Annotated in this window: 65 protein-coding genes, 1 tRNA gene and 3 pseudogenes (1 of these 69 cut by a window edge); 59 read left to right on the top strand and 10 right to left on the bottom strand. The window is 29.7% G+C overall.

Going from position 1 to position 56974, the window contains the following annotated elements:
- The 15 genes from dnaA (at window position 1) to CARM_RS00075 (ending at window position 13428) form a co-directional block, all read left to right on the top strand.
- A complete protein-coding gene (gene dnaA, locus CARM_RS00005) occupies window positions 1-1329 on the top strand; it encodes a chromosomal replication initiator protein DnaA (protein WP_139426766.1) in 1329 nt (442 codons plus the stop codon).
- Window positions 1330-1461: 132 nt separating this feature from the next.
- Window positions 1462-2529 carry a DNA polymerase III subunit beta gene (dnaN, locus tag CARM_RS00010; protein WP_139426764.1) on the top strand — a complete coding sequence of 356 codons (1068 nt, stop codon included), beginning with the start codon at window positions 1462-1464 and terminating at the stop codon, window positions 2527-2529.
- Between the two features lie 9 nt (window positions 2530-2538).
- Window positions 2539-4857 (top strand): DNA topoisomerase (ATP-hydrolyzing) subunit B, encoded by a 2319-nt coding sequence (gene gyrB / locus CARM_RS00015; protein WP_139426762.1) that lies wholly within the window; start codon window positions 2539-2541, stop codon window positions 4855-4857.
- 7 nt (window positions 4858-4864) lie between these two features.
- Window positions 4865-5392: an adenylate kinase gene (locus CARM_RS08360; RefSeq protein ID WP_139426760.1), complete on the top strand. Its 528-nt coding sequence runs from the start codon at window positions 4865-4867 to the stop codon at window positions 5390-5392.
- A 47-nt stretch (window positions 5393-5439) separates the two neighbouring features.
- Window positions 5440-6111, top strand: a complete 672-nt coding sequence (gene ureB / locus CARM_RS00025; RefSeq protein ID WP_139426758.1) for an urease subunit beta — start codon at window positions 5440-5442, stop codon at window positions 6109-6111.
- Complete coding sequence (ureC, locus tag CARM_RS00030) at window positions 6108-7805, top strand: urease subunit alpha (RefSeq protein WP_139426756.1); 1698 nt, start codon at window positions 6108-6110, stop codon at window positions 7803-7805. Before ureB ends, ureC begins: the two co-directional genes overlap by 4 nt.
- Window positions 7805-8272: an urease accessory protein UreE gene (locus CARM_RS00035; RefSeq protein ID WP_139426754.1), complete on the top strand. Its 468-nt coding sequence runs from the start codon at window positions 7805-7807 to the stop codon at window positions 8270-8272. The genes ureC and CARM_RS00035 overlap by 1 nt, the downstream gene beginning before the upstream one ends.
- A 2-nt stretch (window positions 8273-8274) precedes the next feature.
- Window positions 8275-8943 (top strand): urease accessory protein UreF, encoded by a 669-nt coding sequence (locus CARM_RS00040; protein WP_139426752.1) that lies wholly within the window; start codon window positions 8275-8277, stop codon window positions 8941-8943.
- A gap of 10 nt (window positions 8944-8953) precedes the next feature.
- On the top strand, window positions 8954-9553 hold the full coding sequence (ureG, locus tag CARM_RS00045) for an urease accessory protein UreG (protein WP_139426750.1): 600 nt from the start codon (window positions 8954-8956) through the stop codon (window positions 9551-9553).
- 1 nt (window position 9554) lies between these two features.
- Window positions 9555-10307, top strand: coding sequence for an urease accessory protein UreD (locus CARM_RS00050; protein WP_139426748.1), 753 nt, complete (start codon window positions 9555-9557; stop codon window positions 10305-10307).
- Between the two features lie 47 nt (window positions 10308-10354).
- Window positions 10355-10738: a preQ(1) synthase gene (queF, locus tag CARM_RS00055; protein ID WP_139426746.1), complete on the top strand. Its 384-nt coding sequence runs from the start codon at window positions 10355-10357 to the stop codon at window positions 10736-10738.
- 183 nt (window positions 10739-10921) lie between these two features.
- Entirely contained in the window at window positions 10922-12181 is a 1260-nt protein-coding gene (gene sorA, locus CARM_RS00060; RefSeq protein WP_139426744.1) for a sulfite:cytochrome c oxidoreductase molybdopterin oxidoreductase subunit, read from the top strand.
- 1 nt (window position 12182) lies between these two features.
- Entirely contained in the window at window positions 12183-12518 is a 336-nt protein-coding gene (sorB, locus tag CARM_RS00065) for a sulfite:cytochrome c oxidoreductase monoheme cytochrome C subunit (protein ID WP_139426742.1), read from the top strand.
- 43 nt (window positions 12519-12561) lie between these two features.
- Complete coding sequence (locus CARM_RS00070; RefSeq protein WP_139426740.1) at window positions 12562-13209, top strand: outer membrane beta-barrel protein; 648 nt, start codon at window positions 12562-12564, stop codon at window positions 13207-13209.
- A gap of 9 nt (window positions 13210-13218) precedes the next feature.
- On the top strand, window positions 13219-13428 hold the full coding sequence (locus CARM_RS00075; protein ID WP_139426738.1) for an alkylphosphonate utilization protein: 210 nt from the start codon (window positions 13219-13221) through the stop codon (window positions 13426-13428).
- 10 nt (window positions 13429-13438) lie between these two features.
- On the opposite strand, the gene thyX is transcribed toward CARM_RS00075, so the two are convergent.
- Window positions 13439-14071 carry an FAD-dependent thymidylate synthase gene (gene thyX / locus CARM_RS00080; protein WP_139426736.1) on the bottom strand — a complete coding sequence of 211 codons (633 nt, stop codon included), beginning with the start codon at window positions 14069-14071 and terminating at the stop codon, window positions 13439-13441.
- A gap of 99 nt (window positions 14072-14170) precedes the next feature.
- Between thyX and CARM_RS00085 the strand changes: the two genes are divergently transcribed.
- The 4 genes from CARM_RS00085 to CARM_RS00100 all read left to right on the top strand — a co-directional run bounded on the left by CARM_RS00085 (window position 14171) and on the right by CARM_RS00100 (window position 20070).
- A complete protein-coding gene (locus tag CARM_RS00085) occupies window positions 14171-15808 on the top strand; it encodes a CTP synthase (protein WP_139426735.1) in 1638 nt (545 codons plus the stop codon).
- Window positions 15798-17369, top strand: a complete 1572-nt coding sequence (gene recJ, locus CARM_RS00090; protein WP_139426733.1) for a single-stranded-DNA-specific exonuclease RecJ — start codon at window positions 15798-15800, stop codon at window positions 17367-17369. The genes CARM_RS00085 and recJ overlap by 11 nt, the downstream gene beginning before the upstream one ends.
- Window positions 17370-17405: 36 nt before the next feature.
- Window positions 17406-17984, top strand: coding sequence for a lytic transglycosylase domain-containing protein (locus CARM_RS00095; protein WP_139426731.1), 579 nt, complete (start codon window positions 17406-17408; stop codon window positions 17982-17984).
- 85 nt (window positions 17985-18069) lie between these two features.
- The gene (locus CARM_RS00100) at window positions 18070-20070 is read left to right on the top strand and encodes a beta strand repeat-containing protein (protein WP_176300974.1); all 2001 of its coding nucleotides are present in this window, start codon (window positions 18070-18072) and stop codon (window positions 20068-20070) included.
- Window positions 20071-20086: 16 nt separating this feature from the next.
- Here the strand turns inward: CARM_RS00100 and CARM_RS00105 are convergent, their stop codons facing one another.
- The gene (locus CARM_RS00105) at window positions 20087-20278 is read right to left on the bottom strand and encodes a hypothetical protein (RefSeq protein WP_176300975.1); all 192 of its coding nucleotides are present in this window, start codon (window positions 20276-20278) and stop codon (window positions 20087-20089) included.
- A gap of 28 nt (window positions 20279-20306) precedes the next feature.
- Here CARM_RS00105 and CARM_RS00110 point away from each other — a divergent pair, with 28 nt between their 5' ends.
- Together CARM_RS00110 and CARM_RS00115 are read left to right on the top strand one after the other, a co-directional pair.
- Window positions 20307-22286, top strand: coding sequence for an autotransporter outer membrane beta-barrel domain-containing protein (locus CARM_RS00110; protein ID WP_176300976.1), 1980 nt, complete (start codon window positions 20307-20309; stop codon window positions 22284-22286).
- A 207-nt stretch (window positions 22287-22493) separates the two neighbouring features.
- A pseudogene (locus tag CARM_RS00115) lies at window positions 22494-23351 on the top strand (ABC transporter transmembrane domain-containing protein); the annotation flags it as partial.
- A gap of 251 nt (window positions 23352-23602) precedes the next feature.
- Here CARM_RS00115 and purM read toward each other — a convergent pair.
- The gene (purM, locus tag CARM_RS00120; protein WP_139426391.1) at window positions 23603-24592 is read right to left on the bottom strand and encodes a phosphoribosylformylglycinamidine cyclo-ligase; all 990 of its coding nucleotides are present in this window, start codon (window positions 24590-24592) and stop codon (window positions 23603-23605) included.
- A gap of 57 nt (window positions 24593-24649) precedes the next feature.
- Here purM and coaE point away from each other — a divergent pair, with 57 nt between their 5' ends.
- Genes coaE through CARM_RS00135 form a run of 3 tightly spaced genes read left to right on the top strand, consistent with a single transcriptional unit; the run spans window position 24650 to window position 26670 of the window.
- Window positions 24650-25252: a dephospho-CoA kinase gene (gene coaE, locus CARM_RS00125; protein ID WP_139426389.1), complete on the top strand. Its 603-nt coding sequence runs from the start codon at window positions 24650-24652 to the stop codon at window positions 25250-25252.
- Window positions 25239-25988, top strand: a complete 750-nt coding sequence (gene dapF, locus CARM_RS00130) for a diaminopimelate epimerase (protein WP_139426387.1) — start codon at window positions 25239-25241, stop codon at window positions 25986-25988. Before coaE ends, dapF begins: the two co-directional genes overlap by 14 nt.
- Window positions 25963-26670 (top strand): glucosaminidase domain-containing protein, encoded by a 708-nt coding sequence (locus CARM_RS00135; RefSeq protein WP_139426385.1) that lies wholly within the window; start codon window positions 25963-25965, stop codon window positions 26668-26670. The genes dapF and CARM_RS00135 overlap by 26 nt, the downstream gene beginning before the upstream one ends.
- Here CARM_RS00135 and CARM_RS00140 read toward each other — a convergent pair.
- Window positions 26667-27728, bottom strand: coding sequence for an ATP-binding protein (locus CARM_RS00140; RefSeq protein ID WP_139426383.1), 1062 nt, complete (start codon window positions 27726-27728; stop codon window positions 26667-26669). The two genes, CARM_RS00135 and CARM_RS00140, sit on opposite strands and share 4 nt — an antisense overlap.
- A 16-nt stretch (window positions 27729-27744) precedes the next feature.
- A tRNA-Ala gene (locus tag CARM_RS00145) sits at window positions 27745-27820 on the bottom strand.
- A gap of 224 nt (window positions 27821-28044) precedes the next feature.
- Between CARM_RS00145 and rpsJ the strand changes: the two genes are divergently transcribed.
- The 28 genes from rpsJ (at window position 28045) to CARM_RS00285 (ending at window position 44409) form a co-directional block, all read left to right on the top strand.
- Complete coding sequence (gene rpsJ / locus CARM_RS00150) at window positions 28045-28356, top strand: 30S ribosomal protein S10 (RefSeq protein ID WP_012660810.1); 312 nt, start codon at window positions 28045-28047, stop codon at window positions 28354-28356.
- A gap of 9 nt (window positions 28357-28365) precedes the next feature.
- Window positions 28366-28941, top strand: coding sequence for a 50S ribosomal protein L3 (rplC, locus tag CARM_RS00155; protein ID WP_139426381.1), 576 nt, complete (start codon window positions 28366-28368; stop codon window positions 28939-28941).
- Entirely contained in the window at window positions 28938-29552 is a 615-nt protein-coding gene (gene rplD / locus CARM_RS00160; RefSeq protein WP_039617137.1) for a 50S ribosomal protein L4, read from the top strand. Before rplC ends, rplD begins: the two co-directional genes overlap by 4 nt.
- A 1-nt stretch (window position 29553) precedes the next feature.
- A complete protein-coding gene (locus tag CARM_RS00165; RefSeq protein ID WP_039617139.1) occupies window positions 29554-29835 on the top strand; it encodes a 50S ribosomal protein L23 in 282 nt (93 codons plus the stop codon).
- 1 nt (window position 29836) lies between these two features.
- Window positions 29837-30667 (top strand): 50S ribosomal protein L2, encoded by an 831-nt coding sequence (gene rplB / locus CARM_RS00170; RefSeq protein WP_039617141.1) that lies wholly within the window; start codon window positions 29837-29839, stop codon window positions 30665-30667.
- A gap of 1 nt (window position 30668) precedes the next feature.
- The gene (rpsS, locus tag CARM_RS00175; protein ID WP_039664929.1) at window positions 30669-30950 is read left to right on the top strand and encodes a 30S ribosomal protein S19; all 282 of its coding nucleotides are present in this window, start codon (window positions 30669-30671) and stop codon (window positions 30948-30950) included.
- Between the two features lie 9 nt (window positions 30951-30959).
- Window positions 30960-31334 (top strand): 50S ribosomal protein L22, encoded by a 375-nt coding sequence (rplV, locus tag CARM_RS00180; protein ID WP_139426379.1) that lies wholly within the window; start codon window positions 30960-30962, stop codon window positions 31332-31334.
- Between the two features lies 1 nt (window position 31335).
- A complete protein-coding gene (gene rpsC, locus CARM_RS00185; protein ID WP_139426377.1) occupies window positions 31336-32037 on the top strand; it encodes a 30S ribosomal protein S3 in 702 nt (233 codons plus the stop codon).
- A 2-nt stretch (window positions 32038-32039) separates the two neighbouring features.
- The gene (rplP, locus tag CARM_RS00190; RefSeq protein ID WP_039666381.1) at window positions 32040-32465 is read left to right on the top strand and encodes a 50S ribosomal protein L16; all 426 of its coding nucleotides are present in this window, start codon (window positions 32040-32042) and stop codon (window positions 32463-32465) included.
- Complete coding sequence (gene rpmC, locus CARM_RS00195) at window positions 32452-32637, top strand: 50S ribosomal protein L29 (RefSeq protein WP_012660819.1); 186 nt, start codon at window positions 32452-32454, stop codon at window positions 32635-32637. Before rplP ends, rpmC begins: the two co-directional genes overlap by 14 nt.
- A gap of 9 nt (window positions 32638-32646) precedes the next feature.
- Entirely contained in the window at window positions 32647-32898 is a 252-nt protein-coding gene (gene rpsQ / locus CARM_RS00200; RefSeq protein WP_039617148.1) for a 30S ribosomal protein S17, read from the top strand.
- Complete coding sequence (gene rplN, locus CARM_RS00205; RefSeq protein ID WP_012660821.1) at window positions 32898-33266, top strand: 50S ribosomal protein L14; 369 nt, start codon at window positions 32898-32900, stop codon at window positions 33264-33266. Before rpsQ ends, rplN begins: the two co-directional genes overlap by 1 nt.
- Window positions 33266-33493: a 50S ribosomal protein L24 gene (gene rplX, locus CARM_RS00210; RefSeq protein ID WP_139426375.1), complete on the top strand. Its 228-nt coding sequence runs from the start codon at window positions 33266-33268 to the stop codon at window positions 33491-33493. The genes rplN and rplX overlap by 1 nt, the downstream gene beginning before the upstream one ends.
- Before the next feature lies 1 nt (window position 33494).
- Window positions 33495-34040 (top strand): 50S ribosomal protein L5, encoded by a 546-nt coding sequence (rplE, locus tag CARM_RS00215; protein WP_139426373.1) that lies wholly within the window; start codon window positions 33495-33497, stop codon window positions 34038-34040.
- Window position 34041: 1 nt separating this feature from the next.
- A complete protein-coding gene (locus CARM_RS00220) occupies window positions 34042-34227 on the top strand; it encodes a type Z 30S ribosomal protein S14 (protein ID WP_012660824.1) in 186 nt (61 codons plus the stop codon).
- Window positions 34228-34239: 12 nt separating this feature from the next.
- Window positions 34240-34635: a 30S ribosomal protein S8 gene (rpsH, locus tag CARM_RS00225; RefSeq protein ID WP_139426371.1), complete on the top strand. Its 396-nt coding sequence runs from the start codon at window positions 34240-34242 to the stop codon at window positions 34633-34635.
- Window positions 34636-34713: 78 nt separating this feature from the next.
- Window positions 34714-35250: a 50S ribosomal protein L6 gene (rplF, locus tag CARM_RS00230; protein WP_139426369.1), complete on the top strand. Its 537-nt coding sequence runs from the start codon at window positions 34714-34716 to the stop codon at window positions 35248-35250.
- Between the two features lie 9 nt (window positions 35251-35259).
- Window positions 35260-35616 carry a 50S ribosomal protein L18 gene (gene rplR / locus CARM_RS00235; RefSeq protein ID WP_139426367.1) on the top strand — a complete coding sequence of 119 codons (357 nt, stop codon included), beginning with the start codon at window positions 35260-35262 and terminating at the stop codon, window positions 35614-35616.
- A 16-nt stretch (window positions 35617-35632) separates the two neighbouring features.
- A complete protein-coding gene (rpsE, locus tag CARM_RS00240; RefSeq protein WP_039617161.1) occupies window positions 35633-36076 on the top strand; it encodes a 30S ribosomal protein S5 in 444 nt (147 codons plus the stop codon).
- Window positions 36077-36080: 4 nt separating this feature from the next.
- On the top strand, window positions 36081-36473 hold the full coding sequence (gene rplO / locus CARM_RS00245; protein ID WP_139426365.1) for a 50S ribosomal protein L15: 393 nt from the start codon (window positions 36081-36083) through the stop codon (window positions 36471-36473).
- Window positions 36473-37735, top strand: coding sequence for a preprotein translocase subunit SecY (secY, locus tag CARM_RS00250; RefSeq protein ID WP_139426363.1), 1263 nt, complete (start codon window positions 36473-36475; stop codon window positions 37733-37735). Before rplO ends, secY begins: the two co-directional genes overlap by 1 nt.
- Window positions 37736-37780: 45 nt before the next feature.
- Window positions 37781-38521, top strand: a complete 741-nt coding sequence (gene murI, locus CARM_RS00255) for a glutamate racemase (RefSeq protein WP_139426361.1) — start codon at window positions 37781-37783, stop codon at window positions 38519-38521.
- 111 nt (window positions 38522-38632) lie between these two features.
- Window positions 38633-39664, top strand: coding sequence for a type II asparaginase (locus CARM_RS00260; RefSeq protein ID WP_268904554.1), 1032 nt, complete (start codon window positions 38633-38635; stop codon window positions 39662-39664).
- A gap of 73 nt (window positions 39665-39737) precedes the next feature.
- Window positions 39738-40385, top strand: coding sequence for a ferritin family protein (locus CARM_RS00265; protein ID WP_139426359.1), 648 nt, complete (start codon window positions 39738-39740; stop codon window positions 40383-40385).
- Window positions 40386-40440: 55 nt separating this feature from the next.
- Complete coding sequence (locus CARM_RS00270) at window positions 40441-40914, top strand: DNA-deoxyinosine glycosylase (protein ID WP_139426357.1); 474 nt, start codon at window positions 40441-40443, stop codon at window positions 40912-40914.
- Complete coding sequence (locus CARM_RS00275; RefSeq protein WP_139426354.1) at window positions 40914-41468, top strand: ribonuclease HII; 555 nt, start codon at window positions 40914-40916, stop codon at window positions 41466-41468. Before CARM_RS00270 ends, CARM_RS00275 begins: the two co-directional genes overlap by 1 nt.
- Window positions 41469-41747: 279 nt before the next feature.
- The gene (locus tag CARM_RS00280; RefSeq protein ID WP_139426399.1) at window positions 41748-43031 is read left to right on the top strand and encodes an aromatic amino acid transport family protein; all 1284 of its coding nucleotides are present in this window, start codon (window positions 41748-41750) and stop codon (window positions 43029-43031) included.
- A 10-nt stretch (window positions 43032-43041) separates the two neighbouring features.
- Complete coding sequence (locus CARM_RS00285) at window positions 43042-44409, top strand: L-serine ammonia-lyase (RefSeq protein ID WP_139426352.1); 1368 nt, start codon at window positions 43042-43044, stop codon at window positions 44407-44409.
- A 29-nt stretch (window positions 44410-44438) separates the two neighbouring features.
- On the opposite strand, the gene CARM_RS08485 is transcribed toward CARM_RS00285, so the two are convergent.
- Window positions 44439-49820 carry an autotransporter outer membrane beta-barrel domain-containing protein gene (locus CARM_RS08485; protein ID WP_139493271.1) on the bottom strand — a complete coding sequence of 1794 codons (5382 nt, stop codon included), beginning with the start codon at window positions 49818-49820 and terminating at the stop codon, window positions 44439-44441.
- 160 nt (window positions 49821-49980) lie between these two features.
- Between CARM_RS08485 and map the strand changes: the two genes are divergently transcribed.
- Window positions 49981-50736: a type I methionyl aminopeptidase gene (gene map, locus CARM_RS00295; RefSeq protein WP_139426348.1), complete on the top strand. Its 756-nt coding sequence runs from the start codon at window positions 49981-49983 to the stop codon at window positions 50734-50736.
- 17 nt (window positions 50737-50753) lie between these two features.
- Here the strand turns inward: map and CARM_RS08520 are convergent.
- The 4 genes and pseudogenes from CARM_RS08520 to CARM_RS00310 all read right to left on the bottom strand — a co-directional run.
- Window positions 50754-51281, bottom strand: a pseudogene (locus CARM_RS08520) (methyl-accepting chemotaxis protein); the annotation flags it as partial.
- Between the two features lie 561 nt (window positions 51282-51842).
- Window positions 51843-52556, bottom strand: a pseudogene (locus tag CARM_RS08540) (DAHL domain-containing protein); the annotation flags it as partial.
- On the bottom strand, window positions 52540-53460 hold the full coding sequence (locus CARM_RS00305; protein ID WP_139426344.1) for a cytochrome-c peroxidase: 921 nt from the start codon (window positions 53458-53460) through the stop codon (window positions 52540-52542). The gene CARM_RS00305 and the pseudogene CARM_RS08540, both read right to left, overlap by 17 nt.
- A 57-nt stretch (window positions 53461-53517) precedes the next feature.
- Complete coding sequence (locus CARM_RS00310) at window positions 53518-54807, bottom strand: MFS transporter (RefSeq protein WP_139426343.1); 1290 nt, start codon at window positions 54805-54807, stop codon at window positions 53518-53520.
- Between the two features lie 138 nt (window positions 54808-54945).
- Here CARM_RS00310 and infA point away from each other — a divergent pair, with 138 nt between their 5' ends.
- The 6 genes from infA to CARM_RS00340 form a co-directional block, all read left to right on the top strand.
- The gene (gene infA / locus CARM_RS00315) at window positions 54946-55164 is read left to right on the top strand and encodes a translation initiation factor IF-1 (RefSeq protein ID WP_012660842.1); all 219 of its coding nucleotides are present in this window, start codon (window positions 54946-54948) and stop codon (window positions 55162-55164) included.
- Window positions 55165-55338: 174 nt separating this feature from the next.
- On the top strand, window positions 55339-55452 hold the full coding sequence (gene rpmJ, locus CARM_RS00320) for a 50S ribosomal protein L36 (RefSeq protein WP_002781429.1): 114 nt from the start codon (window positions 55339-55341) through the stop codon (window positions 55450-55452).
- Between the two features lie 3 nt (window positions 55453-55455).
- On the top strand, window positions 55456-55821 hold the full coding sequence (gene rpsM, locus CARM_RS00325) for a 30S ribosomal protein S13 (protein WP_039666401.1): 366 nt from the start codon (window positions 55456-55458) through the stop codon (window positions 55819-55821).
- Between the two features lie 9 nt (window positions 55822-55830).
- Window positions 55831-56223, top strand: a complete 393-nt coding sequence (rpsK, locus tag CARM_RS00330; protein WP_012660844.1) for a 30S ribosomal protein S11 — start codon at window positions 55831-55833, stop codon at window positions 56221-56223.
- Between the two features lie 31 nt (window positions 56224-56254).
- Window positions 56255-56881 carry a 30S ribosomal protein S4 gene (gene rpsD, locus CARM_RS00335; RefSeq protein WP_139426341.1) on the top strand — a complete coding sequence of 209 codons (627 nt, stop codon included), beginning with the start codon at window positions 56255-56257 and terminating at the stop codon, window positions 56879-56881.
- 14 nt (window positions 56882-56895) lie between these two features.
- Window positions 56896-56974 carry the 5' portion of a DNA-directed RNA polymerase subunit alpha gene (locus tag CARM_RS00340; RefSeq protein ID WP_139426338.1) on the top strand. 935 nt of this gene lie beyond the right edge of the window, so the window shows 79 of its 1014 coding nt (coding positions 1-79); the start codon lies at window positions 56896-56898; the stop codon falls past the right edge of the window.

Consider the following 56974-nt stretch of genomic DNA (forward strand, 5'->3'; position numbering starts at 1 on the left):
ATGAATATAAAAGATTTTTTACTTGAGTTTAAAACAGAAATTAGTGATAATGAATATAACACTTATATTTCACATTTACAATTTAGTGAAAAATTAAGCAAAAATAATATATTAGTATTTATTGCACCTAATCATTTTTTAGCTAAATTTATACAAACAAAATACGCACAAAAATTAGCTTATTTTTATGAAGTAAAAACAGGAATTAATCCTCAAATAAAAATAACAACAAACAATCAAAAAATAGAGAATAATAATAATTTTAATATAGACATTTCTCAAATTAAATTCCAAAGCACTATTTTAAATCCATCTTTTACTTTTGAAAGTTTTGTTGTAGGTGATTCTAATCAATACGCTTATGCAACTTGTAAAGCCATTACAAGTAAAAACAAATTAGGAAAATTATACAATCCTATTTTTATATATGGACCTACAGGACTTGGTAAAACACATTTACTTCAAGCAGTAGGTAATATATGCTTAGATAATGGATATAAAGTTATTTATGCTACAAGTGATAATTTTATCAATGATTTTACTTCACATTTAAATAATAAAACTATGAATAAATTTCATGAAAAATATAAAAGTTGCGATGTATTGCTTATAGATGATGTGCAATTTTTAGGTAAAACTGACAAAATTCAAGAAGAATTTTTTTTCACATTTAATGAAATAAAAGAAAAATTTGGCCAAATCATAATGACAAGTGATAATCCACCAAATATGCTAAAAGGCATAACAGAACGCTTAAAAAGTCGTTTTGCAAATGGAATTATTGCAGATATTACTCCACCTCAACTTGATACAAAAATCGCAATTATTAAGAAAAAATGTGAATTTAATGCTATTGATCTTGACTCACAAGTAATTAGTTATATTGCTACTTCTATGGGTGATAATATCAGAGAAATCGAAGGAATGATTACAAATTTAAATGCTCAAGCAAGACTTTTTAATCAAAAAATCACTTTAGAAATCGTTAAAAGTTTTATGAAAGATCACATTAAAGAAACAAAAGAAAATATCAATGTTGAAGATATATTAAGTGAAGTTTCAAAAAGTTATAATCTCAAATCAAATGATATAAAATCAAACAAAAAAACACAAAATATAGTTATGGCAAGAAGAGTTGTGATATTTTTAGCAAGAGAACTTACAACTATGTCTATGCCTCAACTTGCTAGATTTTTTAATATGAAAGATCATACTGCAATTTCGCATAATATTAAAAAAATTCAAGAATTAATGAATGAGAATGAAAATTTAAAAGCCATCATAGATGAATTAAGAAATAAAATCCTAACAAAAATAAAAAGTATGTGAATTAATGTGAATTATTAAAAATTTTATTCTATGATTAAAAAATCTATAAAAAAAGGCTTTTAAAAAGTATTTCACATTTTCACATTGCTTATTATTATGATAAAATAAATTTAAAAAATAAAGGAAATAAAAATGAAAATTAGCATTAACAAAAACACTCTTGAATCAGCCATAGTTTTAACTAACTCTTATGTAGATAAAAAAGACTCAAGCAATATTGCTTCTCACTTACTTTTTGAAGTAATAGAAGATAAATTAATCATAAGAGCAAGTGATTATGAAATAGGAATTAACTATAAAATCAAAAAAATTAAAGTTGAAAGTGCAGGTTTTGCAACTGCTAATGCTAAAAGTATTTTAGATATTATTAAAAGTTTAAATAATGAAGATGTTGTTTTAGAAACTATAGAAAATTTTCTCTTTATAAGACAAAAAGGAACAAAATATAAACTTCCTATGTTTAATTATGAAGATTTCCCAAATTTTCCAAGTACTGAAGGAAAAGATAAATTCGATATTGACTCAAGTGATTTAAGTAGATCTTTAAAAAAAATCTTACCTGCTATTGATACAAATAATCCAAAATATTCTTTAAATGGTGCATTATTAGATATAAAAACCACTCATATTAGCTTCGTAGGAACAGATACAAAGCGTTTAGCTGTATTCACATTAAATAAAACTAATGAAAAAGAATTTAATCTTTGTATCCCTAAAAAAGCTATCTTAGAAATGCAAAAAATATTTTTTGAAAAAATTGAAATTTATTATGATGAAAATATACTTATTGCAAAAAATGATAATTTTGAATTCTTTACAAAACTTATTAATGACAAATTTCCTGATTATGAAAGAGTAATTCCAAAAAATATTACTAAAGAATTTATTTTTAAAACTGAAGAATTTATGGATGCATTAAAAAAAATCAATGTAATTACTGAAAAAATGAAATTATATTTTCACAAAAACAAACTTATTTTTGAAGGTATTAGTTTAGATAATATGGAAGCAAAAACAGAACTTGAAATAGAACTTAATATAGATGAAGAATTTAATCTTTGTATAAAAAATAAATTTCTTACAGACTTTTTAAATTCTATTGAAAGCGAAACTTTTAAATTAAGTATTAATGAGCCTCATATGGCATTTTTAGTTTCAAGTGAAGAATTACAAACTGTGATTATGCCAGTAATTTTATAAGGAAAATGAATGCAAGAAAATCAAAATTATAATGCAGGAAATATTAAAGTTTTAAAAGGCTTAGAAGCTGTTAGAAAACGCCCTGGTATGTATATAGGTGATACAAACATAGGCGGGCTTCATCATATGATTTATGAAGTAGTAGATAATTCTATTGATGAAGCTATGGCAGGTTTTTGTGATACGATTAATGTAGAAATAACTACTGAGGGTTCTTGTATAGTTAGTGATAATGGTAGAGGAATTCCAGTAGGAATTCACCCTACTGAAAATATTCCTACTTTAACTGTAGTTTTAACTGTTTTACATGCAGGAGGAAAATTTGATAAAGATACTTATAAAGTTTCAGGTGGTTTGCATGGGGTTGGTGTAAGTGTTGTAAATGCTTTATCTAAAAAACTTATAGCAACTGTTCATAGAGATGGTGAAATTTATAGACAAGAATTTTCAGAAGGAAAAGTTACAAGTGATTTTGAAACTATAGGTAAAAGCAAAAAAACAGGAACTATAATAGAATTTTGGCCAGATGAACAAATTTTTGAAATAACTAATTTTGATTATGAAATTTTAGCAAAGAGATTTAGAGAACTTGCATATTTAAATCCGAAAATAACTATAAATTTTAAAGACAATCGTATAGGAAAATCAGAAAGTTTTCATTTTGAAGGTGGAATAAGTCAGTTTGTAATGGATATGAATAAAAAACAAGCTTTAACTAAAGCTATATTTTTTAATGTGGATGAAGAAGATGTAAATGTTGAAGTAGCATTGCTTTATAATGATGCTTATAATGAAAATTTACTTTCTTTTGTAAATAATATTAAAACTCCAGATGGTGGAACACACGAAGCTGGTTTTAGAATGGGCTTAACTCGTGTTATAAGTAATTACATTGAAGCAAATGCAAGTGCTAGAGAAAAAGATTCTAAGATAACAGGTGATGATGTAAGGGAAGGTTTGATAGCCGTTGTAAGTGTAAAAGTGCCTGAACCTCAATTTGAAGGACAAACTAAAGGAAAATTAGGTTCAAGTTATGTTCGCCCTATAGTTTCAAAAGCTTCTTTTGAATATTTAACAAAATATTTTGAAGAAAATCCTATAGAAGCAAAGGCTATAATGAATAAAGCTTTAATGGCAGCTCGTGGTAGAGAAGCTGCTAAAAAAGCAAGAGAATTAACCCGTAAAAAAGAAAGTTCAAGTGTAGGAACTTTACCGGGTAAATTAGCTGATTGTCAAAGTAAAGACCCAAGTGAAAGTGAAATTTATTTAGTTGAAGGTGATAGTGCTGGAGGTTCTGCAAAACAGGGTAGAGAAAGAACTTTCCAAGCGATTTTACCTTTAAGAGGTAAAATACTTAATGTTGAAAAAGCAAGGCTTGATAAAATTTTAAAATCAGAACAAATTCAAAATATGATTACAGCTTTTGGTTGTGGAATCGGTGATGAGTTTGATATAGAAAAATTAAGATATCATAAAATCATTATCATGACCGATGCTGATGTGGATGGTTCTCATATACAAACTTTGCTTTTAACATTCTTCTTTCGCTTTATGAATGATCTTGTAGCAAATGGACATATTTATTTAGCTCAACCACCTTTATACCGCTATAAAAAAGGTCAGAAAAAAGAAATTTATCTAAAAGATGAAAAAGCTTTAAATGATTATTTAATTGAAACAGGTATAGAAAGTTCTACTTATGAGGGCATAGGATTAAATGATTTAAAAGATTTTTTAAAAATAGTCGCAGCCTATAGAAGTGTTTTAAAAGAATTAGAAAAAAGATTTAATGTAATTTCAGTGATTAGATACTTGATAGAAAATCCTGATTTGATAAAAGCTTCTAATGAAGAATTATTTAAAGTTATAAAAGAATTTTTAGAAAAGCAAAATCACAATATCTTAAATTCATACATTAATGAAAATGAAATTCGCATATATGTGCAAACTGAAAATGGTTTAGAAGAACTTATTATCAATGATGACTTATTTACTAATCCTTTATATGAAGAAGCAAATTATATTTATCAAAAAATCAAAGATAGAGATTTAAAATTTGATAAAGATATTTTAGAAATTTTAGATGAAGTTGAAAAAAATGCTAAAAAAGGTGCTTATATACAACGCTATAAAGGTCTTGGTGAAATGAATCCTGAACAACTTTGGGAAACAACTATGGATCCAAGTAATCGTCGTTTGTTAAAGATCACCATAGAAGATGCCCAAAGAGCAAATGATACTTTTAACCTTTTCATGGGTGATGATGTAGAACCACGCCGTGAGTATATACAAGCACACGCTAAAGATGTTAAGCATTTGGATGTTTAATATTTAAATGATTTTTTTAATTGGAGGGCAAGGTCATAGTGGAAAGACCTTGCTTGCTCAAAGACTTCTTGAAAAATTTTCTTATCCTTATTTGAGTTTAGATCATTTAAAAATGGGTTTGATTAAAGGAATGAAAGATTTCCCTTTTAAAGCAAATGAGGATGAAAAAATAGCTGAGTTTTTATTTCCTATTGTAGATGGTATAATTCAAACTTGTATAGAAAATGAACAAAATTTAATCATTGAAGGAATTTATCTTACTCCAAAAAAGCTACAAAAATTTCAAAATCATTCTAATATTAAAATACTTTATATCATTTTTTCAAAAGAATATATTTTACAAAATTATGAATTAATTTATAAAAAAGAAAATGTTATAGAAAAGCGTTTATTTAGTGAAAAAGAAGAAATAAATACTCTTATTTTAAATCATCAAAAACTTAAAGCTCAATGTGAAAATTTAAATCTTTCTTTTATTGAAATTCAAAAAGACTATGAAGCTGAATTAAAAAATGCAATAGATTTTTTTGCTTAAAAGCAAGTAAATAGTTATATAATATCTAAAAAAATATAAGGATTAAAATGCATTTTACTCAGCAGCAATTGCAACGATTAATGCTTCATTATGCAGGGAAGATCGCTAAAGATAGAAAAGAACAAAAAATAAAATTAAATTATAATGAAGCTTTAGCTTATATATGTTATGAATTAATGGAACTTGCAAGAAAAAATTTAAGTGTAAGTGAATTGATGAGTATAGGAAAAACTTTACTTACAAGTGAAGATGTAATTGATGGTGTTGCAAGTATGCTTGATGAAATTCAAATAGAACTTCCTTTTGAAGATGGTACAAAATTAGTTACCATACACGAACCTATAGCAAATGATGATAAAATAAAAGCTGGAGAGATATTTTTATCATCAGAATTTATTATACTTAATGAAAATAAAACTTCTATAGAAATCAAAGTAAGCAATAAAGGTGATCGTCCTATACAAGTTGGTTCGCATTTTCATTTCTTTGAAGTTAATCGCTTTTTGTCTTTTGATAGAGAAAAAGCTTATGGAAAAAGATTAAATATCGCTTCAGGAACAAGTGTGAGATTTGAACCAGGTGAAGAAAAAACAATTAGTTTGATTGAATTTGGTGGTTTAAAAAAGGTTTTAGGTTTTAATAATCTTTGTGATGATTTTATTAATGATGAAAATAAAACTAAAGCTTTATCAAAAGCAAAAGAGAAAGGATTTCTTTGATTAAGATTAGCAAAAAAGACTATGTGAATATGTATGGTCCAACAACTAATGATAGAGTAAGATTAGCAGATACAGATTTAATTTTAAGAGTAGAAAAAGATTATACTTTATATGGCGAAGAAGTTAAATTTGGTGGTGGTAAAAATATCAGAGATGGTATGGCTCAAAGTGTGAGTGAGGGAGACTTTCCAGATTTAGTTTTAACTAATGCTTTGATTGTTGATTATACTGGTATTTATAAAGCAGATATTGGGATAAAAAATGGCTATATAGTAGGTATAGGAAAAGCAGGTAATCCTGATATACAAGATGGAGTTGATCCTAGCTTAATTATAGGCACAAGTACTGATATTATCGGTGCAGAAGGTTTAATAGTAACTGCAGGTGGTATTGATACTCATATACATTTTATCTCCCCAACTCAAATTGAATGTGCTTTATATAGTGGTGTTACTACTATGATAGGAGGTGGCATAGGACCAAGTGAGGGAACAAATGCTACAACTTGCACAAGTGGAGTTTATCATATACATTCTATGTTAAAAGCTACACAGAACTACCCTATGAATTTTGGCTTTTTAGGTAAAGGAAATTCAAGTGATAAAAATGCCTTAAAAGAGCAAATTATAGCCGGTGTATGTGGTTTAAAAATTCATGAAGATTGGGGTGCTACTTCTAGTGTGATTAATGCTAGTTTAAATATAGCTGATGAAATGGATATACAAGTAGCTATTCATACAGATACTTTAAATGAAGCAGGTTTTGTAGAAGATACGATTAAAGCTATTAATGGTAGAGTTATTCATACTTTCCATACTGAAGGCGCAGGTGGTGGCCATGCTCCTGATATTATTAAAATGGCAGGTTTTGAAAATGTTTTACCTGCAAGTACTAATCCTACTATGCCTTTTACTAAAAATACCATTGATGAGCATTTAGATATGCTTATGGTTTGTCATCATTTAGATAATAAAATCAAAGAAGATGTTGAATTTGCAGATAGTAGAATTCGCCCTGAAACTATAGCAGCAGAAGATAAACTTCATGATATGGGTGTTTTTAGTATTATGAGTAGTGATTCTCAAGCTATGGGACGCGTAGGTGAAGTGATTTTAAGAACATGGCAAAGTGCTGATAAATGTAAAAAAGAATTTGGCGCTTTGAAAGAAGATAATGATTTAGATGATAATTTTCGTATTAAACGCTATATAGCAAAATATACTATAAATCCTGCTATTGCACATGGGATTGATAGCTATGTTGGTTCTATTGAAGTAGGAAAATTTGCTGATTTAGTGCTTTGGCAACCTAAATTTTTTGGAGTAAAACCAAAGCTTATTTTAAAAGGCGGTTTAATAGTAGGTGCAAAAATAGGCGATGCTAATGCTTCTATCCCAACACCTGAGCCTATTATCTATGAAAAAATGTTTGGAGCAAATTTAAATGAAAATGCTTTACATTTTGTTTCTAAAGCTTCTTTAGATGCTAATATACCTGAAAAATTAAGTTTAAAAAGAAAATGTGTTGCAGTAAAAAATTGTAGAAATATCACTAAAAAAGATTTGAAATTTAATGATAAAGTTCAAGATATAGAAGTAAATCCACAAACTTATGAAGTTAAAATAAATGGTGAGCTTATTAGCTCTAAGAGTGTTGATTCTTTAGCTTTAGCTAGAAAATATTTTATGATTTGATGATTTTACTTCAAAATAAAATAACGCATTATGATTTGAATAAAGAATGTGATTTTTTAGAGCTTAGTTGGTTTGATACTTTTAAAAAAATATTAAGAACAACAACTTTAAAAGGGCTTGATATTGCTATAAAAATGCCTGATAATAAAGGTTTAAATCATAATGATTGTTTATATGATGAGGATTTTTTAATTTTAGTGAAAATCAAACCTGAGAAGGTTTTAAAAATTCACATAGAAAATGAATATAACCTTGCTTTAATAAGTTATCAAGTGGGTAATATGCATTTAAATTTATTTTATAAAGATCATAAACTCATCACTTTGGAACAAAACTCTATTATAAGGTTTTTGGAAAAATTTAATATAAAATACGAAAAATGTGAGGAAATTTTAGAGCCAAAATATATGCTTGATATGCCAAGTTTTATTCAAGTTGATCCAAATTTTAAACTTATTAAAGAGTAAAGATGAATAAATTAAATTTTTTACTTTTACAAATTAGTGATTCTTCTTTTCCTATAGGAGCTTTTTCACATTCTTTTGGTTTAGAATCTTATGTGAATTTTGGTTATATAAAAAATATAGAAGATGCCAAAAAATTTTTAAAAACTCAGCTTTATTCTAATATTTTGTATTTTGAGCTTTTAGCTTTGAAGATAGCTTATGAAAATGCAAATGATATAGAAAAATTACTGCTTTATCAAAGAAAATTTTTATCAAGTATAGTCGCAAAAGAACAAAGTCAAGCTTATGTTTTTTTGGCTAAACGCTTTGTAAAAAATGTCAGTCTTTATGGATTATCAAATTCTTTATTAAATCAATACATTAAAGAAAATCAAACTCCTATTTATCCTTTTGCATATGCTTTATTTTGTAAAGATAATGAGCTTGATTTTATGTATGAAAGTTTTTTGTTTGCTTTGATGAGTAATTTTATTAATATTCTTGTTAAAATTGTACCTTTATCGCAAAATGAAGGGCAAATTTTACTTTTTCAATTACAGCAAGATTTTCAAAAAGTTCTTTCTAAATTAAAAAATTTAAGTTTAAAAGATTGGTGTGAAAATCACAATATCTTAAATGATTATTTGGGTATAAAACACCAAAATTTAGCATTTAAAATTTATATTTCTTAAAAGGGTTATAATGATTAAAATAGGCATAGGTGGTCCTGTAGGTAGTGGTAAAACAGCTTTAGTATTAAATTTATGTCAAGCTTTGAAAGATGAGCTTTCTTTGGCTGTAATTACGAATGATATTTATACAAATGAAGATGCAAATTTTTTAATCAAACAAGGTGTTCTTGAAAAAGAAAGAATTATAGGAGTGCAAACTGGAGGTTGCCCTCATACAGCCATTAGAGAAGATGCTTCTTGTAATCTTGAAGCTATTGAGCTTTTACAAGAACGCTTTAGTGATTTAGATCTTATTTTTATAGAAAGTGGTGGAGATAATTTATCGATGACTTTTTCACCTGAACTTGTGGATTTTTTTATCTTTGTTATAGATGTTGCTCAAGGAGAAAAAATTCCACGCAAAGGTGGTCCTGCTATTTGTAGATCTGATTTAATGATTATCAATAAAATAGACTTAGCTCCTTATGTGAATGCTTCTTTAAAAATCATGCAAGAAGATACTTTAAAAATGCGTGGAGATAGACCTTTTATCATGAGTAATCTTCAAACTAAAGAAGGTTTGGAAGAAATCATCACTTGGATTAAAAAATACACACTTTTAAAGGATTGATTTGTTTGCTCAAAAGAGTGTTTTTAAACTTACATTAGATACTATTAATGAAAAAACTATCATTAAAAATTCTTTTTTTACTCCTCCTTTTAAGCTTATGAGGAATTTTTATGATAAAAAATTAACTAGTATATATGTTTTAAATTCTAGTGCTGGAATTTTTAAAGATGATCATTTAAGTTTTGAAATCATATGTAAGAAAAATACAAATGCCGCTATACTTACACAAAGTTATGAAAAAGTATATGATACTAAAGATTCTTTTGCGAGTAAAAATATTGATTTTGCTCTTGAAGAAAATGCAAGTTTTTTTTATATGCCAAAGCCACTTTTGCTTCAAGAAAATGCAAATTTTATACAAAATACAAAGATTAATCTAGCTTCTTTTTCAAGATTAGTTTATGTTGATTTTGTCATTTTTGGTAGAGTGGCTATGGAAGAAAAATTTGCTTTTAAAAATTATGAGAGTTTAACTCAAATTTATAGAAATGACACTTTAATTTTAAATGATAAAATTAAAATCAATCCTTCTTATATGAAAGAAAATGAATTAAATTTTTTTGCAAATCATACGCATTATTTGAGTATTTATCTTTTTGGATACGATGAGTTTTATGAAGAATTAAAAGCTTTATTTGACGATATAAATCAACTTTTTTATGAGGGTTTATGTATAAAAATTCTTAGTAAGAAAAGTGAAAAATTACTTTTACTTCAAGATAAGCTTTTTAAATTTTGTCAAAATAAAATATAAAATATTGTGGTATTATAAAATTTTTAAAAACAAACTAAGGATTATAAATGCGATATGGTGAAAAAGAAATCAAAGAATTTAGCGTAGAAAATATGGAAGTTTGGCCAAATGATGCTAAAAATGATTATGTGATTAAAATCACTTTGCCTGAATTTATGTGTTGTTGTCCGCGTAGTGGATATCCTGATTTTGCTACTATTTATCTTGAATATATACCAAATAAATTAGTAGTTGAACTTAAAGCTATAAAACTTTATATAAATACTTTTATGTATAGAAATATTTCACATGAAGCAAGCATTAATGAAATTTATAATACTTTAAAAGAAAAACTTGATCCAAAATGGATAAAAGTAGTTGGTGATTTTAATCCTCGTGGTAATGTGCATACTGTTATAGAATGTAGATCTGATTTAGTAGTGTCTAAATAAAATATTGGTTTGAAAAATTCAATTTTTAAAAATATAAATTAAATTTATATAAATACACCAATTATATATTTTAAATACTTTTACTTTTAGAAACACCTTTTATATAAATAGGATACTTTTTATATTATTTTATAAAAAAGTATCTTAGAATTTACTCGAATTTACATTTTAAGGATAAATACAATGGAAAAGTATCAATTAGATCAAGAACAAAATTCACAAGAAGATCGTAGAGGCTTTTTAAAAAATTTAGGTATTACTTTGCTTGGAGCTAGTGCTTTAGCAAATGTTTCTTTAGATAATTACATTTTAGGAAGTAAAGTTCTTGCTAAAGAGTTAGATACTTTTAAAATAGAAGGTAAAAAAGATGTGATTTATCACGGGGAAAGACCTATGACAGCAGAAACACAAATTTATGCTTTAGATTCTGATTTTACAAGACCTGAAAATTTCTTTGTAAGAAATAATGGTGTTCCACCTGAAATGAGTACAATAAAAGAAAGAATGAAAAAAGGTTGGACGCTTGAAATTGGCGGAGAAAGTGTAAAAACTGCAAAAACATACACTCTAGATGAACTAAAGAAAAAATTCAAACATTATACCTATGCATTGACTTTAGAATGCGGTGGTAATGGTAGAGGCGAAGTTATACCTAGCACTAAAGGGACTCAATGGGGTTATGGAGCTGTTGCTTGTGGTAGATGGACAGGGGTTAGGCTAAAAGATATTTTAGAAGATTGTGGTGTAAAAGATGATGCTGTTTATATAGGGTATTATGGAATCGATACTAAATTAAATGGTGAAGAAGCTTCTCCTATTAGTAGAGGTGTGCCTATTAAAAAAGCTATGCAAGATGAAACATTAGTTGCTTGGGCTTATGAGGGTAAAGATATACCTTGGATTAATGGTTATCCACTTCGTTTAGTTTGTGGAGGATACCCTGCGAGTACAAGTGGCAAATGGCTTTCAAAAATTGTTGTAAGAAATAAAGTTCATGATGGTGAAAAAATGGATACTTCTTATAAAGTTCCAGTAAATCCTGTAAAACCAGGTGATTTTACATCTAAAGTTGAAATGAAGATCATCGAATCAATGCCAGTAAGATCTATCATCACTAACATCAAAAATAACACAAAAATTAAAGCAAATAAAAAATTTGAAGTTAGAGGAAAAGCTTGGGCGGGCGAGCTAGAAGTAAAAGAAGTGTATGTAAGTAATGACTATGGTGTAACTTGGACTAAAGCAAAAGTTGAAAAACCTTTAAATCGTCTTGCATGGCAAAAATGGAGCACTCAAATTTCAATCCCAACAAAAGGATATTATGAAATTTGGGCTAGAGCAGTTGATAGCAAAGAAAATAGTCAGCCTATGGTTTTAGCACAATGGAATCCAGGTGGTTATATCAACAATGCTTGTCATAGAATAAATATTCTTGGAGTATGAGATGTTTAAAAAAATAATCTTAGTTTTATGTATAGGATTTTCTTTTCTTTTTGCAAATGCGCAATATAAAGTAAATCCTGATACAGGATTGATTATAGATCCAGATTCTCCTTTAGTGGAAGCTAATTGTTTAGCTTGTCATGGCTCAGGGCTTATCACTAATATGCGTGCAAGCAAACAAGCTTGGCTTGCTGCTATTAGATGGATGCAAGAATCAGAAGGTTTATGGGAAATTCCTGCAGATGATGAGGAAAAAATTTTAAATTATTTAACTAAATATTACGGGGAAAAATACGATACTAGAAGAAGAATTCCTTTAGTTTTACTAGAAAAATAATCCAATATTTTGTATTATTGTAAAAAATATATGGAGGAAGATTATGAAAATAAAGGTTTTAAGCTTAGTTGCAAGTATAGTTTTAGTTTCAAACTTAGCTTTAGCTGATGAAAATTCAGGTTTGTTTTTGGGTGTTGATGCGGGATGGTTTCACACTAAAGTGAAAAGTGATCTTGAACACAATAAAGCAAAAAATGTCAAATATAATGGTGATTTAGAAGGTGATGTTCCAGTTTTTGGTTTAAGAGCTGGTTATCGTTTCAATGAAAACCATAGGGCTTATGGTGCTTATAGTTATTCTAGTGAATTTAGCGATGTTATCGATGTTGCAAGATTAAAAATTGATGGAGAATTTACTACACATAAATTCTTACTTGGATATGATTTTACTCCAAAAATATTTGAAAAAACAAGAGCAGTTTTAGGTATATATGGTGGTTATGCAAAGACAGATATTACTTTAAAGACAAAATTTTTATCTTTGTCTCAAGATTTTGATGGTTATACTTATGGAACAAAAATTGGTGCTTTATACGAATTAACTCCATTAAATGAGATTGAGTTTGGTTTTAAAATTGAACAAACTCATTATAATACAAGAAATTTTTATCAAAGCACCGTAGGTTCGAATTTTTATGATCCTAAGCAAACAAATTATGGTTTATATCTAGGATATACTTATAAATTTTAAGGAGAGATGATGCCAAAAGATGCAAATGGAACTGAGCTTAACGCAGGTGATAATGTAAGTGTGATTAAAGATTTAAAAGTTAAAGGTGCAAGTACAACTTTAAAGCGTGGTACTACTATCAAAAATATCAAACTTACAAATAAAGATACTGAAATTGAAGCTAAGGTAGATAAATTTGGCGTGATTGTTTTAAAAACCGAATTTCTTAAAAAAATATAAAAATTCCCAGTCAATTTTGGGAATTTTCTTCTTGATAAACGCAGTGTTTGAAAATAAATTGATGCTCCTCAGGTAAGTTTTCAAATAAAGCATTTGCGAGTTGTCTTATCTCCCACAGAGCTGATTTTGAGCTTCTTAGAGTAATGAAATTTTGCAAACTTCTTGCATTAATCGTTAAAGTTAATTCTGTTTTATAGCTTTCTGGCAAGCAGTATTTTGCTATATCCAAACTAATGCTATTTTGTAAAATTAAACGCAAATTTTCTAAAGCTTTAATGCTTGCATTATCTACTATTTCATTTCCAGTTAATACTAAATATTTTTTAGCATTTTCAAAGTCATTTTCTTTAAATTCATTTTCATTTCTAAGCTCTTTTAGTGTATATCTTGTACTTTTTACACTAGGGCTAGTATGTCGGTGTCTTGCAACTTCTTGCAAACATGCTCTTGAGATACCTTGTATATAAAAAGTATAATTTAAATGTTCTAAGGTTGAAGCATGCTTAAATTTATTTCCCACTCGATCGATTAATTCTTTATCTTTTTCTCCTCCGCAATCGCCTTTATCAAAACTTTGCCAACATGTTCTTGTAGCGTGAGAGCATACAGAAAGTGGAGTATAGTTTAACAATGTGATTTTCATTCAAATTTCCTTCACAAAATAATTGAATTTTACACAAATGTTTATAAAAATAAAATTTTTTATTCGTTATAATTTTAAAAAAATAAATTAAGGTTATTTATGAAATTAAAGCAAACTAAGTATATTTTTGTAACCGGTGGCGTTTTAAGTTCTTTGGGAAAAGGTATAGCAGCAGCTTCTATTGCTACGATTTTAAAAAATTCGGGTTTAAAAGTAAGTATTTTAAAAGCAGATCCTTATATTAATGTTGATCCTGGTACTATGAGTCCTTTAGAACATGGGGAAGTTTTTGTTACAGATGATGGTGCTGAAACAGATTTAGACTTAGGACATTATGAGAGATTTTTAAACGAGAACTTATCCCAAGATAACAACTTCACCACAGGAAGAGTTTATCAAAGCGTCATAGAAAAAGAAAGAAGAGGAGATTATTTAGGAAAAACCATACAAGTTATCCCTCATATAGTTGATGAAATAAAAGATCGTATTAAAAAAGCCGGAGTTGATAAAGATATTTTAATCGTTGAAATAGGCGGTACAGTAGGAGATATAGAAGGTTTGCCATTTTTAGAAGCTATTAGAGCTTTAAAGCTTGAAGTGGGTAAATATAATGCTATTAATATCCACTTAACTTTGGTGCCATTTATCAAAGCAGCAGGAGAGCTAAAGACAAAGCCAACTCAACATAGTGTCGGGGAGTTACGCCGTATAGGTATTAGTCCTGATATGATTATTTGTAGAAGTGAAAAATCTTTAGATAGAGAGTTAAAAGATAAAATTGCAATTTCATGTGGAGTTGAAAAAAACTGCGTTATAGAAAGTGTTGATGCAGCTAGTATTTATCAAATTCCACTAAATTTCTTAAAACAAGATATTTTAAACTCTATTGCAAATTTATTAGATCTTCAAAATTTAAAGCCAAATATGAATGAATGGGATTCTTTAGTTAAAAGAGTGATTGCCCCAAGCAATGAGCTTAGCATAGCCTTTGTAGGAAAATATGTAGATTTAAAAGAAAGTTATAAAAGCTTAACAGAAGCCATTATCCATGCAGGTGCAGCACTTGATGCAAGAGTAAATTTAAAATGGATTGATAGTGAAAAACTAGAAAATGCAAATATAGAAGAAAGTTTTAAAGATGTAAGTGGAATTTTAGTAGCAGGTGGTTTTGGATACCGCGGGGTAGAAGGAAAAATCAAAGCTATAAAATATGCAAGAGAGAATAAAATTCCATTTTTAGGAATTTGCTTGGGTATGCAGCTTTCTTTAGTGGAATTTGCTAGAAATGTTTTAAAACTTGAAGATGCAAATTCAAGTGAATTTGATAAAGATTGTAAAAATCCTATTATATTTTTGATTGATGAATTTATCGACGCAAGTGGAGAAAAGCAAATTAGAACAAGTAAAACTCCATTAGGCGGAACTATGCGTCTTGGAGCTTATGAGTGTCATATTAAGCCAAATACACTTTTAAGCAAGGTTTATGATAATCAAAAAAGTGTTAAAGAACGCCACCGCCACCGCTATGAAGCAAATCCAAAATATAAAGAAATGTTTGAAAAAAACGGGCTTATCATAAGCGGTGAAAATGAAGGTTTGGTTGAAGCTATAGAGCTAAAAGATCATCCATTTTTCTTAGCAGTTCAGTTCCACCCTGAATTTACTTCACGCTTAGTCAGGGTTAATCCTGCTATTTTTTCTTTTATTAAAGCATCTTTAAAAAATCATGTTAAATAAAGCCAAAATAAAAGAAATTTTACACCAGCGTTTTATCAACGATACGCATGTAAAGCTTTGTGATTTACCTATGCCATCTTGCTTAAAAGATGTCTATAAGGGTGCTTTGCGTATTAAAGAAGCAATTGAAAAAAACCAAAAGCTTGCTATTGTTGGGGATTATGATGTAGATGGAGTGATTTCTTGTGTGATTTTATCTGAATTTTTTGATGATATCGGATATGATTATGTGGTAAAAATTCCAAATCGTTTTAAAGATGGATATGGTTTAAATGAAGAAATCATCAACGAACTTGATGGAGTAGATTTAATCATCACTGTAGATAATGGTATAGCAGCATTTGAAGCAGCAGAGCTTTGTTTGCAAAAAGGAATTGACTTAATCATCACTGATCATCATATGCCAGCAGCTATCTTACCAAAAGCTTATGCAATCATCAATCCTAAACAACAAGATTGTGAATTTCCTGATATTGAAATTTGTGGCGCTCAAGTGGCTTGGTATTTGATAGCTGCTATAAAAGAAGTATGTAAGATTAATTATAATATGTGTAAATTTATAGAGCTTTTATCCATTGCAATTATTGCAGATATGATGGAGCTTAGAGATTTAAATAGGGCTTTGGTTAGAAAAGGTATAGAGTGTATTAATGATTCTAAGCGTGTAGCGTTTCGGGCGATTAAGCAGTATTTTGGTAAAGATAAATTCGAACTTGATAATATCAGTTTTTTAATTGCACCTTTGATTAATAGTGCCGGTAGAATGGATGATGCGATAATTTCTTACAAATTTTTACATTCTAAAAATATCGATGAGGTTGTGGGGTATTTAGAGCAAATCATCACTTATAATAATAATCGCAAAGATGAAGAAAGAGAGCTTTTTAAACAATGCTTAGAGCAAGTTGATGAAAACAATCCTGTGATTATTGTCAATGGGCAAAATTGGCATGAGGGGGTTTTAGGTATAGTTGCAAGTCGTTTGGCAAAGCATTTTAACAAACCTGCTTTTGTTTTTTCAGAATGTGAGCAAAAAGCTAAAGCTAGTGTTAGAAGTGTAGGAAAGATTGATATTTTAAAAGTAATAGAACAAGCTAAAGAATATGTTTTAAGTTATGGTGGCCACAAAGGTGCTGCAGGGGTTTTGGTAGAACTTGAGAAATTTGAAATGTTCAAAACAAAACTCAATGAAATCTGTAAAAATATTCCTAAAGATGATTTTTACAATACAGATGAAGTTTTAGGTAGTATTGATCCAAATGAAGTGGATTTTGAGCTTTTGGAAATTTTAGAATTCTTTGAGCCTTTTGGGCATAAAAATCCAAGGCCGTATTTTAAATTTGATAAGCTTTTTGTGAAAAATAAAAAAAGATTAGGAAAAGAAGAAAATCATATAAAACTTATTTTAACTCAAGGAAATAAGATTTTAGAAGCTTTATTTTTTAACTTTGACTATGAGCCACAAATTGGAGAAAGTATAGATTTTATTGCGGGTATTTCTAAAAATAACTTTAGAGGATTAATAACCCCTCAACTTACTATCAAAGAAATTTTAAGATAATTTTTTATATGACTAAATTCGATATAAAGGAGTAAAATGATAAAAAAAGTATTATTGTTTGTTTTTTCTTTTAGCATTGCTTTTTCTTTTGAAACAAAAATTTTTATAGGAGATACATATATACCTGAAAATTTTTATAAATATGATAAAGAATTTAAAGCAGCTGCTAAAAAATACAATATACCTATAGTATTACTTAAGGCTATTACGCTAACAGAAAATGCAACATTTAAGCATAATATCATAGGAAAGAATAAAAACCAAACCAAAGATTATGGCTTAATGCAAATTAATACTATCCATTTAAAGCGTTACAATATAAATGAAAAAGATATTATAAAACCAAGTGTAAATATAGAAATAGCAGCAAGATTACTTCATGAGATCATTCAAAAACATGGTTTTAGTTGGAATGCTATAGGAAGATATCATTCAGCAAATGATAAATATAAAAATATCTGGTTGAATAAGGTTACTAAGCATTTAATAACTATCGTTTTAAAAGATAGCAAAGAACTTTTTATGATGGAAAAATTTAGACTTGCTAAGCTTACGACTTTGTTAATAAATGTTGATAAAAAACAATATGATTATTTAGTCACTTGGATAAGATAGTGCTTGCTATTTATATAAAGTAAATTTAAATAAAATTATTATAAACTTACAAGTTTTAATGAATTATTAATATTAAGGAGTTTATATGTCTTATTTCACGGGGGGGGGTATTGATTTTCAATCAAACCAAACTTCATCTTTAACTAATTCTTTTAATTCGTTTGTTTTAAACAAACATATTACACATAATAATCTTTCTTTTACTAAAAAAACTTTTTTATCTTTAGCAACTATATCTTTTTTAGCTACCTGTGCTAATGCTAGTATTACAACTATTAATGATAAAGTTTCTAATGGTAGTATAACTATTGCTAATGCTAGAAGCAATATATCAAGAGATATTAGTGGTGGTGGTTGTAGTGGAACAATTTGTACTATAGAAACCACTCAAAATAATGGAGTAACTATAAGTGGTAATAATGGTGGAACTTTAACCATTACAGATAAGGGAAGTATAACTAATAATAATAAATATGGTAGTGGAGTTTTAATTAATGGCAGTGCTACTAATGTAAATATTAATAATAGTGGAACTATTGATTCTACAAATACAAATAATCAAAGTGGTAATGGTATTAGTGTAGAAGGAAATAACAATAATAATATTACTATAACTAATAGTGGAAGTATCAATAGTGGTACTTTTAATGGAATTGAAATTAAAGGTAGTAATAATACTATAAACAATCTTACCAATAGTGGAACTATAACTGGTAAAGGTAATGGTATAAGTGTTAATGGTAGCAACAATGTAATTAAAACTTTGGATAATAGTGGAACTATAACTGGTAAAAATAATGGTGTAAATATTAGTGGTAACAACACTATAAACAATCTTACCAATAGTGGAACTATTAATTCAACTAATGGTAAAGGTATGACTATAGGTTCTAATGCTAGTATAGAAAATATTAGCAATAATGGCTTAATAACTGGTAGCAATGGACAATATGCTATAGAAATAGGTAATAATAGAAACAATGGTGCCACTATTACTAACTTTACTAATAATGGAACTATAGGTAGTTCAAATTCTAGTTATGCCATAGTGGGTTGGGCTAATGGTAGTAAGAAAACCACTATTACTAATTTTACTAATAATGGTTTAATACAATCAGGTCCTAAAGAAGCAATATATTTAAATAATACCAATATAGGAACTTTTACCAATAGTGGAACAATTACTTCATCTAAAGGTTCTGGTTTAAATTTTGGTAATGTAACTATAGATAACTTTAACAATAGTGGGACTATAAATGGCGGTGGTTATGTTGCATTGTATATACAAGGAGGACATATAAAAACTTTAAATATAAATGAAGGTTCTCGTATATCCGGTTCTTTTGGTATAGCTATTCATAAAGGAGGGAAACTAAGTAACCTCAATGTAAATGGAGGTGTTTTTAATACAAAATATAGTGCTGTTATATTTCAAGGTGCTAAAACTGATACAAATATAAATATAGCAAATTCAAAAATAACTACAAACGATTTTGGTTTGTATATGCTTAATTCAGCGATAACAGGTAATACTTTTGATATAAAAAATTCTACTTTTACAACTAAAATAGATGGAATAGCAATGACTAGTTCTAAAGTAAATTCTAGTATTAATTTAGATAATTCTAAATTTAATGCTGGTACCAATGCTATTTTATTAGATGGAAATTCAAAATTAACTGGAAATATAAGCATAAAAAATAATTCTAGTTTATTTGGTGGTACTAGTGGAATAGGAATTAGAGATAATTCTAAAATCACCTCTGATATAAACATAGAAGATGAAAGTTTATTAGGTGGGAAAATAGGTATAACACTAACAAAAAATGCTGGCATTGATGGAAGTATCAATCTAAAAAATGGCGCAACCATAGCTAGCCTAAAACAAGAAAAAGATGCCCTAAAATATGATGAAAGTGGCACAGCTATACTTAATGAAGGAACTATCAAAGGTAATATCTCTTTAGATAAATCTTTCATTTATGGAAGTGTTTATAATAAAAACACCATAGGTGGTAATATATCTTTAAATAATAAATCTTATATTAGCTCTATAAACAATCAAAAAATATTCAAGGCTCTATAGACTTAAAAGAACAATCTCACATTAATAGTATTTTAAATAATGGAACTATAGAAAAAGGAATAAGTCTTGATAAAAGTACTATAGGCTCTATAGAAAATTCAGGCATTATAGGTAATGGTGGTATTAAATTAAATAATGAAAGTAAAATAGGCTCTATTACAAACAATAAAAATGCTAAAACTGATTTAGATTTAAAAAACAATTCCATAGTAGATTTAGTAAAAAATGAAGGCACTATGGAAATAACTAAAGATGAAACTAGTTCTATAAATGCCTTTGATAATAATGGTAATTTATTAAGCAAATTTGAAAACAATAGTCAAATGCAAGCTATTATAAATAATAACAATGCTATTATGGAACAAGGCTTAGAAAATACTGGCTCTATAGCTGCTATTAACAATGCAGGAACTATAACAGGTATAAATAATACCTTTAATAAAATAACTAAAGATGATATAAAAAAAGGCACTATAGGCACTATAGTAAATACAGGCATTATAGGTAATGAAGCTAGTCCTTTAGCTACTCAAGATATTACTTATGGTATTAATAATAGTGGCACTATAGAAAAACTTATCAATTCTTCAGGAGATATTAACAATCCTAATACTGATAAAGATATTCATATATATGGTGGTATTAATAATAGTGGTTATATAGATATATTTAATACAGGTAATATTCATGGTGGTATTACCAATAGTGGAACTTTAATCCTTAGTAATGGACACATTCATTCTGGAAATGGTTCTACTCAAGCTTCTTGGCATGGAGGCTTTATAGGTAAAAATAACAATGGCTACCATATAGAAAACAATGACAATGGTAAAGTTAGTATAGATGGTTGGTATTTTAATGATTTAGAATACAAAGGAACTACTCAAGAAGATATAGCAAATAGATTAGAAAATGCCATTATAGTAGGTGGAAATAATATAGGTGGTATTAGTGCAGATAAAATCTATGTAAATACAAGCAATTTAAAATTAAATACAATCTATGAAGGCAATACTTTCTTTATTGATGAAAATGGTAAAGTAATAGGTGATAAAATAAACAATAATGCAGGTGTAAATGCTAATAACATACATAGCTTATCAGGAATTTATGACTTTTTAGGTTTAGGTGAAGGTCGATATATAGCTAATGTTAATGTATCAGAATTAAGTGGTAAAACTCTAGCTAAATCTATGGTATATTCAGCTAGATTAAGAAATATAAATATTTCTAATATATTAAGAGATACTACAGCTAAAAACTTCCAAACAGAATTTTCTCAAGTATTAGATATGGAATTATCTAAAAAAGGTGAAGCTTATGGTAATGATGCTGATTTATTAGCTGAATTAGAAGATATATTTATACCAAATAAAAATCCAAATGCAAAAAACCATTCTTTCTTAATTCCTTATTATAATCATTCATCTATTAAGATAGGAAATAGTGTAGGACAATTAAGTGCTAATACTACAGGTTTAATAGGTGGTTCTTTAAGAGAATTACCAAATGATTATGGTACTATAGGTTTTTATTTAGGTTATGAAGATGCTTCTAAAGAACAAGCCACTCAAAGATTAAAATTTGATGATAAAACTTATTATGGTGGTTTAACTTATTATGGAGTATTAGCAAGAGATGGTATAGATCAATACTATATTAGTGCTAGTACAAGATTTGATTATACTACAACAGATATAGAAAAAACTTATAAAAATATACCTGCTACTATAGAAAGTGATACTCAAACTTATGGTTATGGGATAGATGTAAAAGTAGGTGCTAATTATTATAATACCTTAGAAATAGCTAGAATAACTCCTGAAATTGGTTTGAGTTATTATGGTATGAGTAATAAAAACTTTAGCTTAAAACATATAGATGGTCTAAGAGAGCATTATTTAGCAGAACAATTTAACTTTATAGATGCAAGTGCTGCTTTAAAATGGTATAAACCTTGGAGTGATAAATTAAGATCAAATGTAACTATAGGTGCTATAGTAAATCTTTATGAAGATGCTAAAGGTAATTTAAGATTAGGTGCTAATCATTTTACTACAGAAGTACAAACTTCTAAGTATTATGGCTTTGGTCAATTAGGACTTTCTTATAATATAGCTAATAATGCTGATTTATCACTAAATTATGCAGGAGCATTTACATTTGATAATACTACCTCTCATACTATGTTTTTAAAACTAGGTTTATGGTGGTAATATACACACTAGCTATTTAGCTAGTGTGATTTTATTTGCCTAGAGTTTGCTTAAAACAAATTATAAGTAACAAAACAATCATTCTTTATAATAAATAGAGAATGATTAAGCTACAATAGCCTAAAAGCTTTTTGTGAAAAACATAAACTCCTTATTAAGCAAACTCGTTAAGTTAAGCAAGCTCTAGGGAGGTAAAATGGTGGGTGTGTGGGATTTTTACTAATTTTATTTAAAGAAAATAAATTTAAAATCATTCTTTTTTTACTTTTTAGTATTTTTACAAGTGTATTAGGTGTATTAACTTTAGTTTTTATTAATGAATTTTTATTAAAAGTTAATCTTGAAAATTCTAATATTATTTTATATTTTGTATTGCTTTTGCTTGTATTTTTTGCAAGTTCTTCTTTTGTGGAAATTGCTTTAAGTGCTTTTGGTCAAAGCTTTATTTTTAAAATGCAAAGAAGAGTTGTAAAACAAATTTTAGACACAAGTGTTTTGAGTATTTTAAACACTACTAAGGCAAAGATTTTAGCTTCTTTAAATAATGATGTGCGTAGCATTTCTTTTGGACTTTTAAGATTGCCTGAGTTTATACAATCAAGTGTTTTAATTATTTGTGTAAGTACTTATATAGCTTATCTTTCTTTAGAAATTTTCTTTTTGTGCTTGGTGTGGATAGTGTGTGTTTTTTTAGTGGATAATTTTTTGATGAGTAAGGTGTATTTTTATTTTAAAAATGCTAGGGAAAATGATGATGCCTTGCAAAAAAACTATCAAAACATTTTACAAGGTCATAAAGAGCTAATCCTTAATCCTTTAAGAGCAAAGCATTATTATGAAAATGAGTTTGAAAAAAATGCTCTGAAAAAGAAAAAAAGTTCTACTATGGGAAATATCTTACATATTTTATCTAATAACTGGAGTAATAGTGCTATGCTAGCTTTAGTGGGAGTGGAGTTTTATGTAGCATTAGCTTATGAACTTACAAATTTACAAAATGCTACAACTATAGCTTTAAGTGTGCTTTTTTTAAGAGCACCACTGGGGGCTATGAAAAGTTCATTTAGTATAGGAATTTGCATTTTACATACACCACAATCTTGAGTGAAAAAAAATAATGCATAGGCATTGTTTAATTTTTGAATTTTTAGTGTTTTTTCAAAACCATTGTATTTAAAAGTATAATCACTACTTGAATTTAAGGTTTGGAAAATTTTATAATTTGTTTTTAGTGGTGGTAAATTGATTTTTATTTTGATTTCTTAGATATAACAAATTGAGATTGTTAAAAGTAACAAATTAAATGAAGAAATAAATTACTCCAATATTATTCCTTCATTTAATACAACTTCTCCTATTACAAACGCATCTGAATTTTCTAAAACTTTACTTACATTAGATGGATCTACTACCATAACCAAACCCACGCCCATATTAAAACTTCTATACATTTCAGCTTCTTCTACACTTTGACCTATATGATAAAAAATTTCAGGAGTTTTTAAATGGTGTTTTCTAATGATAGCACCTATTCCTCTTGGGAAAACTCTAGGTAAATTTTCTACTAATCCACCGCCTGTAATGTGAGCTAAAGCACTAATAAAAGGTTTTAATTTTAAAAAGTCTTTAACATAAATTCTTGTAGGCTCAAGTAAGATATCGATTAAATTTTTACCATCTATTTTATCATCAAACTTAAGCTTTTGTGTTTCAAATAATACTTTTCTAGCTAAAGAGTAGCCATTAGAATGCAGTCCGCTACTAGGTAGGGCTAGTAAGATATCTCCATTTTTTACGAAAGTTCTTCTATCGATTTCATCTTTTTCAGCCATACCTACTGAAAAACCAGCTAAATCAAAATCATTGTTATGATACATTCCAGGCATTTCAGCAGTTTCCCCACCTATTAGGGCACAATTTGCTTTTTTGCAACCATTTGCAATACCTGCTACAACTTTTTTAGCTACTTCTACATCTAATTTTGCAGTTGCATAATAATCTAAGAAAAACAAAGGCGTAGCAAAATTACAAATTAAATCATTCACACACATTGCTACCAAATCTTCACCTATAGTATCAAATTTTTGACTATCAATAGCAAGGCGTAGTTTTGTCCCTACTCCATCAGTTGCTGCTAGCATTACTGGATTTTTAAAACCACTCGGTATAGCAAAAGCACCCGAAAATGATCCTATGCCACCTAAAACATTGTTATTAAAAGTTTCTTTTACTAAGGGTTTGATTGCTTCTACAAAAGCATTGCCATTATCTATACTTACTCCCGCATCTTCGTAGCTTATATTCATTTATCTTCCTTTAAGAATTTAAAAGGTATTTTAACTAAAAATAATTAAGGCTAAATTATGCAAGATGCTTATTTTATTACTTCAAGTATAGCAGGTGGAAAGTCAAGCTTTATAAAAATAGTTCAAAATTTAGGTTTTGATACTTTAAGTGCTGACACAATAGCTCACGAGCTTTTGGATAAAAATGCAGATTCTATAGTGAAGCTTTTTAATAATAATGATTTAATCATAGCAGGAAAGATAGATAGAAAAAAACTTGGCGCTATTGTATTTAATGATTTAAACGCTAAAAAAAAGTTAGAAGATTTTTTACATCCTAAAATCAAAGAAAAAATTTTACAAAATACCCAAATTTTAGAGAAAAAAAATAAAGCTTTTTTTATAGAATTGCCTTTATTTTTTGAAAATAATCATTATCAAAATTTAGGTAAAAGCATTTTGATTTATACTCCAAAGGAACTTTTACTTCAAAGACTTATGCAAAGAGATGGTTTAGATAAAAATGAAGCATTAAAAAGGATAAATTTGCAACTTGATATAGAAGAAAAGCTTAAAAAGGCTGATTTTGTGATAAAAAATGATTCTAGTTATGAAATATTTGAAAAAAATGTGCTAAAGTTTTTAAAATACACTCTAAAGGCGTGTGATGAAATTTTATAAGTATTGTGCAAGTGGAAATGATTTTGTGGTTTTTGCAGATAAGGAAAAAAAAGAACGCAGTGAAATAGCTAAAATTCTTTGTAATCGTTATGAGGGTATAGGTGCTGATGGACTTATAGTTATAGTGCCTCATAATAGATTTGATTTTGAATGGGAATTTTATAATTGTGATGGAAGCAAGGCAAATATGTGTGGCAATGGAGCTAGGGCCGCGGCACATTTTGCACACCATTACCTTAAAAAATCGCAATATTTAAATTTTTTAACAGGTGCGGGGCTTATAAAATCTTTTGTTGATGATGATATGGTTGAAATTAAATTAAGTAGTGTAAAAGATGTTAAAGAGCCTTTTGAATATAAAAACAGAACTTGGCAAGGTTGTAATACAGGAGTTCCACATTTGGTTACTTTTGTAGAGTCTTTAGATGAGTTTGATTTAGAATTATGCAAATATATGCGTAAAAGATACAATGCAAATATTAATTTTGTAAAAATAGTAAATGATGAATTTATAAAAGTTAGAACTTTTGAGCGTGGGGTAGAAGATGAAACTTTAGCTTGCGGAACAGGTATGGGAGCTTGTTTTTATCTTGCTTATTTAAAGCAAAAAGTAAAAAATGATATTTTGGTTAAGCCAAAAAGTAATGAAAATTTGTATTTTAGATTAGAAGATGAACAGATATTTTTTAGAGGAAAGGTAAAGTGCTGTTTTGAAGCTGATTATAATTTTACTTAGTAGTATTTTATTCGTGAAAGCGGATTTTATAGCGGGTTTTGATGAGAGTTATTATGCTTTAAGTATAAAAGAAAAACGCGAAGTTTTCATACAAAAAATCAACTCTTTACTAGATATCTCCTTTAAAGAGGTAGAAGCAGAAAGGAAATTCGTAGAGTCTTTTTTCAAGGAAGCTATAAAAAAGAATTTTAGAAATTTAAATTCTAAGGCTATGGAAAAATTATGGTTTTTAAAAGAAAAATATCGCATTAAAAATTTATATGATTTAAAAGAATATCAAACACGCATTCAAAAAGTTCCAAAATCTTTAGCCATAGCTCAAGCTATTATAGAAAGTGCAACTGGTACAAGCCGCTTTGCAAAAGAGGCAAATAATTTGTTTGGTGAATGGACTTGGGGTGAAAAAGGTTTAATTCCTAAAGAAAGAAGTGAAGGTAAAACCCATAAAATTCGTATATTTGATACTTTGCAAGAAAGTGTAGATTCTTATGTGCTTAATCTAAACCGCCATGATGCTTATAAAGAATTTAGAATTTGGAGATGGGATACTATAAGTCAAAATGAAAAACTTGATGGTAAAGAAGCGGCAAATCATTTAGAAAAATATTCAGAAATTAAAAGTAATTACACTAAACTTATTATTTCTATTATCAATCAACATGAGCTTGATAAATTAGATTAATTTCCTAAAGCCCATTCATCAAAAGGTAAAATCATCACGCGAATTCCTTCTATAAAAAATTCATCTCTTTGTGAAAGTGTGATGATGTAAATGGTTGAAAGTGGAAGCTGATTTTTGCTAAGAATTTTTTTTACTTTTAATGTTAGCAAGTCTTTATCTTTGAAAGGTGAGCATAAAAATGCATTTTTAAAGCTCGGTAAGTAAAAATCAAAATGCTTAGTGTAAAAAATTTCTTGCTTGAATTTAAACAGCTCACTTAAAACCAAATTTTCAAATAAAGCACTAAAATCCTTTTGCACACTAAGAGAATTCTTCAAAGAAAAATCCCAAAAATACACTTTTTTTAGATTTTTTTCATAATTTTTTACAAAATACAAAGTATAGTTTGCTTCTAAATTTTCTATACTTTTATATAAAGTATCTTTAGAAATTTTGATGGTTTTTTTTAAAATTTTAAATAATTCATTAACGCTAAATTCATTTCCTAGCTCTAGGGAGATTTGTTTGAGTATATTAAGTTCTAAGGAGCTATAAAAGCTTTTTAGATAAGATGAACCCGTGTTTAAATTGTGATTTAAGATAATATTACGACCCATATGTAAAAAATAACTCATCATGGTTTTAGTATCTATGTATTTTTTATTTAAGCTCAAAAATTCTTCAAAATCTAAATAATCAAGATGAATTTCTTCAAAATGATCTAAATGTAAATTCGAATTATATGTACTTAGTATGATTTGTAAATTTAAATGTTTTAAACTATTAAAATCAAATCCATAGTTAAAATTACAAAGTATTAGAAATTTAATTTGTAGATTGTAAGTTAAAAAAGAATTTAAATAAGTTAAGTCATTAATGTTAAATCTTAAATCATCACAATCAATAAAAAGAATATTTTCACTTTTATATAAAGATAAAAAATTTAAAATAAAATTTTTTTTACCACTTGCAAAACCACCTTTTATAATGATGTTTTTATGAGTTTGAATTTGAAGTTTTCTTTCATTAAATTTTTGAATTTTTGGATAATTATCATAAAAAAATTGTAGAGATTTCATAATTTTCTTTAGTATTTGGTGGAGCATAGCGGGTTCGAACCGCTGACCCCAACGCTGCCAGCGTTGTGCTCTCCCAGCTGAGCTAATGCCCCTTAAATTTTTGAAATAATACTATATTTTTTCTTAGATTTTCTTAATATATAAAAAATATAAACAAATATAATAAAACTTAATTTTATCCTTTTAAAAAGGAAAATAATTTAAAAAAATATATAAAAATCTTGACATATCAAAAGCTCTTTTTATATAATCTCAACATCATTTTATATGGTGGTTAGATTTTTGTATCTAACGAGTTCTTTACAAAGGAAAAAATATGGAAAGAATCAGGCTTAAGCTAAAAGCTTATGACCACAGAGTTCTAGATCGCACAGTTGCAGCAATTGTAGAAGCTGTTAAAAGAACAGGTGCTGACATTAGAGGTCCAGTGCCGATGCCTACAAAAATCAAAAGATATACAGTTTTGAAATCTCCACATATCAACAAAGATTCACGCGAACAATTTGAGATGAGAATTCATGCTCGTATGCTTGATATAGTAGCAGCTACTCCAGATACAGTAGATTCACTCACTAAGCTTGACTTGGCTCCTGAAGTCAATGTTGAAGTAAGAGCTATGGGTAAATAAGGATAGAATATGGAATACATTGTAGAAAAAATTGGTATGAGTAGAACAATTAGCACACCAAGCATTCCTGTAACCTTACTTAAACTTGTTCAAACTAAAGTATGTGAAGTAGAAAATGGGAAAGCTTTAGTTGCTTATGTAAAAGGCAAAACAAATAATAAATGTATTGCTGGTCAGCAAAAAAAATACAATCTTTCAGCAGAATTTAATAGATTTGCTTCTTTAGAAGTAGCAAATACACAAGCAGGTGATATTGATCTTAATCCTTTAAAAGAAGCTTCAATTTTAAAAGTAAGTTTTAATTCTAAAGGTAGAGGTTATAGTGGTGTTGTTAAAAGACATGGTTTTGCTGGTGGTCCTGCAAGTCATGGTTCAAGATTCCACAGAAGACACGGATCGATTGGTAACCGCGAATGGCCAGGTCGTGTTCAACCAGGTATGAAAATGGCAGGACACTATGGTAATGTAAAAGTTACTGTGAAAAATGAAGTAGTATCATTTGATGAAGAAAATGGAATTTTGGTTGTAAAAGGTGCGGTTCCAGGACATAATGGTGCTATGGGTAAAATAAGGATTGCAAAATGAGTAAAGTAACTGTTTTAAATGATAAATTTGAAAAAGCTAGTGAACTCGATCTTCCAGCAAAATATGCAGAAGTTAATCCTCACAACCTTTATTTATATGTAAAATCTTATCTTGCTAGCCTTAGAGCAAACACAGCTCATACTAAAGGTAGAAGCGATGTAAGCGGTGGTGGTAAAAAACCATGGAGACAAAAAGGTCGTGGTGGTGCAAGAGCAGGTTCAACAAGAACGAATGTTTGGGTTGGTGGTGCTGTAGCATTTGGTCCTACAAACAATCGTAACTATTTTCAAAAAGTTAATAAAAAACAAAAACGCTTAGCGCTTGAAAGAGCATTGGCTGATAAAGCACAAAACAATGCATTATTCTCAGTAGATAGTTTAAGCATTGAAAGCGGTAAAACAAAAGATGCAAATGCAGTTATTAAAAAGCTTGGTTTAAAAGATGCTTTAATTGTAAAAGATTTACTAGATGAAAAAACACTTCTTGCTTTTAGAAACTTAGCAAATTGCTATGTAGTTGATATTAGCGAAGTAAATGCTTATTTAGTATCTGTATTTAATGCTGTTATCATTGAAAAAGCAGCGCTTGAATCTATCGTAAAAGAGGGTTAAAATGGCAGATATTACTGATATAAAAACAATACTTTACACTGAAAAAAGCTTAAACCTTCAAGAGCAAGGTGTTGTAGTGATTCAAACTTCTCCAAAAATGACTAAAAATGGTCTAAAAGAAGTTTTAAGAGAATATTTTGGTGTAACTCCAGTAAGAATTAATTCTTTAAAAATGGATGGAAAAGTAAAGCGTTTTAGAGGTCGTGAAGGTCAAAGAAATAGCTTTAAAAAATTCTATGTTAAGCTACCAGAAGGTGTGAGCTTAGAAAGTTCGGAGGCATAAGATGGCAATTAAAACTTATAAACCATATACTCCAAGTAGAAGATACATCACAGGTGTAAGCTCTGATGATATCACAGCAAAAGCTAGTGTGCGTTCATTACTTGTAAAACTTCCAGCTCATGCAGGTCGTAACAATAATGGTAGAATCACAAGCCGTCATAAAGAAGCAGGTGCTAAAAAACTTTACAGAATTATAGATTTTAAAAGAAGAAAATTTGGTATTGAAGGTAAAGTTGAAGCAATCGAGTACGATCCATACAGAAATTGTCGTATTGCATTAATCTCTTATAGAGATGGTGAAAAAAGATACATCTTACAACCAAAAGGTTTAAGTGTTGGTGATGTTGTTTGTGCTGCTGAAAGCGGACTTGACATTAAACCAGGTAATGCAATGAAATTAAGAAACATCCCAGTGGGTACTATCGTACACAATATCGAGTTAAAGCCAGGTAAAGGCGGTCAAATGATCCGTTCAGCAGGTGCTTATGCTCAATTAATGGGTAAAGAAGAAAAGTATGTTATTTTAAGACTTGCAAGTGGTGAAATGAGACAAGTTTTAGCTGAATGTATGGCAAGTATCGGTGAAGTTGGTAATGAAGAATGGTCAAATGTGACTATTGGTAAAGCTGGCAGAAATCGCCATAGAGGTATTCGTCCTCAAACAAGAGGTTCTGCGATGAACCCAGTTGATCACCCGCACGGTGGGGGTGAAGGTAAGAAAAATTCAGGCCGTCATCCAGTTACTCCATGGGGTAAACCAACTAAAGGTGCTAAAACTCGCCGTAAAAAAGCTAGCGATAAGCTAATAATTTCAAGAAGAAAAGGAAAGTAAGATGGCTAGGTCACTAAAAAAAGGTCCTTTTGTTGATGACCATGTAATGAAAAAAGTCATCGCTGCTAAAAAAGCTAACGATGGTAAGCCAATTAAAACTTGGTCAAGACGCAGCACTATTATACCTGATATGATAGGTTTAACTTTTAATGTTCATAATGGAAAAAGCTTTATCCCAGTATATATTACTGAAAATCATATAGGTTATAAATTAGGTGAATTTGCACCTACTAGAACATTTAAGGGTCATAAAGGCTCTGTTCAGAAAAAAATAGGTAAGTAAGGGAGATTTATGAGTAGAGCATTAATTAAATTCATAAGATTATCTCCAACTAAAGCGAGATTGATTGCTAGGGAAGTTCAAGGTATGAATGCAGAGCTTGCATTAGCTAGTTTAAAATTTATGCCAAACAAAGGCGCTAAATTTATAGCAAATGCTATTTCAAGTGCTGTGGCAAATGGCGGATTTGAAGCAAATGAAGTTGTTGTTTCAAGTTGTCGTATTGATGCTGGTGCGGTTTTAAAAAGATTTAGACCAAGAGCTAGGGGAAGTGCTAGTCGTATTAGAAAGCCAACTTCACACATTTTGGTAGAAGTTAGTAAAGTAGAAGCAAGTGCTGAAAAAACTACAAAAGCTAAAAAAGCATCAGTGAAAAAGGAAAGCTAATATGGGACAAAAAGTAAATCCGATTGGTTTAAGACTAGGAATTAATAGAAACTGGGAATCAAGATGGTTTCCTACAAAAGCTAATTTAGCAGAAAATATTGGTGAAGATTATAAAATCAGAACTTTCTTAAAAAGAAAACTTTATTATGCTGGAATTAGCCAAATTCTTGTAGAAAGAACAGCTAAAAAACTTCGTGTTACTGTTGTAGCTGCAAGACCGGGAATTATTATTGGTAAAAAAGGTAGTGATGTTGATGTTCTAAGAAAAGAACTTCAAGATTTAATTAAAAAAGAAATTAATATCAACATCAAAGAAGAAAGAAAAGCAGGTGCTTCAGCTCAACTTGCAGCTGAAAGTGTTGCTACTCAACTTGAAAAAAGAATTGCTTTTAGAAGAGCAATGAAAAAAGTAATTCAAGGGGCGCAAAAAGCAGGTGCTAAAGGGATTAAAGTTTCAGTTTCAGGCCGTTTAGGTGGTGCTGAAATGGCAAGAACAGAATGGTATCTAGAAGGTCGTGTTCCACTTCATACTTTAAGAGCAAAAATCGATTATGGTTTTGCTGAAGCTCATACTACTTATGGAAATATAGGTATTAAAGTGTGGATCTTCAAAGGTGAAGTTTTACAAAAAGGTGTTCAACCTGAAAAAACCGAAGAAAACGCTCCAGCTAAAAAAACTAGAAGAGCAAGAAGAGGTAAATAATCATGTTAATGCCAAAAAGAACAAAATATCGTAAAATGATGAAAGGGCGTAATAGAGGTTATGCCAACAGAGGAACTGAATTTACTTTTGGTGAATTTGCTTTAAAAGCAACTGAAGCTGGTCGTATTAACTCTCGTCAAATCGAAGCAGCTCGTATTGCTTTAACTCGTTTTGTAAAAAGACAAGGTAAAACTTGGATTAGAGTTTTCCCTGATAAACCTTTAACCAAAAAACCTTTAGAAACTCGTATGGGTAAAGGTAAAGGTGCAGTTGAAGAATGGGTAATGAATATTAAACCAGGTCGTATTATTTATGAAATGGCAGGGGTTAATGAAGAGATGGCAAGACAAGCTTTAACTTTAGCTATGCATAAATTGCCATTTAAAACTAAGTTTGTTACAAGAGAGAGCCAAAATGAAATATACTGAGATTAAAGATAAAACAGCAGGTGAGCTTGCAACAATGCTAAAAGAAAAAAAGGTGCTTTTATTTACTTTAAGACAAAAGCTAAAAACAATGCAGCTAACTAATCCTAAAGAAATTAGCGAAGTTAAAAAAGACATTGCTAGAATCAATACTGCAATTAGTGCTTTAAAATAAGGATAGAAAATGGCATTCAAAAGAGAAATTCAAGGCGTTGTTGTTCAAATTGCTGGAGATAAAACAGCAACCATTTTGGTTGAAAGAAAAGTGGTTCACCCAAAATATAGAAAAATCGTAAAACGCTTTAAAAAATATTTAATTCATGATGAAAGAAATGAACTTAAAGTGGGAAATACTGTAGTTGCTATTGAATGCAGACCACTTTCTAAGAGAAAATCATTTCGTTTAAAAACTATAGTATCAGCAGGAGTTGAGTAATGATTCAAAGTTTTACTAGGCTTGCAGTTGCTGATAATAGCGGTGCAAAAGAATTAATGTGTATTAAGGTTTTAGGTGGTAGTAAAAGAAGATATGCTACCGTAGGTGATGTAATTGTTGCATCTGTAAAAAAAGCTTTACCAAATGGTAAAGTAAAAAAAGGTCAAGTAGTAAAAGCGGTTATTGTTAGAACTAAAAAAGAAATTCATAGAGATAATGGTTCTTTGATTCGTTTTGATGAAAATGCAGCAGTTATTCTTGATGCTAAAAGAGAGCCTATCGGAACGCGTATTTTTGGACCAGTAGGTCGTGAAGTAAGATATGGTGGCTTTATGAAAATTGTTTCACTAGCACCGGAGGTGTTGTAATGAAATTAAAAATTAAAAAGAATGATATGGTAAAAGTTATCGCAGGTGATGACAAAGGTAAAACAGGTAAAGTTTTAGCAGTATTTCCTAAAACAAATAAAGTAATTGTTGAGGGTTGTAAAATTGCTAAAAAAGCTGTTAAGCCAAGTGATAAAAATCCAAATGGTGGTTTTATCAATAAAGAAATGCCAATGGATGTTTCAAATGTAGCAAAGGCAGGAGAATAAGATGATGAGATTGAAAGAAAAATACGATCAAAGCATCAAAGCTGCTTTAGTAAAAGAATTTGATATTAAAAATCCTATGCTTATACCTTTTATAGAAAAAGTTGTTATAAGTGTTGGAGCTGGTGAAATGGCTAAAGATCAAAAAGTATTGCAAAATGTTGCAGATACTATTTCTTTAATTGCTGGACAAAAAGCAGTTATTACAAAAGCTAAAAAATCAGTTGCTGGTTTTAAAGTAAGAGAAGGCTTTCCGGTTGGAGTTATGGTAACTTTAAGAAAAAACAATATGTATGCTTTCTTAGATAAACTTATAACCATAGCTTTACCAAGAGTTAAAGATTTTAGAGGTCTTCCAAAAGATGGATTTGATGGAAGAGGAAATTATAATTTCGGTTTAGATGAGCAGTTAATGTTCCCAGAAGTTGAATATGATAAAATTTTAAGAACTCATGGTATGAACATTTCTATCGTAACAACAGCAAAATCAGATAAAGAGGCACAAAAATTATTAGAATTATTTGGTGTGCCATTTGCAAAAGGAAAGTAATATGGCTAAAAAATCAATGATTGCAAAAGCTGCCCGCAAACCTAAATTTAGTGTTAGAGGGTATACTAGATGCCAAATTTGTGGAAGACCACATTCAGTTTATAGAGATTTTGGAATTTGTAGAGTTTGTCTTAGAAAAATGGCAAATGAAGGTTTAATTCCTGGTCTTAAAAAAGCAAGTTGGTAAGAGGAAAGAACCATGATAAATGATTTAATTTCAGATTCACTAACAAGAATTAGAAATGCAGGAATGAGAAGGCTAGAAACTACTCAACTTTTGCATTCTAAAGTTATCGAAGCTTTGCTTGGAATTTTCCAAACTAAAGGCTATATTGAGAGTTTTAATGTTATTGAAGAAAATAAAAAGAAATTCATCAATGTAGTTTTAAAATATGATGAAAAAGGTAAAAGTGTGATTAACGAAGTTAAGCGCATTTCTAAGCCTGGTCGTCGTGTTTATAAAGGTAAAGAAGAGATCAAAAGATTTAAAAATGGTTATGGTACTATTGTGGTAAGCACTTCAAAAGGTGTTTTGGCCAACGATGAAGCTTATAAAGCAGGAGTTGGTGGCGAAGTTTTATGTACCATTTGGTAAGAGTTTCTACTTTTTATGGTATTCGGTATCCATTCTTATAAAGTAGTCATATCGTAGACAAATAAAAAGGAAAAATGAATGTCTCGTATAGGTAAACAACCAGTTGCTATTCCAAATGGAGTAGAAGTAAAATTAGAAGGTAATTTGCTAAAATTTAAAAAAGGAAATTTAGCAAAAGAGCTTGATACAAAAGCAAATGTTAATGTTGAGATTAAAGAAGGACAAATTCTTTTTTCTCCTAAAGGTGAAGATAGACAAAGTAGAGCTTATTGGGGAACATATAGAGCTTTAACTCAAAATATTGTTATCGGTTTAACTGAAGGTTTTAGTAAAACTTTAGAAATCAATGGTGTTGGTTATAAAGCTGCACTAAAAGGTAAAGTTCTTGAACTTGCTTTAGGTTTTTCTCATCCTATCAACTATGCTATTCCAGAAGGTATAGAAATAGTTGTTGATAAAAATAATATCATTATTAAAGGTAGTGATAAACAAGTTGTAGGTCAAGTTGCTGCTCAAATTCGTGAATTTAGACCACCTGAACCTTATAAAGGAAAAGGTGTTAAATATTCTACAGAGCGTATTATCCGCAAAGCTGGTAAAACATCTAAGAAGTAAGGATAGAATATGAGAGCAAATGTATTAAAAAGAAAAATATCTTTAAGAATAAAAAGAAAAAAAAGAATTAGAGCAAAAATTTCAGGAACACAAGCTCTTCCAAGAGTTTCTGTTTTTAAATCAAATAGAACTTTATATATCCAAGCTATCGATGATGTTAAAGCGGTAACTTTAGCAGCAGTTGATGGAAGAAAAATTGGTGTTAAAGCAAATAAAGAAGGTGCTAAAAAAATAGCAGCTGAATTTGCAAAAGTTTTAAAAGCTAAAAATATAGAAGAAGCAGTGTTTGATAGAAATGGTTATTTATACCATGGTGTGATTGCGACTTTAGCGCAAGCACTTAGAGAAAATGGAATCAAACTATAACCCAAAAGGAAGATCGATGGAAAAATATAATAGAGAAGAATTTGAAGAAGTAATCGTCGATATCGGCAGGGTTACTAAGGTTGTAAAAGGTGGTAGAAGATTTAGATTTACTGCTTTAGTTATTGTTGGAAATAGAAAAGGTTTAGTTGGTGTAGGATATGGAAAAGCTAAAGAAGTTCCAGATGCTATAAGAAAAGCAGTTGATGATGCTTTTAAAAATATCGTTGAAGTTAAAACAAAAGGTTCAACTATACCTCATGATGTGGAAGTAAAATATAATGCAAGTAGAATTTTACTTAAACCAGCAAGTGAAGGTACTGGAGTTATCGCAGGTGGTTCAACGCGTCCTATAGTAGAGCTTGCAGGTATTAAAGATATTTTAACTAAATCTTTAGGTTCAAATAATTCAGCAAATGTTGTGCGTGCTACTATCAAAGCACTTACAATGCTTAAAGGATAAGAATATGAATTTAACAAAAGCACCAGGTTCAACACACAAGACTAAAAGAATAGGTCGTGGTCAAGGTAGTGGTATGGGTAAAACTTCTACTAAAGGTGGAAAAGGACAAACTGCTAGAAAAGGTTATAATGAAAAAAGAGGTTTTGAAGGAGGTCAGCAACCGCTTCAAAGAAGATTACCAAAAGTAGGTTTTACTTCTAAATTTGAAAAACCTTATGTGATTAATGTTGAAAAAATCACAGCTATCAAAGAGCTTAGTGAGATTACATTTGAAACTATCAATAGTGTTCATAAGCTTTCAAAAAATATAAATAAAATTAAGCTCATTGGGGCAAGTGCTAAAAATCTTGCTAGTAAAATTAAAGATGAGAAGATTACTTTTAGCGGACAAAAATAATGAATAAAACATTGACAAATAAAATTCTCATCACATTAGCTTTTTTATTTGCTTATAGAATATTAGCTTATGTTCCAGTTCCGGGGGTTAATGTCAGTGTTATCAAGGAATTTTTTGATTCTAATGCATCTAATGCATTAGGCTTGTTTAATATGTTTAGTGGAGGTGCTGCTGAAAGACTCAGTATCATCTCTCTAGGCATTATGCCTTATATTACTGCTTCGATTATTATGGAGCTTTTAGCGGCAACTTTTCCTAATATAGGCAAAATGAAAAAAGAACGCGATGGTATGCAAAAATATATGCAAATCATTCGTTATGCTACTATAGTAATTACTTTGATACAAAGTATAGGCGTTTCTATAGGATTACAAAGTCTTCATGGAAAAGCTGGACAATCTGCAATTATGATTGATATGAATACTTTTATTGCACTTTCTGCTGTTTCTATGCTTGCTGGAACTATGCTTTTAATGTGGATAGGTGAGCAAATCACTCAACGCGGTATAGGAAATGGTATTTCGTTAATTATTTTTGGTGGTATTGTTTCTACAATTCCGAGTGCGATAAGTGGAACAGTAAATTTGGTAAATACAGGTGAGATGAATTTCTTGACTATCATTGCCATTTTAGTTGTAATTTTACTTACTATTTGGGCTATTATAGTGGTAGAGCTTGGAGAAAGAAGAATTCCTATTTCTTATTCAAGAAAAGTAATTATGCAAAATCAAAATAAGCGTATTATGAATTACATACCTATTAAGATTAATTTAAGCGGAGTAATTCCTCCTATTTTTGCAAGTGCTATTTTGATGTTTCCAAGTACTATTTTGCAAACAAGTACAAATGAGTATGTGTTAAAAATTTATGATTTTTTAAATCCAAATGGGTTTTTCTTTCATCTTTTAACTTTTTTACTTGTTATTTTCTTTGCGTATTTTTATGCATCAATTGTATTTAATGCAAAAGATATAGCCGAAAATTTAAAAAGACAAGGTGGTTTTATACCTGGTATTAGACCAGGTGAGGGAACTGCAAATTATCTTAATGAAGTAGCGTCAAGACTTACTCTTTCAGGCTCGATTTATTTAGGGCTTGTGGCTACATTACCATGGCTTATTGTTAAAATGTTTGGTGTGCCTTTTTATTTTGGTGGAACTTCTGTTTTGATTGTAGTTCAAGTAGCACTTGATACAATGAGAAAAATCGAAGCTCAAATTTATATGAACAAATACCAAACTTTAAGTGCAGTAGGTTTATAAGAAAGTAGATTTTCTACTTTCTTCCTTTTGATAAAAGGATTTTAAATGAGACTAGGCGTTTTTGATAGCGGTGTAGGTGGGCTTAGTGTTTTAAAATCTTTACTTCATGCAAAGCTTTTTAAAGAATATATTTATTATGGGGATACTGCAAGGGTTCCTTATGGGGTTAAGGATAAAGAGACTATTATAAAATTTTCCCTAGAAGCTTTAGATTTTTTCAAAGAAAAAAAAGTAGATATGCTTATTATAGCATGCAATACAGTTAGTGCATATGCTTTAGAAATTTTAAAAAAACAAGCACCTTTTCCTGTCCTTGGGGTTATAGAAGCAGGAGTTTTAGCTGTAAAAAATACTTTAAAAAATAAAAACTCTAAAATTTTGGTTATTGCTACAAAAGCTACGGTTGATTCCCATGCTTATAAACAAGCCTTATTAAAAGAAGATTTTTTACAAGTAGAAGAAAAAGCAACAGGATTATTTGTACCTATGGTTGAGGAAGGTATATTTAAAGGATCTTTTTTAAATTCTGCTTTTGAGTATTATTTTAACGATCTTGATTTTAACCCTGATGCTTTAATTTTAGCTTGTACGCATTTCCCTTTAATTGCAGACTCTTTAGGAGAATATTTTGGAGAAAATACAAAATTAATTCATTCAGGTGAAGCTATAGCTTTGCAATTGCAGCAAGAATTTAAATTAATGTCAATCCAAGAAGAAGCTAGTGTAAAATTTTATGCATCGAGTGATGTAAAAAATTTAAAAAAAATTGCAAAATTATGGCTTTAAACTAAATATTTACTAATTTTGTAAATTATTAATAATTTATTTTTATTTAAACATAGTTGCATTATAATCTTTATCATTTCCAATGAAAGGACTAATATGAAAAAAATGTTAATGTGTGCAGCTATGGCACTAAGTTTAGGAGCAGGAATTTTGGAAGCAAAACCAAAAGTTGCGATTTTAGCTACAGGTGGAACCATTGCTGGTTCTATTGATAGTTCTATTGCTACTACTGGTTACACAGCAGGAGTTTTAGGAGTTGATACTTTGATTAAAGCAGTGCCTCAAATTCAAGATTTGGCAGTAATTAGTGGAGATCAAATCGCAAATATTGATAGCAAGGATATGACAAATGAAATTTGGCTAAAACTTGCTAAAGAAGTTAATAGGCTTTTAAAATCTGATGTAGATGGAGTTGTAATTACTCATGGAACTGATACTATGGAAGAAACTGCATATTTTTTAAATTTAACCGTGAAAAGTGATAAGCCTGTTGTTTTAGTAGGTGCAATGCGTCCATCAACCGCTATTAGTGCAGATGGTCCTAAAAATCTTTACAATGCAGTAGCTCTAGCAGCAAATCCGCAAGCAAAAAATAAAGGTGTAATGGTTGCTATGAATGATAGAATTCAAAGTGCTAGAGGTGTAGTAAAAACTCATAGTTTAAATGTAAATGCATTTAGTTCGCCTGATATGGGAGATATGGGTTATATAGTAGATGGAAAAGTATTTTTCTATAATACTAATACAAAATTACATACTAAAAAATCTCCATTTGATGTAAGCAAATTAAAAGAATTACCAAAAGTAGATATTCTTTATAGTTATGCAAATGATGGTAGCGGAGTTGCAGCAAAAGCTTTGTTTGAAAATGGAACTAAAGGTATAGTAGTAGCTGGAACAGGTGCTGGTAGTATTCATGATTATCAAAAAGATGTATTAAAAGAATTACTTAAAAAAGGTCTTAATGTAGCGGTAAGCTCTCGTGTGGTTGCAGGTAGAGTTGCGGTGAGTGATACTGATGCAAAACTTGGTTTTATTGATACAGGCGATATGAGTCCTCAAAAAGCTAGAGTATTATTAATGCTTGCTTTAACTAAAACAAATGATCCTAAAAAAATCCAAGAATATTTCTTAAAATATTAAAATCTTAAATACCCAAATGTGATAAAATACCATTTGGGTATTTTTCTACCTATTATCAATCCAAGGAATAAAAATGAGACAATACGAAAGCTATAAATGCCAAAAATGTGGCAATGAAGTAGAAGTTCAAAATGTTGGTAGCGGAAAATTAAGTTGCTGTGGGCAAGAAATGGAATGCATTACTACTGATTTAACCGCGGTAAATTTGATGAAAGCTTTCGCTGGTGAATCTATGGCTAGAAATAAATATGATTTATTTGCAGATATCGCCCAAGAAGAAGGTTGGCATGCTGTTGCAAAACATTTTAGAGAAGCTGCTGAAAATGAAAAATGGCATGCAAGAGCACAATTTAAAGCTTATCATGAAATAGTAGATGGCAAAGCTTTAGAAGAAACTGCAAAAAATTTAATCTGTGCAGCAGATGGTGAAAATTACGAACATACTATTATGTATCCAAATTTTGCAAAAATTGCAGAAGATGAGGGTAAAAGAAATATAGCAAGATTATTTACAGCTATTGGTAAAGTTGAAATTGAACATGAAAGAGAATATCTTGCTCTTAAAAAAATGCTTGAAGAAGAAGATTTCTTTAATTCAGAAATAGAAGAATTATGGGTTTGTGAAGTTTGTGGGCATATTCATAGAGGAAAAAAAGCTCCAAATGCCTGTCCTTTATGCAAAGCTCCAAAAGAATACTTCAAACGCGAATTTTTAGGATAAAGTAAAAACATTTGGTAAAAATGTTAGAGTATTTTATTTTTGTCAAGGGTTAAAAATGCAAATTTTAACCCATCCTTTTGAACCTTTTTTTGATATAAAATCTAGAATTTTGATTTTAGGTTCCTTTCCTTCTATTAAATCAAGAGAAGAAAATTTTTATTATCAGCATAGTAAAAACCGCTTTTGGCGGATTTTTGAAATTTTATTTGAATGTGAGTTAAAAACTATACAAGAACAAAAAGCTTTTTTAAAAGCAAATCACATAGCACTTTGGGATGTTATAGCAAGTTGTAAGATAAAAAATTCAGATGATAAAACCATCTCTTATGCAAAAGCAAATGATATAAGTATTATTTTAGATAATGCAAATATAGAAAAAATTTGCGTTTTAGGCAAAATTGCTAGTAAATATTTTATCAAATTTTACCCCGATAAAAAGTTTTTTGAGCTTCCATCGAGTTCGCCTGCAAATATGAGGTATTCTTTAAAAAACTTAGTAGAAAAATATAGCATTATAAAGGAAAAGTAGTGGCCTTAGTTGGAGTAGATGAAGCAGGACGCGGAGCTTTAGCTGGAGATATGCATATAAGTGCTTGTAAGCTTTTTAAAAATATAGATGGTTTAGCTGATTCTAAAAAATTAAGTGCAAAAAAAAGAGAAATGTTATATGAGCAAATCATTGCTAATTCAAAATTTCTAACCCTCGCTTTTTCACCTTTGCAAATAGATACTTTAGGGCTTAGTAAATGTTTGCAATTGGGATTAAAAATAATCCAAAAGCACTTTAGTCAAGATGAGATTTTGTATGATGGAAATTTAAATTATGGAATTTTAGGTATTAAAACCATGATTAAAGCTGATACAAAAGTACAAGAGGTTTCGGCTGCTAGTATTTTAGCAAAAGTTAGTCGTGATCAAAAAATGTGTTTTTTGTCCAAAACATACACTAATTATGAGTTTGATAAACACAAAGGTTATGGAACAAAAACCCATATAGAAAAAATTAAAGCTTTTGGATATTCACCTTTGCATAGAAAAAGTTTTGTTCTAAAATCTTTTGAAAAAAATTTATTTAGTATTTAAAAATTAAAAAAAATTATTAATTATATTTTTATTATAAATACCACAAAATAGCTCTTATATTCTTGATTCTAGTGAAATTTATGATTTTAAAATTTGAAAAAAAATAATCATTATATATTTTTTTGATAATTTTTCATCAAAAATTAATATATTTTTTTAAAGTATTAATAGTTTTAAGAAATTTTAATTTTTTTATATATATAGTAATATAAATATTTTTTATTTTTACAAGGAGAAAATGTGGATAATCTTAAATGGAATTCATTTGATACGCGTTGGATGCTTTCTCTTTTTGGAACAGCAGTTGGTGCGGGTATTTTATTTTTACCTATTAAGGCAGGTGTTGGTGGTTTTTGGCCAGTTGTCGTAATGGCTTTGATAATTTTCCCAATGGTGTATTTAAGTCATAGAGCTTTAAGCCGTTTTGTATGTCAAGCAAATGGTAATGATAAAGATATCACTCATGCGGCTGAAGAGTATTTTGGTAGAAAAGTAAGTATTTTTATTTCTATACTTTATTTTTTTGCAATTTTTCCAATTTGTTTGGCATATTGTGTAGGTATAACTAACACTTTTGAGAGTTTTATTTATAATCAATTCTTGCCGCTTTTAGATCCAAACGGATCTTTAGCAAATACAATTAGTGCTATGTATCAAACAAGCGTAAATGAACAAGGAAAAACCATAGCTAATTTACTTCCATTTTATAGAGCGGTTTTTGCTTTTGTTTTAGTAAGTATTTTTATGCTTATTATGCTTTTTAGTGAAGAGTTGATTACTAAAGTATGTGAATGGCTTGTTTATCCTTTATGTACTATTTTGTTTTTATTTTCATTATATCTTATACCACAATGGTCATTTGAAAGCTTTAGTGCCATTCCTGGAACAAAAGAATTTATTACTATAGTATGGCTTACTTTACCTGTATTAGTTTTTTCATTTAACCACTCACCAGCTATTTCAACATTTTCTTTAAGTGTAAAAAGACAATATCCTGAAAATTCAGTACAAAAAGCAAATCAAGTATTATTTAGAACTTCTGTAATGCTACTTGCTTTTGTTATGTTTTTTGTTGTATCTTGTGTGCTTTCTTTAACTCCTGCAGAACTTGCTGATGCAAGAGCACAAAATATACCTGTTCTCTCTTATTTTGCTAACAAGCTTGATAATCCATTTATTTCTTATGGTGGACCATTGATTGCATTTTTAGCAATTTCTAGTTCATTCTTTGGACATTATTTTGGCGCTAGAGAAGGTGCTTATGGTATAGTTAGAAAATGCTGCAAATTAGCAGGTAATGAAAATCCAGATTTGAAAAAAATTGCAGTTTATTCAACTTTGGTAATGTATATTATTATGCTAATTACTGCTTATATAAATCCAAGTATTTTAGGTTTTATTGAAAGTCTTGGTGGGCCAATTATTGCGGCGATTTTATTCTTAATGCCTATGATTGCAATTTATACTGTTTCAAAAATGAAAAAATTCCAAAACAAAGCTTTAGATGCTTTTGTGTTTATTACAGGTGTTTTGACAATCATCACCGTAATTTATACTTTTTAGGTATGAGTGAATGAGTAGTAATTTAAGTATATTTAAAGTTGGTGTTGGTCCTTCTTCTTCTCATACGCTAGGACCAATGCTAGCAGGCAATATGTTTTGTGAAAAAATCAAAGATAAAATCACACAAATTACAAAAATTCAAATTAGATTATATGGCTCTTTATCGCTTACTGGTAAAGGCCATTTGAGTGATAAAGCTATTATATGGGGTTTGAGTGGTTTAAGAGCAAAGGAGCTAAATGCTGCTTTGCAAGATCGTGTATTTAATAAAATTTTACAAGATAAAATTTTGGTTTTAAATGCTCAAAAAGAACTAAATTTTGATTATGAAAAAGATTTAGTTTTCGAAAAAGACTTTTTACCTTTACATGAAAATGGGTTAAAAGTGAGTGCTTATGATGAAAATGGAAAAATCATTGCTGAAGAAATTTATTATTCAGTAGGCGGTGGTTTTGTGATGAGTGAAGCAGAACTTCAAAAACACAAAGATGGAGCTTGCGAGCAAAAACATACTAAATTAGAACTTGATATAAATAATGCAAGCGATGCTTTAAAAATTTGTGAAGAAAAATCATGGGATTTGGCAAAACTTTCTTATGAATATGAGCTTCAATTTCATACTAAGGAAGAAATAAGATCTTATTGTTTAGAAATTTGGGAAGTAATGCAAGAAGTGTATTATAATGGTATTCATCCAAGTTCGGATTATCTTCCTGGAAATTTACATTTAAAACGCCGTGCTAAAGGGCTTAATGAGCGTTTGGCTATGACAAGCGATCCTTTAGGAATTATTGATTTTATTTCTTTATATGCTATTGCTATTGCAGAAGAAAATGCAAGTGGCGCTAGAGTAGTAACTGCACCTACTAATGGAGCGTGTGCGGTCGTGCCTGCTGTAATGCTTTATCTTAAAAATCATAGCGTTGGTTTTAATGATGAAAAGGCTATTAATTTTCTACTAACTGCTATGCTTATAGGCTCTTTTTATAAAAAAAATGCAAGTATAAGTGGTGCTGAAGCTGGTTGTCAAGCAGAAATTGGAAGTGCAAGTTCTATGGCAGCAGGAGCAATGGCTACTGTGATGGGCTTTAATGCGAAAATAGCTTGTAATGCTGCTGAAATTGCAATGGAACATCATTTGGGTTTAACTTGTGATCCAGTAAGTGGCTTGGTGCAAATTCCTTGTATAGAAAGAAATGCCTTTGGTGCTATCAAAGCAATTTCAGCCGCTAGAATGGCAATGAGTAGAAAATCCACTCCAAAGGTAAGTCTTGATGAGGTTATAAAAACCATGTATGAAACAGGTAAAGATATGAACTCAAAATACAAAGAAACTTCTTTAGGTGGCTTAGCTACTAATCTTACAAGTGTATGCTAATTCTTGAAGATTTAAATCTTCAAGAATTTTTAATTAAACAAATACCTAAATTCTCCTCTAAAGCCGTAGTTTGCATCCATATTTTCTATAAAGTAGCGATTTGCTTCAAAAGATATTTCGGTTTTATTGTTAGGTTTTAATCTAAATCCTATGATAGCATTAGCAAAAGCATAAGAATAATTCGCAATTTTATAATCCCAATTTCCTGTTAAAGGATCTTGAAGTTTTCCTTGATTTTTAGCATCTGAAAAATATTGTCCAAAATCAGTTTTTAAATATACCATAGATTTTCCATAATTATATTGCTGAGCAATTAATACTGAAGCTGTAATTCCAAGGTTTCTATAATCATCTTGTTGCATTCTTATGCCATTAGATGTTTTAACATCATGGTCTTGATAATAAGTAAAGTCAATATCCATATAAGCATCTAAGAATGCATTGTTTGGTAGATAAAATTTTCTTCCTAATGCAAAACCAGCAGAATATGCAAGATTATCAAATTTTGCACTATTTGTTTCAAAACTACCAGCTTGCGATGCAGATATTTTGCTTTTATAATGATCTATTGCAAAATCTGTTTCAAAATAAATGCCATTTTTCCAATACATTGCAGAATACATACCTGTTGTAAAATTGTTGATTTCAGAATTACTTAGCTTATCTAAATCAGAATGTAAAGTTCCATATCCTAAATAGACACCTGTCATCATATTAAAATTTAGATAATTTATAATTTCATCAAATCCATATTTTGCACCTGTATAGATACTATTTATTTCTCTAGGATTATAAACATTAGTATGTTGGTTTAAATGTGAATTATAAGCTTGTGTCCACATTCCACCTTTTGAATGATTTTCTTCTTTGAGTTGTCTAAATCTTTCAGAAAGTTGATTTTGCGTTAGAAGATGCATTCTATTTAGTAAAAATGCATTATCAATTACAGCTTTAACAATTTCTGAAGGATCCACCAAAGAACTTGTATTGTTATTGATTATATCTAGTTTATCAATGTATATATTTCCATTGCTTTGGTTTTGATCAATGTTTGGTGTTATAGTATAGCGTATAGCCCCGTGATCTTTTTCTACTATTTGATTAGAAGCAAGAATAAAATCTTTTAAATTGAGTTTATCTTTGCTTCCAACTTGACTTAAATCAATAAGTGTATGGTTTCCTGTAATTGTTTGCGTGGTAGGATTTTTATCATCAAATAATCCTGCACTAGCATCATCTAAGATTTTAATATGGAGTTTATTTAAGGCTTTAAAATCAATTTCTTTTGTAATAATATATGTATCTCCGCTATTATTAGCTAAATCAGTATAAAAGCCAAAATTATTATCTCCAGCTAATGTAAATTTGTCACTTGTTACTTTTCTAAAGCTGTATTTTGAAGCTTTTGTAGCATCATCGGTGTTGTTTATAGGAAAATCAATATGGCCAAAATTTATAGTGCTATTATTAAAATAAGCTCCATTTCCAATTTCATTATCATTAATTTGTGTTTCTAAGTTAATACTAGATAAGAAGTTTATGTTTGAACTATCTGCATAGATAGAATAAGCTTTAACATTGTCTTTGTTTTTTGCTTGAGTGGAAGCTGCAGCTTTGATAGTGTGAATTTTTCCATCTTTAGAGCCAATATTTAGTGTGCCACCAATATCTGCTAAGCCTACCGCATAAGAAAGTCCATCAAGTCCATCATAACCTATATTCCCTGCTTGAGATTGCTGATATTTTGCATCTTCATTGATGATAGTTGCATTGGTAATATCTCCAACTTTTCCAGCCTCGCCACCTTTTCCAGCTTGAGTTTTTATATTTACATCTCCATTTAAATCAATATTTATTTCTTTTCCTGATCGGTTTAAAATAGCTATACCTATAGCATCTCCGCCTCTACCACCATGTCCTGCATTGCCAGATTGGACTTTATTTACACTGCCATTATTATATTTATGATCAGCACCATCGCCTTTTCCGCCATCTCCACCTTTTCCACCATTCCCAGCTTTTATGTCTATATTAACATCATTTAAAACTATAGAATTATTTGTTTTTGTGTCTTTTTTTATGTTGTAGCCAAATACTCTAAAACCTTCTCCATGACCACCATTTCCTCCATTTCCTCCACTTCCATAAAGATAAGCATCGCTTCCATTTATTCCATCTTCACCATTTTTTCCAGTTTGGTTAAATGTTAATGCTTCTTTAAAAGACCTGTTTCTTAAAAGTTCTGTGTAATTGGCAAAATTGTATCCCATGCCACTTTTTCCATGTTCTCCTTGTTTGCTTTCTGCTATACTTACTTTATCAATGATTACTTGATTGTTAGTTTGGTTTATAGAGAGTTCTATTCCATATCTTTTATCTTTTGTGTCATATCCTCCACCACTACCACTTGATTCAAATTTCAAATTATTATCGAAATTTTGCGTTGATTCAATAACTACTATATTTGTATCCCAGTTACCAGATGTCAAGCCACCTTCTTCTAGTTTTTTATTGATTTCTTGATCTCTTATAGATACGGTTTGAGTCCCTGTATTTTCATCAACGATAAATTGATCTACTTTTAACTTATCTCCTTGATTTTTTGTGTAATCTGTGTTGAAAATAAAATTATTATTGCCTTCTAATTTTATAGTATCAGATGTTAATGTATGATACTTTCCATCTTTATGTATGAAATCAACTCTAGAATCTTTAAATGTAGCTCCATTTCCACTAGCTCCATTAGTAGTTGTAGTCTTTAGAGTAAGATCGGTTCCAATTTTTAAGGTTGCATTATCAGCATATAGTGAGCTAGCTTTTGCATTTTTTCCATCAGCTTTTACATTTATTTCAATTCCTTCTTTTGCAAAAAGATTAAGTGTAGATCCATTTGCTATATGTATGCCATAAGCACTTGCACTCCCATCTTCGCCTTTTATTCCATCTATTCCATCAATAGCTGTTTGATCTCTATTTGGATCGAGTATGGTTAAACTTCCTCCATTATAACCTTTATCTCCACTAGCTCCCTTACCAGCTTCACCACCTTTACCACCGGTTGCATCTAGGGTGATATTTGCATTTAAATTTAGTGTAATGTTTTTTCTACCTTCAGCATAAAATCCATTTAATTCTACGCTTCCCCCATTACCCCCATTACCTCCGTGTCCTGCTTGAGTTCTACCATCTTTATGATCAGGTCCATCAGCATATCCACCATCAGCACCTTTTCCACCATCTCCACCTTTAGCTATTATAGTTATATTTTTATCAATAGTATAAGTTTTTCCATTTTCTATACCATTTACACCATTCATAACAAAGCCTTGTCCATGACCACCATGACCACCCTTTCCGCCATTTCCATATAACTTAGCATCGGTTCCTTTTGTGCCATCTCCACCATCTAAACCATTGTTATTTGTAGAAGAAAGAGTTGTTTTTCCACCATTTAAATTTAAAATTTGAGTAGTATAGCTTGTTCCATTTTTACCATCAACTCCAGCCTTTGATTTATCTATAGTAACACTATCTACGCTTATTTTGTTATCAGTTTTGCTTTGCTCATATTTAGTTAAATATCTTTCGTTTTTTAAATCAATACCATTAGATAAAGAATTTATATTAATACTATTTAATCCGCCGTTTGTAGAGGAAATAATATCGTGATTTATATCTATGGTATATGGATTTTCTATGTTTGAGTATTTTCCATCTTGTATATCTTTTATTAAGGAATCATCAGTTATTTTTAAATTCAAATTTCCATTATTGCTTATATAATCTGTTTTGATGGAATTTCCTGTTTTTTGTTTGGAGTCGATGTTTATTTCAAAAGTATTATTTCCAGCTAGAACCAAAGAATCTGTTGTAAGGTTTTTGTATCCTTTGGTATTATCAAATTTCAAAGTGCTGTTTTCAAATTTTGCACCTCTTTTATCATTTGAATTTGCACCATTGTCTATTTTTGATGTTATGGTTAGATTATCTTGTAAAATAATGGTTGAATTGTTTGCTTTGATACCAAATGCTTCTTTGTTTTTTGCATTAGAAGCATTAGTTGTAATTTGTATATTGCCTCCATTAGCACTATTTATGATTAAAATACTATCGCTTAAATCAATACCATTAGCTATTGCATGATCTGCATCTTCAGCATTTCCACCATCTCCGCCTTTACCTCCGCTGCCACTAGAGCCAGTAGTTCCTTGTTTTCCTTCTTCAATTGTTCCACCAGTAGATGTAGCACCACCTCTATTTCCTCCTTGACCTTGAGTTCCAGCATTTCCACCAGAGCCGATACTTCCTTTATTGCCACCTGTTGCTGTAATATTAATAGAATTAATACTTAACAATGCGTTTTTATTATTATTTAATTTTATAGCTGTAACAGAAACAGAGCCTGCACTACCAGCGTCTCCTCCATTTCCACCAGAACCAGCATTACCTCCATTTCCTCCATTACCACCTTGTGCTGGTAGTGGGCCTGCACAAACACCAGGAGGCCATCCTGCCATACAATTAGACTTAGCATATCCGCCATTGCCTCCTTTGCCACCATTACCTCCCTTACCGCCAGAGCCACCATTGCCTCCATTTCCGCCTTTGGCTGTAACATTTAAAGAGTCTATGGCTAGAAAAAAATCATTATTATTTTTGTTTTCAAATAAAGTCGCAGTGATTGAACCACCATCACCTCCATTGCCACCTTTACCTCCATTGCCTCCATGTCCAGCATTTGCTCCATTGCCACCTAGTGCATTAGTAGGTCCTCCGCCTGAAGTGTTAAATTTAGGAGCATCTGCTGCTGATCCATTTCCGCCATTACCTCCATTACCACCATTTGCACCATTGCCTCCATTACCTCCTGAAGCTCCTTGAAGTGTGATATTAAATGAAGTATTTTTTAAATTTTGTTTAGATATTTTTGCTGAATTTATAGTTATATCGCCTAGAGAATTTCCATCACCACCATCTCCGCCCTTAGTGCCAGATGTTCCATATCCTCCATTAAAACCATTAATTCCTCGATTTCCTGACCACTCAGGATTGCTACCATCACTACCGCTATTTCCATTTTTACCATCACTACCATTTTTTCCGTGAGCTTTATTTTGTTCAGAAGTATTAATGGAAATATTTTGATTATTTTGAGTAAAATCAAAATCTTTATTAATATTATTAGTAGAAGCTGTGCCGTTAGCACCTTTATCTCCATCACCAGTTACCACTTCACCATTTTGTCCATGATTTCCAATGCCTTCTGCTTTTAGATTTATTGATGTGAAAACTAAAGAGATGGTTAAAACTAAAGTAGAAAATTTAAGAGAATTTTTTAAGAGTTCGCATTCTTTTATATCTTTATAAAAGCAATCCCCCCCCCCGTGAGAATTATTTATAATTTTATTCATAATCATTTACTCCTAATTTATAATTATTAATAAAAATTTTGTAATTATAAATATTTTTTTATTAATAAAAAATAAATTTAAAACAAAAATAAATATAAAAATTCAAGCTTTTAAAAGCGCATAAATGCTAAATTTTTAAAAATTTTTAAGGAAATATAAAATGATAGAGATAAAAAAACCAGCAGAAATAGAAAAACTACGCAAAGCAAACGAGCTTGTAGCTAGAACACTTGATTATTTAGAAAGTATTATAGTTCCAGGTATGAGTTTAAAGCAAATTGATATAAAAGCAGAAGAATTTATACTTGATCATGGTGCAAAACCATCTTTTAAAGGTTTGTATGGTTTTCCAGGTAGTATTTGTATCTCACTTAATCAAGCTTGTATTCACGGAGTGGGTGATGAGCGTATATTAAAGGAAGGTGATATTTTAGGTCTTGATGTAGGAACTTGTATAGATGGATATTATGGAGATGCGGCAAGGACTATACCTATAGGTAAAATTTCAGCTACTGATGAAGCATTGATTGCTTGCGCTAAAGATGCTTTGTATTATGCTATAGATATTATAAAAGAAGGTATGCGATTTAAAGAGCTTTCTTATGAGCTTGGTGAGTTTATTACCAAAAGGGGCTTTGTACCTTTAAAGGGTTATTGTGGTCATGGTATAGGTAGAAAGCCACATGGTGAGCCTGAAATTCCAAACTACTTAGAACCAGGTGCTAGTGCCAAAAGTGGTCCTAAAATAAAAAATGGTATGGTGTTTTGTATAGAGCCTATGATATGTCAAAAAGACGGCACTCCGGTGCATTTAAAAGGAAATTGGGAGGCAGGAAGTAAAGATGGTTTAAATGCGGCTCATTATGAGCATTGTGTTGCAATTATAAATGGTAAAGCAGATATTTTATCTAAGTAAGAAAGTTTAAATCTTTCTTACTCAAATGTTTTTAACTTATCTGAAAGTTTAGAAGCATTTTCTAAAACATCTTGTGAAATTTGTGTTAGATCAAGTGAGTAGTTTTTAACACAATTTGCAAGCTCGGTTACTTTTTCTATGTTTTGTTCTAACTCATTCATCTTGGCTTTTGACTCATCACTTTTTTCTTCCATGATTTTGGTAGAATGAATACTTGTTTTGAGTTTTTCTATAGATGTTCCTACTTCACCTTGTAAAATATTAGCCTTATTAGAAGTATCGCTCATAGACTGATGGATTCCATCCATTAAACTTTTATTATCGTTGATTTGTTGAACGATTGTTCTTACGGTGGTTTCTATAGCAACTAAAGATTTAGTGGTTTTATCAGCTAGGTTTCTAACTTCATCAGCAACAACAGCAAAGCCTCTACCATGCTCACCAGCCCTTGCTGCTTCAATAGCTGCATTTAAAGCTAGTAAATTTGTTTGATCTGCTATGTCTTTAATGGTTGTGGTAACTTCTACTATACTATCAGCACTTTGCACTAACATATCCATAGCACTTAATACGCTTTGTTCTTTTTCTCCACTTAGTAATATCAATTCTACTAATTCTTTTAATGTGGTTTCAACTTCTCCCATAACTTCTTGCATATCGTGCATATCTTTTATAGTGTCTTTGGCTAAATTTTGAGTTAAATCTATGTGGCTTTCCAAAACAGAGCTTATTTTATGAACATTAGAAATTTGCTCATGTTGTAAAAGAGAACTTTGCTGTAAAACTTCAGCATTTTGAGAAAGTTTTTGTGAGCTTTTGTGGCTAGAGGTTGCAGTCTGTATAGCTTCTAAAACAGAATTTTGAACAATTTGTATAAAAGAGTTGATATAACCAGCACTAGTAGCTAATTCGCTTTTTTTATCTATATCTAATCTAGCACTTAAATTTGCATGTTCTCCAGCTAAATTTGCACTAAGTTTTTCAAGTAAAGATATAGGTATAATCACTTTTTTTAGTGTAAGTAAAACAAAAAATACCAATACGGCTAAAGTAAATAAGAATATTCCTATGGCAGTGAATAGATTGTATTTATTGTTTTGATTTATTTGATCAGTGATAGTTGTTTTATGAGTAATGATTTCTTTTTGTAATTCTTGATCTAAAAAAGCTTGAGAATTTTCTTTTAAAATTGCTATTTGGCTTATTATCATTTTACAATGTGTGCTAAAAAGATCTAGTAGCTCATGTGGTAATTGCGAATCTTTTATATTTAAATTATCTACCAAATTTCGCAATCTATTTTGTGCTAAAGGCTCTAAAATATCCATAGTTCCTATAATGCTTAAAATATCTCCAATATATTCTATTTGTTTTGCTTCTTGAGTGTTTAATGCTAGTTTATTTGTTTGCTTGATTATTTCTTGCTGAATTTCATAAAGATATAATTTTGAATTAATAGCTATAGAATTTGCGGATTTAAAATGCTGCAATTGTGTATTTTTTTTCTGAAAAATCATCTCTATTTTTGAAGTATCAATTTCATTATTTTTTAAAATATTTAAAGTATTTTCAAAATCTTGCACTAATGCAACACTGCTATCATAATTTTGTAGATTAAATTTATTTTTAAATATTTCATCTAGTTTTGTATCTAAAATTTCAAGTCTTTGAAATGAACTTATGATAGTAGAATTTCTTTTTGCGGTATTATAGGTGTTAAATATAAATAATGTTAAAATCAAAAGCAATACCAAAACCACTACAGATAAAGTGATAAATTGTGATAAAAAAGAAAAAGTTTTTTTATTTGAGTGAGTCATGATATTCCCCTGTTAAAGAATTTAAAAATGCAACTATATCATCTACTACATTTTGCTCTAAAAATTTTCCAAGTTGATAATATGCCATAAATTGCACACACGCATCAAGTGTTGGCATAGATCCATCGTGAAAATATGGTGCTGTCTTAGATATATTTCTAAGGCTTGGAACTTTAACCACGAATTTATCATTAGGATCTTTTGTTATTTCATAGCGTCCTTGCCAGTTTGTTCCATTATCGTATGGAACAAATACCCCCATTTTTTGATACATATTACCACCTATATTTTGTCCTTGATGACAAGCTATGCAACCATTAGATAAAAAAGCATTATATCCTCTTTTTGCTTGTTCGCTTATAGCATTTTTATCTCCTTTTAAATAACGATCAAAAGGAGAATTTGGAGTAAGTAGTGTTTTTTGAAATTCGGCTAAAGCATCGGCTATATTATCAAAGGTAACTTCTCCGTAAAGTCTTTGAAACTCTTTTTCATAATAAGCATTGCTTTTTACTATTTCAACTGCTTCATTTCCATCTTTTAATCCCATCTCTTTAGGGTTAGTTAAAGGGCTTTTTGCTTGCTCTTGTAAATCTTTTGCATTTCCTCTCCAAAATTGAGAAAGATTAAATACTGCATTGAAATTTGTAGGTGTATGGAATGGTTCATCTAGTATGCCATTTATACCAGTAGAAAAAATTTTATTATCTACTCCAAAATTAGCAATATCATGACAAGTATTGCAAGATACTTTTTTATCTTTTGATAAACTTGTATCCATATAAAGTTTTTTCCCTAATAATGCTTTTTCTTTATTATAAGGAATGCTATCTGGTATCGGAGTAATCATTTCTAATGCTAAAAGTGGAAAAAAAGAACATATTAAAACGATAAAAAATTTCATAATTATTTTCCTTTATTTTATATTAAATTTTTAATTAATAATTTTTTTATTATAACACTAAAATCTTAATCTCTTATAAGTAATAATGGCAGTTATAAGCGTTATGAGAGATAAAATTAAAATATAAATAAAAATTCCGAATATAAAAGGATTATCCGGTTTTATGGCTAAAGAATGTAAGGCAAAAACAAGTTGAGGGCTAAAACCACCTGCAATAGCATATGCAATATTATAAGAAAAAGAAATACCGCTAAAACGAATATTTGGTTTAAAAATTTTACACATTAAAATAGGTGCTAAGGCATTAATACCACCAAAGAAACTGGAAATAAAATAAAAGTATATACTTAAATGTAAAATTTGTTCATAGAAAAAATAAAAATAAAAAAAGCAAGATATACTAAGTCCTATTGAAAAAATTATAGCTGTCGGTAAAAACCCAAATTTATCAACCCATAAGCCAGCTAATAATGTTCCACATGAAAGAATTATAATTGCTATCATTTGTATGCATATAGAATCAGTTTTATTTATAATTAATACTTCGGACATAAAATTTGGCATTAGTAGTATTAATATAATCACACAAGCTGTAAGCATCCATGTTAAAAGCATAGAAGAAATAGTGTTAAGCAACGCATCTTTTTCTTTGAAAAAGCTTTTTAATGGGAAATTTTCTAAATTATTTGTTTCTTGCATTAGCTTAAAAATAGGAGTTTCTTCTAAAAATTTTCGAAGATAAACAGAGATTATGCCAAAAATCGCTCCAATAGCAAATGGAATTCTCCAAGCATATTCATAAATTTCATCTTGTGAAAAATAATGGTTTATAATTAAAGCAATAATACTTCCTAACAAAATTCCAAATGCCATAGAAGCATTAATAGCACTAATATAAAAACCATCTTTTTCATCAGGTGCGTGTTCTTTTATAAAAACCCATGCTCCAGGTAACTCACCACCTATTGCAATACCTTGAGCAATTCTAGCAAGTATTAAGATTAATGGGGCCATGTATCCTATGTCTTCAAAAGTTGGAGTGATTGCAAGAGAAAAAGTTGGTATAACCATTAATAATATACTAAGCATAAACATTTTTTTACGCCCAAATTTATCTCCAAAATGAGCCATTACAATACCACCAAGTGGTCTAGCTAAATACCCTGCAGCAAATGCTCCATAAGTATTTAAAAGCTTCCAAAAATCACTTAAATCACTAGGAAAAAAATTTTTTGAGATATAGCTTGCAAAAAATACAAAAATAATAAAATCATAAAATTCTAAAGTTCCTCCAAGTGAAGATAAGAATAGGGTTTTGATATTATTTTTTTTAATTTTCTTTAACATATTATTAAAACTTTCTTTTTGTAGTAATTTTGAAATTATAGTAAAAAAATATAAAGTTTATAAAAAAATATTAAATTTTAAAATGAAAAATTATGGTAAAATAATAGCTTTGTATTTTATATAGAAAGGAGAAAAACATTGGCAAAAGATGATATTATTGAAATTGATGGTAATGTGATTGAGGCTTTACCTAATGCAACTTTTAAAGTTGAGCTGGATAATAAACATGTGATACTTTGCCATATCGCAGGTAAAATGCGTATGCATTATATTAGAATAATGCCTGGTGATAGAGTTAAGGTTGAATTAACACCTTATAGTCTTGATAAAGGGCGAATTACATTTAGATATAAATAAATCTAAGTTATTTAAAAGCAAAAGTAGAATATAATTAGCACTTTTGCAGAAATTGCAATAAAACTGTATGAAGAAGTATTTTCAAAATCACCACTTATTTTGAAAATAGTTGGTTGTTCTAAAAACCTGGTGCAGTTGTAAAAAAAGTGGAATTTACAATAACAGGAGTAAAGCATGAAAGTTAGACCATCTGTTAAAAAGATGTGCGACAAATGCAAAGTAGTTCGTCGTAAAGGCGTAGTTCGCATTATTTGCGAAAATCCAAAACACAAACAAAGACAAGGATAATTTATGGCTCGTATTGCAGGTGTGGATTTACCAAAGAAAAAAAGAATTGAATATGGCTTAACTTATATTTATGGTATAGGTTTGCATACTTCAAGAAAAATCTTAGATAAAACTGGAATTTCTTATGATAAAAGAGTTCATGAATTAAGTGAAGATGAGGCAGCAGCTATTCGTAAAGAAATTCAAGAAAGCTATATGGTTGAGGGTGATCTTAGAAAACAAGTTGCTATGGATATCAAAGCATTAATGGATTTAGGAAGCTTTAGAGGTTTAAGACATAGAAAAGGCTTACCAGTTCGTGGTCAAAAAACAAAAACAAATGCCAGAACTAGAAAAGGTAAGAGAAAAACCGTTGGTGCAAAATCATAAGGATAAAAAATGGCAAAAAGAAAAGTAGTTAAGAAAAAAGTAGTTAAAAAAAATATAGCTAAGGGTATAGTTTATATCAGTGCAACATTTAATAATACTATGGTTACTGTAACTGATGAAATGGGAAATGCTATTGCATGGAGTAGTGCTGGTGGTTTAGGATTTAAAGGTTCTAAAAAATCAACTCCTTATGCAGCACAACAAGCAGTGGAAGATGCTTTAAATAAAGCAAAAGAACATGGTATTAAAGAAGTAGGAATTAAAGTTCAAGGACCAGGAAGTGGTCGTGAGACAGCGGTTAAAAGTGTAGGTGCTATGGAAGGAATCAAAGTAACTTTCTTAAAAGATATAACTCCATTAGCTCATAATGGTTGTAGACCACCAAAACGTCGTCGTGTCTAAGAATAAGATATAAGATTTTAGGAGAATTACAATGGCAAGATATAGAGGACCAGTAGAGAAATTAGAAAGACGACTTGGCGTAAGCTTAGCAATGAAAGGCGAAAGAAGATTAGCAGGTAAAAGCGCACTTGATAAACGCCCTTATGCACCAGGTCAGCACGGACAAAGAAAAGCAAAAATTAGTGAGTATGGACTTCAATTAAGAGAAAAACAAAAAGCTAAATTTATGTATGGGGTTAGTGAAAAACAATTTAGAAGATTATTTAGCGAAGCTGCAAGAAAAGATGGCAACACAGGTGCGCTTTTAATTCAGCTTTTAGAACAAAGACTAGATAATGTTGTTTATAGAATGGGCTTTGCTACAACTCGTCGTTTTGCTAGACAGCTTGTAACTCATGGGCATATTTTAGTAAATGGCAAAAGAGTTGATATTCCTAGCTATAGAGTAGAAGCAGGTCAAAAGATTGAGGTGATTGAAAAAAGTAAAAATAATCCTCAAATTTCAAGAGCAATTGAGCTAACTGCTCAAACAGGTATAGTTGCTTGGGTTGATGTAGAAAAAGAAAAAAGATTTGGAATTTTTACAAGAAAACCTGAAAGAGAAGAAGTTATCATTCCAGTTGAGGAAAGATACATCGTTGAGTTGTATTCTAAATAATAAAGGTTTATGATATGAGACATATTACAACTTCTGCTTATACACCAACAGAGTTTAGTATTGAAAATATCAGTGATACAGTGGCAAAAGTAA

This window comes from Campylobacter armoricus (assembly GCF_013372105.1).
Classification (GTDB): Bacteria; Campylobacterota; Campylobacteria; order Campylobacterales; family Campylobacteraceae; genus Campylobacter_D; species Campylobacter_D armoricus.

Bases quoted from the DNA above. Each gene is read 5' to 3' on its own strand.
- dnaA (WP_139426766.1), top strand. From the start codon at position 1: ATGAATATAAAAGATTTTTTACTTGAGTTTAAAACAGAAATTAGTGAT.
- dnaN (WP_139426764.1), top strand. From the start codon at position 1,462: ATGAAAATTAGCATTAACAAAAACACTCTTGAATCAGCCATAGTTTTA.
- gyrB (WP_139426762.1), top strand. From the start codon at position 2,539: ATGCAAGAAAATCAAAATTATAATGCAGGAAATATTAAAGTTTTAAAA.
- CARM_RS08360 (WP_139426760.1), top strand. From the start codon at position 4,865: ATGATTTTTTTAATTGGAGGGCAAGGTCATAGTGGAAAGACCTTGCTT.
- ureB (WP_139426758.1), top strand. From the start codon at position 5,440: ATGCATTTTACTCAGCAGCAATTGCAACGATTAATGCTTCATTATGCA.
- CARM_RS00035 (WP_139426754.1), top strand. From the start codon at position 7,805: ATGATTTTACTTCAAAATAAAATAACGCATTATGATTTGAATAAAGAA.
- CARM_RS00040 (WP_139426752.1), top strand. From the start codon at position 8,275: ATGAATAAATTAAATTTTTTACTTTTACAAATTAGTGATTCTTCTTTT.
- ureG (WP_139426750.1), top strand. From the start codon at position 8,954: ATGATTAAAATAGGCATAGGTGGTCCTGTAGGTAGTGGTAAAACAGCT.
- queF (WP_139426746.1), top strand. From the start codon at position 10,355: ATGCGATATGGTGAAAAAGAAATCAAAGAATTTAGCGTAGAAAATATG.
- sorA (WP_139426744.1), top strand. From the start codon at position 10,922: ATGGAAAAGTATCAATTAGATCAAGAACAAAATTCACAAGAAGATCGT.
- sorB (WP_139426742.1), top strand. From the start codon at position 12,183: ATGTTTAAAAAAATAATCTTAGTTTTATGTATAGGATTTTCTTTTCTT.
- CARM_RS00070 (WP_139426740.1), top strand. From the start codon at position 12,562: ATGAAAATAAAGGTTTTAAGCTTAGTTGCAAGTATAGTTTTAGTTTCA.
- CARM_RS00075 (WP_139426738.1), top strand. From the start codon at position 13,219: ATGCCAAAAGATGCAAATGGAACTGAGCTTAACGCAGGTGATAATGTA.
- thyX (WP_139426736.1), bottom strand. From the start codon at position 14,071: ATGAAAATCACATTGTTAAACTATACTCCACTTTCTGTATGCTCTCAC.
- CARM_RS00085 (WP_139426735.1), top strand. From the start codon at position 14,171: ATGAAATTAAAGCAAACTAAGTATATTTTTGTAACCGGTGGCGTTTTA.
- recJ (WP_139426733.1), top strand. From the start codon at position 15,798: ATGTTAAATAAAGCCAAAATAAAAGAAATTTTACACCAGCGTTTTATC.
- CARM_RS00095 (WP_139426731.1), top strand. From the start codon at position 17,406: ATGATAAAAAAAGTATTATTGTTTGTTTTTTCTTTTAGCATTGCTTTT.
- CARM_RS00100 (WP_176300974.1), top strand. From the start codon at position 18,070: ATGTCTTATTTCACGGGGGGGGGTATTGATTTTCAATCAAACCAAACT.
- CARM_RS00105 (WP_176300975.1), bottom strand. From the start codon at position 20,278: ATGGAATTGTTTTTTAAATCTAAATCAGTTTTAGCATTTTTATTGTTT.
- CARM_RS00110 (WP_176300976.1), top strand. From the start codon at position 20,307: ATGGAAATAACTAAAGATGAAACTAGTTCTATAAATGCCTTTGATAAT.
- purM (WP_139426391.1), bottom strand. From the start codon at position 24,592: ATGAATATAAGCTACGAAGATGCGGGAGTAAGTATAGATAATGGCAAT.
- coaE (WP_139426389.1), top strand. From the start codon at position 24,650: ATGCAAGATGCTTATTTTATTACTTCAAGTATAGCAGGTGGAAAGTCA.
- dapF (WP_139426387.1), top strand. From the start codon at position 25,239: ATGAAATTTTATAAGTATTGTGCAAGTGGAAATGATTTTGTGGTTTTT.
- CARM_RS00140 (WP_139426383.1), bottom strand. From the start codon at position 27,728: ATGAAATCTCTACAATTTTTTTATGATAATTATCCAAAAATTCAAAAA.
- rpsJ (WP_012660810.1), top strand. From the start codon at position 28,045: ATGGAAAGAATCAGGCTTAAGCTAAAAGCTTATGACCACAGAGTTCTA.
- rplC (WP_139426381.1), top strand. From the start codon at position 28,366: ATGGAATACATTGTAGAAAAAATTGGTATGAGTAGAACAATTAGCACA.
- rplD (WP_039617137.1), top strand. From the start codon at position 28,938: ATGAGTAAAGTAACTGTTTTAAATGATAAATTTGAAAAAGCTAGTGAA.
- CARM_RS00165 (WP_039617139.1), top strand. From the start codon at position 29,554: ATGGCAGATATTACTGATATAAAAACAATACTTTACACTGAAAAAAGC.
- rplB (WP_039617141.1), top strand. From the start codon at position 29,837: ATGGCAATTAAAACTTATAAACCATATACTCCAAGTAGAAGATACATC.
- rpsS (WP_039664929.1), top strand. From the start codon at position 30,669: ATGGCTAGGTCACTAAAAAAAGGTCCTTTTGTTGATGACCATGTAATG.
- rplV (WP_139426379.1), top strand. From the start codon at position 30,960: ATGAGTAGAGCATTAATTAAATTCATAAGATTATCTCCAACTAAAGCG.
- rpsC (WP_139426377.1), top strand. From the start codon at position 31,336: ATGGGACAAAAAGTAAATCCGATTGGTTTAAGACTAGGAATTAATAGA.
- rplP (WP_039666381.1), top strand. From the start codon at position 32,040: ATGTTAATGCCAAAAAGAACAAAATATCGTAAAATGATGAAAGGGCGT.
- rpmC (WP_012660819.1), top strand. From the start codon at position 32,452: ATGAAATATACTGAGATTAAAGATAAAACAGCAGGTGAGCTTGCAACA.
- rpsQ (WP_039617148.1), top strand. From the start codon at position 32,647: ATGGCATTCAAAAGAGAAATTCAAGGCGTTGTTGTTCAAATTGCTGGA.
- rplN (WP_012660821.1), top strand. From the start codon at position 32,898: ATGATTCAAAGTTTTACTAGGCTTGCAGTTGCTGATAATAGCGGTGCA.
- rplX (WP_139426375.1), top strand. From the start codon at position 33,266: ATGAAATTAAAAATTAAAAAGAATGATATGGTAAAAGTTATCGCAGGT.
- rplE (WP_139426373.1), top strand. From the start codon at position 33,495: ATGATGAGATTGAAAGAAAAATACGATCAAAGCATCAAAGCTGCTTTA.
- CARM_RS00220 (WP_012660824.1), top strand. From the start codon at position 34,042: ATGGCTAAAAAATCAATGATTGCAAAAGCTGCCCGCAAACCTAAATTT.
- rpsH (WP_139426371.1), top strand. From the start codon at position 34,240: ATGATAAATGATTTAATTTCAGATTCACTAACAAGAATTAGAAATGCA.
- rplF (WP_139426369.1), top strand. From the start codon at position 34,714: ATGTCTCGTATAGGTAAACAACCAGTTGCTATTCCAAATGGAGTAGAA.
- rplR (WP_139426367.1), top strand. From the start codon at position 35,260: ATGAGAGCAAATGTATTAAAAAGAAAAATATCTTTAAGAATAAAAAGA.
- rpsE (WP_039617161.1), top strand. From the start codon at position 35,633: ATGGAAAAATATAATAGAGAAGAATTTGAAGAAGTAATCGTCGATATC.
- rplO (WP_139426365.1), top strand. From the start codon at position 36,081: ATGAATTTAACAAAAGCACCAGGTTCAACACACAAGACTAAAAGAATA.
- secY (WP_139426363.1), top strand. From the start codon at position 36,473: ATGAATAAAACATTGACAAATAAAATTCTCATCACATTAGCTTTTTTA.
- murI (WP_139426361.1), top strand. From the start codon at position 37,781: ATGAGACTAGGCGTTTTTGATAGCGGTGTAGGTGGGCTTAGTGTTTTA.
- CARM_RS00260 (WP_268904554.1), top strand. From the start codon at position 38,633: ATGTGTGCAGCTATGGCACTAAGTTTAGGAGCAGGAATTTTGGAAGCA.
- CARM_RS00265 (WP_139426359.1), top strand. From the start codon at position 39,738: ATGAGACAATACGAAAGCTATAAATGCCAAAAATGTGGCAATGAAGTA.
- CARM_RS00270 (WP_139426357.1), top strand. From the start codon at position 40,441: ATGCAAATTTTAACCCATCCTTTTGAACCTTTTTTTGATATAAAATCT.
- CARM_RS00280 (WP_139426399.1), top strand. From the start codon at position 41,748: ATGCTTTCTCTTTTTGGAACAGCAGTTGGTGCGGGTATTTTATTTTTA.
- CARM_RS00285 (WP_139426352.1), top strand. From the start codon at position 43,042: ATGAGTAGTAATTTAAGTATATTTAAAGTTGGTGTTGGTCCTTCTTCT.
- CARM_RS08485 (WP_139493271.1), bottom strand. From the start codon at position 49,820: ATGAATAAAATTATAAATAATTCTCACGGGGGGGGGGATTGCTTTTAT.
- map (WP_139426348.1), top strand. From the start codon at position 49,981: ATGATAGAGATAAAAAAACCAGCAGAAATAGAAAAACTACGCAAAGCA.
- CARM_RS00305 (WP_139426344.1), bottom strand. From the start codon at position 53,460: ATGAAATTTTTTATCGTTTTAATATGTTCTTTTTTTCCACTTTTAGCA.
- CARM_RS00310 (WP_139426343.1), bottom strand. From the start codon at position 54,807: ATGTTAAAGAAAATTAAAAAAAATAATATCAAAACCCTATTCTTATCT.
- rpmJ (WP_002781429.1), top strand. From the start codon at position 55,339: ATGAAAGTTAGACCATCTGTTAAAAAGATGTGCGACAAATGCAAAGTA.
- rpsM (WP_039666401.1), top strand. From the start codon at position 55,456: ATGGCTCGTATTGCAGGTGTGGATTTACCAAAGAAAAAAAGAATTGAA.
- rpsK (WP_012660844.1), top strand. From the start codon at position 55,831: ATGGCAAAAAGAAAAGTAGTTAAGAAAAAAGTAGTTAAAAAAAATATA.
- rpsD (WP_139426341.1), top strand. From the start codon at position 56,255: ATGGCAAGATATAGAGGACCAGTAGAGAAATTAGAAAGACGACTTGGC.